Genomic DNA, 57,671 nt, shown 5'->3' with positions numbered 1-57,671 from the left:
CTTTAAGAACCGTCACCCGGCTCTATTCGTGGATTCTAGATATGCGCGTTTCCATGAGATGATGGAGAAATACGCAGAAATTCGCGAATTTTGGAATAGAGAGGCATGGACGGACGAGCAGGATTTGGAGACGGCGAAATACTTCTTGGCGCGGCTGCCATGCTCTGTAGAACGTAAACCCATACGTTATAACCAACTGCACCTTTCCGTGACCGATCAAGCTTACCCGCGAATCGAATTCTTTGTACCGGCGGATGAATCCGCACGGCAAGTGTTTGCCGCATGGGGTTGTGCTATTGATTGCTCATTTAAAAGTTGGCGCAGGTAAAAGGCAAATCCTAGTTGGGTCCCCTTCAGCAGTTAAAGCGTAACCATATGGGCATTACAGCAACGACTCAAATTAACAAGTTAACTACCCGGCAAGACTATGCTCATTGATGCATGCTCTTCGAAGCAGGTTTCACTTATTTCAAAGACACCTTCCGCGGAGAGCAAACGATCAGTCTGCGGATGGGACTCGGTGCATTGATCATTCAAGAGCGCATGCAGTTGACCGACGGAGAAACCTTGGAATCGATCAGCGAAAATCCGTACATGCAATACTTCATCGGTCTGCCCGGATTTGTGATGAAGCCGCCGTTCCATCACTCCATGATGACGCACTTTCGAAAACGACTCAAGCATGTGCTTGCGGAACTTAACGAGCTCATCGCCGTAGCAGGCGGGAAGGACTCGAAGGAAGATGACGACAATGACACAAGCGGCGGCGGTAAAGTGAAACAGTCAAAGAAGCGCAAGCTTGCTGCTATCGAGGCCGAACAGCAAATGATGTTCATGGAATCGTCAGGTGCAACTCAGTCTGTGGAACAGACGGTCGCGCAGCCGCAGAAGCCTGAAAAGATTGAATCTGCGTCCGAAACGCATCCTGTGGAGTCCGCCTTGGAAGCGGAATCCACTCAACCCAATCAAGGAACGGTACTGGTAGATGCCACCTGCGCACCGGCGGATATCGCGTATCCGACCGATCTGAATCTTCTCAATGAAGCGCGTGAGAAGCTCGAAGCCATCATCGATGCGTTGCACGAGCCGGTGATCGGCAAAGCGGCAAAACCGCGTACCTATCGGGAAAAAGCGCGTAAGCAGTTTCTGGCGGTATCGAAGCAGCGCAGACCGGGAGTGAAAGTGATTCGTAAAGCGGTTCGGCGGCAGCTTGGTTACGTGGGACGAAACCTTTCCATCATCGCCGAGCAAGCCAAGACGCAGCCGCTCACCTTGCTAAGCCGCAAAGCCTATCGTGACTTGTTGCTGATTCATGAACTGTACCGACAGCAGTTGCACATGTACAATGCGCGTTCTCACCAGGTCGACGAGAGAATCGTAAGCATTCATCAGCCGCATGTCAGGTTGATCGTGCGCGGTAAAGCCAAAGCACGTGTCGAGTTTGGAGCCAAAATCGCAGTGAGCATGGTGAACGGCTATGCGTTCTTGGATCATCAGTCCTGGGACAACTTCAACGAGAGCACGACGCTCATTGACGTGATCGAGAAGTACCGAGCGCGCATGGGCTACTACCCGAAAGTTGTGCAAGCGGATCAAATCTACCGCACCCGTGAGAACCGGCGCTTCTGCAAAGAGCAGGTCATCCGGCTCAGCGGACCGGCGCTGGGGCGCAAACCGAAAAACGGTCCGACAAGTGAAGAAAAGCAAATCGTCAAACAGGATACAGGGGAACGAAACGCGATTGAAGGCAAGTTCGGAGAAGGCAAGCGCAAGTACGGGCTTGGCTGCATTCGCGCGCGCCTTGCAAAGACAAGCGAATCGGTGATTACGCTGCAGCTTCTGGTGATGAACCTGGAGCGCAGACTCCGCGTTCTTTTTTCTTCTTTTTCGCAATGTTTTCACGCCGGCGCCTCACCCTAAATTTCGCATAAACAATCGTTCAGCAAGCCCTATGTAGGATCATCTGGCTTAGCTTATTTGTTGTTGTTTGCCCAGAACCATTCAAGAAATAAAAGCTGTAGGCGTATAGAAGAAGAGGGCGTCCCAAAAGCCATGAAAAGGGTTGCGGGACACCTCTTTTCAATTTTCTACAACAAAATCGAAGCCAATGCCAATCGGTGCGCTAGCAGCTAGGGCATGATCGAACCGGAGCCAGTGTTTGGCTATATTAAGAACAATCGAGAATTTTGTGTTATATTCATGTTATATTATATGGCTTTCGTGGCGGGGTTAAATGAAATTATAATAAGGAACAAACACATTTGTAATAAATTATGACGTTATATTTATCGAATAAGGTATGATTTTCCAGCGGAATTAAGTTTGATCATGATTATACAAGGATTATTCTTTTAACGAAAAAGAAAGAATTAGAGTGAATATAAGAATAAATAGAAGATTTAATTCGATGAATACGTTTTTTTCTTAGTTTTATTTATTTGTAAGATAAACTGACATTAAATATAATGAGGGGGAATTCACAAGCATCCAGATGACAACTTAGAAGCGGGGGAATCGTTATGTTAAGAAAATCCAGATCAACGATGATATCGGGGGTTATTGCGGGAGCCCTGCTGGTTACAGCTCCACTATCTGCCTTGGCAGCAGCGGTGCCGGGTTCATCCGAGCCGATTACTTCGCAGGAGGTCGTTGCGCTGCTCAGCGCTGCTGGTTCCAAGGCCGGAAGCTCCTTGTCGTTCCAGATGAACAGCACGGGTACCGTAACCCGTGAAGCATTGGCCGTCATGCTGGGTAGCTCGCTGAAGCTGACGGATGCCAAGGAGCCATTCGCAGATGTTCCCGATGATTCCATTGCTGCAGGAGCCATCGGCGCTCTGAGGGAGAAGCAGCTGCTGGAAGGGACCAGCGATGACCGCTTCGAGCCTGAAGCTTACTTGACCAAGGGACAGGCGCAGGTAGTCGCGGACCGGGTCTATGCCTATCTCAAGCCCTTCGATGTCATGGAAACCACGATTGCCGACATTCAGAAGGCTGTAAGTCAAGGGAAGCTGACCTACAAAGAACTGACCCAGCAGTATCTCGATCGGATTAACAAATATGACGATCAGGGGATCAAGCTGAACGCCGTGATCACGGTTAACTCGGGCGCTTTGCAGACGGCTGAAGCACTGGATAAGGAACGGGCAGAGAAGGGAGTTCGCGGACCGCTGCACGGTATTCCGATTATTGTCAAGGACAATTATGCCACAGGCGACCTGCTTACAACGGCTGGATGTTTGTGCCTGAAGGATGCGGTGCCGACTCATGATGCGGAGATGGTGAAGAAGCTCAAGGATGCTGGTGCTATTATTATCGGCAAAGCGAATTTGGATGAGTTCGCGCTCAACATCACCGGGGTTAGCTCCCTGGGCGGACAAACCTTGAACCCTTATGCTCTGGACCGCAATCCAGGGGGTTCCAGCGCAGGCACCGGGGCAGCGGTAGCCGCCAACTTCGCGCTGGCGGGTCTAGGAACGGATACAGGCGGTTCTATCCGGATTCCATCCTCGTATAACAGTCTGGTCGGTATTAGGCCGACGGTAGGCTTGACCAGCCGTGACGGCATTATCCCGCTGGCACTGACTCAGGATGTAGGCGGGCCAATGGCACGCACCGTCACAGATGCCGCTATTCTGCTGGGAACATCTGCGGGTTATGACGCTGACGATGTAGCCACGGCCTACGGTGTCGGACGTTCCAAGACGGATTATACGAAGGACCTGGATGTCAATGGCTTGCAAGGCGCCCGGATCGGGATCGCCACCGAGCTTATCGGAACGAAGCCGTCCGAGCAGCCGGTCAGCAATCTGATTAACGTAGCGGTTGAGGATATGAAGAAGCTGGGGGCTACGGCCGTTCCGATCACGATCCCGAATCTGGCGGACATTATGAAGTATCCGAGCCTCAGCGGTTATGAATTCAAGTCCCAGCTGAATGATTACCTGGCGAAATACCAGCCGAATGCTCCCTTCCATACGTTGACGGAAATTATCAATTCGGGGCAATTCTACAAACCGAATGAAGCGACTTACAAGCTGCGCGATACCCGTGATCTGGAATCCCAGGAGTATAAGGACATTGTCTTGAAACGGACCAAGCTGACGCGCGATGCGCTTCTGAAGGTGATGGCCGATAATAACCTGGATGCGATTATCTATCCTTCCACCTCCGAAACGACGGTCGTACTGGGCGAAGCCTCCAAAGCAGGCAGCAACAACCGCCTGAGCCCATACAGCGGCTTCCCGGCGATCTCCGTCCCGGCCGGCTTTACGGAAGAAGGCCTGCCAGCCGGTATCGAATTCCTGGGCCGTCCATTCGACGAGTCCACCCTGATCAAGTTCGCCTATGCTTATGAGCAAGGCACGCATAAACGTAAGGCCCCAGCACTTCTTCCATAATCATGACAATCACGACGAGTCCCCAGTTGATGGGGGCTCGTTTATTGTTCACCATACATAGTGATCGTTAGTCATGATCCAGCTAAGATTGACAACTTACAGTCGTTATACTACAACTCGTAGTATGATGGAGTGTGAGGGTTATGAAGATTAAAAAACTGAATGTGAGCTGGGGGGGGCCTGAATCGCTTTTTTGGGCCGCTCGAAGCGAGAATCATGGACATTCTCTGGTCTTCCGCGGTTTGAGGATTAAGGAGGTGCAGTCGATCCTCAATCAGGAAAGTCCGATTTCGGTTAATGCGGTGATGACGGTGATGAGCCGACTGCAGAGCAAGGGGCATCTTGTGAAAGTACAGACCGGTTCGGGCAGAACCCAGGCGGCTCAGTTCAGTCCAGTCCAGTACAGTCAAGAGAACAGTTTCTTTCCGAGCAGACCAAAGCGGTATCACAGGGACTTATACAGGAGTTCGGAAGCTTGGTCATTAATCACATGATCGATGCGCTTGACGATGTGGATCAGGAGACGATCGATAAGCTGGAACGCAAATTAAGTGAAATCAAAAAAGGGAACAAGAAATGAGTCCTCCAATGAAGCTGAGGTGGATCTACGCGCTGGTGGTCGTTTTTATTGCCTTGTTCAGCTTGCAGATGGGACTCTTCGCTGCGCGTCAACTGGGAGGCGGTGGTCCAGGTGCAGCTCACTTCACCTTACATGGTATTCGATCTCATAATCGGGTACACGCTCATTCGGGCGATCTGGCGAACTGTTGCACAGGCGTATTTATCTTAGAAAGCGCATAAGCTGTTCCGTTCCAACAGGCATGACAAGCTAACCAAGCGTCTTAACTATACATACCGCCGCTTGGGAACGGAGCTCCTTGTTGTGCGAGACGAAGGATTCGTCGCACTGGCTATCGGAATGCGAAAACCGATCATCGTGATTTCCACCCAGGTCCTCGAAACGTTCAGCAGCGATGAAGTGAAGGCTATTCTGCTGCATGAGTGGCATCATTGCCGCAATCTCGACAATGTAAAAATGTTTCTAATGACGCTGCTGACGGAAGCATTTGGGTATTGGCCGATTATGAAGCCGGTATTTCGCTATTATCAAATATGGACGGAGCTGCTCGCAGATCGCTTTGCGATCCATCAAATGGGGACGGAGCTGCATTTGGCCAGCTGTCCAAGTGGAGGAAGTCGCAGCATACGGCTGCCGTTCATTTTGCGGCATCTGCGATGCATTATCAAATCTTGCAGGTGCTTGAGCCGGATAAGCCGGTATCGGTCAAGATATCGTTGCTTAGACCACTACTGGCATCCTTTTCGTTGCTGCTGCTATTGATGAAGGGCGGGGATGGTGCCTTATGTGATGGGTGGTGCGATTGTATCTGCACGTATCTGGCATGTTTTCTTTTTTCAATGGGAGTATTACTCGAAGCATCTTATGGAAGTTTTCTATATCTGGCAAGGCGGTATTGCGATCCAAGGCGCTTTAATCGGTGGCTTCATCGCTTTGAACTTCTATACGAAGAAGCACCGTTTATCCTTCTGGGAGCTTGCGGATATGATCGCCCCGGCGATTGTATTAGGTCAGTCGCTGGGCAGAATTGCTTGTTTACTGAATGGAGATGCATACGGCTCGCCAACCGGATTGGGCTTCGGCCTTGTGTATCCCGAAGGTTCGATGGCTTACGATGCTTATGGATCTCAACCTCTCTGGCCTGCAGGGGTATTATTCCTGACATACAACATCATGTATTCGTTCGGGCGATTTAACTTGGAGTGGCTGCGGGGGGATTCGCCTCGCTATACCTTTCATTGGACAGCCGGACAATGGACGAGCTTCGGTGTTATCCTGCTCAGCTTATGCATGATGGTTTTCCTTGTCATGCGTGAACGTAAGCAGGTGCAGATTTCACTGAATTCATGAGAAATGGTAACAAAGCCCATATTCGGTCTATGGGCTTTTCGTGTCGACTGTAATCGACAATTTCGATAGATTAATCTTTTTTTGCAGGCTTCGTGATTATTAGATCTTTATGCCTGTTTTTGGGCAATTTTTGTGCTGTCGATGGAGAAAAACATGATCGTACATCAAGGTAATCCAACAGGACTATCTTCCGTTAAGAATCCCACAACCTAAATAAAACCAACCTGGTTTCTTAAGTTTACCGCTTTTAAATCCCAATTTCTTTTCATATGATAGGATCTGTCAACTACGAAAATACTTTCGGAACCTAAATGCGCATGGAGGAGTGTGGATAAAAAATCACCGTTTGCAAGCGCTTACTTATCGGAAGTGAAAGGTGAAGTACAATCAAATCTAAAGAAGGTGGAGCTGAAAGCCAAAAGGCAAACGATAGCCGGGCATCGCATGGTGAACGATGACAGCAAGCCTAAGTACTTCACGATGGGTATGACGGGATGAGTGCTTATTAAATCAGCTGAAAGGAATGAATGATCTTGATGAGAAGTAGAAAGAGAAAGATATTATCTGCAGCTGTGAGTTTAGCGCTTCTGCTTGGAAGTGTTCCTGTATCCGCTGCAACACCGGAGAAAGTAATCCCTGTGTTAGGCTCCTATTCATCTGGTACAAACATTCAATGGGCACCGCTGAGTACCGTAAACTTTGAAAAAGATACGGGTGCAACGGCAACGGTGAATATCTCCGTCGATCCGTCTACCCGGTATCAGGAATATCAAGGTCTGGGCGTCTCTATAGATGAAACCAGCGTATCCAACCTGTGGAAGCTTAGTAAACAAGCTCGTGAAGAAGCCATCAAGAAAATGGTCGACCCTAAGGACGGGGCAGGCATCGGACTGTTCCGAATTACGATCGGCAGCCCGGATACCATCGAGCATTTGCCTTTCTGGTCCTACAGTGAGCTGCCAGAGGGTGTAAAGGACGACTTCGATCTTAAATATTTCTCCATTCAAAAGGATATCGATTACCATATCATTGAAACGATCAAATTAATTCAGTCGTATAACCCGAACGCCCAGTTTTTCGCTTCCGCCTGGAGTGCACCGGCCTGGATGACAACGACCAATACCTTCACCGGTTATGTATTGCCCAAGCCTGGCAAGCCCAACGAGAATTATCAAGCGTCCAAGCTGAGGGACGACTGCATCAATGTATTTGCCCGCTATTATGCCAAATTTATTCAAGCTTACGGAGAGCATGGCATTAACATTTCGGCCATTACCTTACTGAACGAGCCGGGCATGGATGTCGTGTATCCGGCGATGGACATTAGCATTGAGCAACAACAGAAGCTGTCTCTGGAAATCAAGAAAGTGTTTGCGGAGAATGGTCTTGACACGGAACTGTGGGTTCACGATTTCAATTTCTGGGATTGGAAGGATCCGAACAGCACAGAAACCAAGAATTATTACAGAATCTATGAAGATTCCGCTGACGGAAAAATTAAGGGCAAAGATGTCTTGAATGCTACAGATGGTATCGCTTTCCACCCTTATTGGGGGAACGCCAGCGTGATGAAAGATGCCGCTCTGGAATTTAAAGGGAAAGGTATTCATTTGACGGAGAGCGGTTCTTTCAGCTCTTCAACCATCATTGACTTTTTCAATCAGTATATGAACAGCTTCACGGGCTGGACGCCTGTTACAGACCAGAACGGTGGTACGCTGCACTGGACCGATGCGAGGAATAACAATATCGATTGGACGAAGGTAAATCCATCTTGGAAGAATCGCATGCTCGTTACCAATCATAGTACGGGTGTGGCGTCTTTCACCAGCGACTTCTATACATGGGGACAATTCGGCAGATACTTGGAGCAAGGCACGGCTAAACACAGTGGTGCTGTCAGGGTCGACTCCACACCAGGCACGCAGAGCAGCGTATCCCATGTCACCTTCCAGAATCCTGACGGTGAAATCGTGATGGTGATCAGAAATAGCAATAGCGCATCCCGTACGGTTAAAGTTAGCTTGAAGGACAAATCCTTTGTCCAAACCCTCCCCGGCAGTTCCACATCTACACTTCGCTGGTATCTGGAGGATGCGACCAAGGGCTCGGCTGTCTTGGACGGACCAGTTAACGCAGTGGCTGGAGGCACGTTCTCGCTCAATTTCGGATTGGATGGTGTCGCCAAGGATGTGCTGGCGCATGACGTCACCGTTCAATACGATGCGAATGCCGTAAAATTTGTCGGGTTTGATGAACCGCCATTGAAAGAAAACTACAGCGTGCTGGAGCATAAAGATGATGGAAAAGGCAAGCTGCGCTTTGTCTCGGTCAATTTGGGCGTAAAAGATACGAAGGATTTGCTGGTTGGGCTCAAATTCGCTGCCCTCCAAACGGGAACAGCCAATTTTACGGTACAGGCCCAAATTGCAAGCGATCATGAGGAATATCCGGTTAAGAGCGCAAGCCATAAGGTCAGCATTAAAACAGGCGTAGACCTGACCGCCTTACAGGCACTGATTCAACAAGCTCAAACCAAGCATGACGGAGCCGTGGAAGGTACACAAAGCGGACAATATCCGGAAGGCTCCAAAGCCGTTCTGCAAACAGCGATCAATAAGGCGAAAGCTGTTGCAGCGAACCCAGGAACTACTCAGCAGCAAGCGCAGCAGGCGATTACAGAGCTGAATGCTGCTCTGCAAACATTCCTCCAATCCGTTCGTACCGGAACTCCGGGAGATGTGAACGGGGACGACCAATTTACAATCGGCGATTTGGCGATCGTTGCTGCGGCATACGGCAAAACATCGCAAGATCCGGATTGGGATACTTACAAGAAGGCTGACGTTAATAATGACGGCAAGGTAGATATTCTTGATTTGGCCTTCGTGGCGCGGTTAATCTTGCAATAACCGCTGTCATAATTAGGTGAACTTACGCGAATAATGATACGTATTGTATCATTATTCGCGCCGTATCTCGAACAAAAAACGATCATTCCCTGAGGTTAAAGGGGATGATCGTTTTTTGTTCCTGACTAGCTTAGACCCATGGCTTCGTAAGTGCCTGACAAAGACAGGCGAGTGAGCTGTAAAGCCATGTAGCGCGGCGCATACATCATTTGCTGATCCAGCCATTTATAGATAATGCCCATGAGAGAGCTGCTCAGATAATCCAGCAACAAATCTAGCGGAACGATTAGTTTTTTCTCAGGGCTAATGTGCGAGATTCTTACATAGCAGCTGTCACGAATCAATTCCTGCAGCTTGGTGGCGAATGAAGAACGTGGCATTTTCGTGATCATCATTTTGTAAAAGAATTCGTTCTTCGCTATATGCTCAAACATCGCGATGAAATAAGGGTCAGGAACGTCAGGGCTTGGATCATATTCGTACAAGCTGATGTTGTCTTGGTGGAGAGCTTCGCTTAGAGCGGTGATATGCTCGGCTGTTATTTTGTCGAGCAGGTCGTACTTATCCAGGTAGTGCAGATAGAAGGTGGAACGGTTAACGTTCGCTTTTTCAGTAATATCCTTGATGATGATTTCGGAAAAATCTTTTTGCTCCAGCAATGAGAGAAAGGCTTCGACGATCACTTGGCGTGTTCTTTGAATGCGTCTATCCATGTTCGAATGAGCGGATGACAACGAGGTTCAACTCCTTTTAGACAACAAAATTATTGAAAATGTCGAATTAGCAACAAAATAACAATTTGTAAATAATTCCAAATTTGATCTTGGATTGATAAACTTCCCCAATAACGCACGTAGAGTAGACGATAGATCAAATCTACAATTTAAGGGCACAAGTAGTTTATTAGTTTCTTAGACAACACGATGGCGTTTAATGTCGGTTATCCGTCAAAAACCGAAGTATTGATTGTTGAATACAATAGAATACTGCCTATAATAATGAATTAAGCTCACTAAATCAATCGGAATATTCATATTATCGATCGATTTTATTGCGTAGCGAGAGGAGACCATGAGAGTGCGGGGAGATTATTTTCTAAAAAGTTTGCAGGACGGGCGCAATGTATGGCTTGGAGGGGTTAGAATCGAAGCCTTGCCCCAACATTCGGCATTCAAAGGAACCTTGGAGACCATTCGTCATTTATTTAATATGCTGGATGACCCTGATAAGAGAGAGATTGTGGGATACCAGGTACCGGGCAAGGAAGCTTATGCGCATAGCTCTTTTCTGGTGCCTTACTCGGCCGAGCAGTTGTCCCAGCGGAGCAAGTCGTTCGCGTATTGGTCTCAGGAAACACATGGAATGATGAGCCGCCTATCGGATTATGCTCGTTCCCTGGTTACCGGCTGGTACGCGGCCCGCGAGCAAATAGGCAGGTTCGCTCCGGATTTTGAATCCAAAATCACGGCCTATTATGAACTGGCAAGGGATAACGACCTATTCCTAACTACGGCCATTATCGACCCGCAAATTGATCGGTCCAGCGGTCTGGAGGATAGCCGTATCGCCGAGCGATTCCTGCATGTGGTGAAGGAAACGAGTGAAGGCATTGTGATACGGGGAGCTAAAATGATTGCTACCGGAGCTCCTTATACCCATGATTTTGTCGTATTTTCTTTTTTGAATTTCAAAGCTGATGAAAGTAAGCATGCGCATGTTTTGATAGTTCCAGCGAATTCACCAGGGCTTCATATCGTTTGTAGGGAGTCCTTTGCTGATAACAGGGAGCAAAGCCATATTCTAAGCTCCAGATATGAGGAAATGGATGCCGTGCTATTCTTCGAAGACGTGTTTGTGCCTTGGGAACGGGTGCTGCTGCACGGTGATTCGGAGAAGGTTTTAAAGCTACGCGGTAATAAAACAGCCAATTCGCTCGCCTTTCACCAGAATATTGTGCGTTACGTAGCTAAGCTGGAATTCGTGACTGGAATCGCGTTCGCGGTGACGGAAGCGATCGGGGCCACCAGCTTCCTGCATGTACAGGAGAAGCTTGGCGAACTGCTGAATCAGATCGATGTGATGAAAGCCTTGGTCATCGCCTCGGAAACGCAAGCGAAGCCGGATGAAACCGGGGTATGGATTCCCGAGCTCTCCTACATTGATACGGCCCGAAGCATCGGGACGAAGTTTTATCCGCGAGCAATAGAGATCTTGCAGCAAGTGGGCGGCGGTGGTTTCGTACAGGCTCCGTCGGGTGTGGAGGATTTCTACGGGCCGATTTCCAAGCTGATGCATCTTTATTTCGAAGGGGCGTCTGTCAGTGCCGAGAAGAAGGTGCAGTTGTTCAAGCTCGCTTGGGATTTGATCGGAAGCCCTCTGGGGGCAAGGCACGAGCTATATGAACGCTTCTACGCCGGTGATCCGGTTCGCGCTTATGCCAATCAGTATCTGGGAAGCAATAAAGAGCGGTTGACGGACCCGATATGGAAGCTGCTCAAAGAAGCAAGCAAGCGAGGCGCAAGCTTTGTATAAGACAAAACCACTACTTGCAAGGGAAGGGATGGGTTTGAAATGGAAGTGTTTTGGTTTATTCCAACGCATGGGGATGGCCGTTATTTAGGGACGAGGGAGGGTGCTCGCGCTGTCAGCTATGCCTACTGCAAGCAGATTGCTCAAGCTGCGGATGAATTGGGATACAGCGGTGTGCTGCTGCCGACAGGCAAATCATGCGAAGACGCATGGATCGTCGCGTCTACGCTTGTACCGGTGACGAACAAATTGAAATTTCTAGTAGCTGTACGCCCCGGACTGATGTCTCCTACGCTTGCCGCCAGAATGACGGCTACCCTGGATCGATTCTCCCAAGGGAGGCTGCTCATCAACGTGGTAACGGGTGGTGATCCTGTTGAATTGGCGGGAGATGGAATGTTCCTCAGCCATGATGAACGGTACAAGCTGACTGGCGAGTTTTTGGATGTGTGGCGCAAGGAGCTTGAGGGTGAAGAAGTCAACGTCGAAGGGGAGCATATCCGAATTGAAGGCGGTAAAGCCCTATACCCTCCCATCCAAAAGCCCTATCCGCCGCTTTATTTTGGAGGTTCGTCGGAAGCAGCCAAAGACATAGCCGCAGAGCATGTGGATGTCTACCTTACCTGGGGAGAACCACTCGATCAGGTCAAAGAAAAAATCGAGCATATGCGCAAGCTCGCCAGTGCCAAGGGCCGCACCCTTCGATTCGGGATTCGCCTTCATGTGATTGTCCGGCAGACGGAGGAGGAGGCCTGGAAGGCGGCTGATGAATTGATCGCGCACCTGGATGAGGAAACGATCCAATCCGCACAGCAGATCTTTGCCCGTATGGACTCTGAAGGGCAGAGGCGGATGTCGGCACTCCATCATGGAGACCGTTCCAAGCTGGAAATCTCTCCAAACCTGTGGGCAGGCATTGGTCTTGTACGCGGAGGAGCGGGCACGGCGCTGGTAGGCAGTCCTGACAGTGTGGCTGCTCGAATGAAGGAGTACGCCGATTTAGGAATCGAAACGTTCATTCTTTCGGGTTATCCACATCTGGAAGAAGCTTACCGCACGGCAGAATTGCTATTTCCCAAGCTGCCGCTTAAGAAACCGGAAGAGAACGGCAACCCTTCTTTCATTAGTCCATTCGGGGAAATGATTGCGAACAATGAAATTCCTGACGCGAGGGTAAAGAGCGGGAAGTGAAATTGAACCGCTTAGGCGCGTGAAGCTTTAGACCTATGGAGGTATACACGATGGCAAATCCCCACAAACAATTCCATCTTGCTGTTTTTCTGCTTGCAGGAGGACATCATGTGTCAGGCTGGAGGCATCCAGAAGCCGATGCATTGGGAGTTCATGATTTTCAATATTATAAGCGTCTGGCGCAAACGGCTGAAAGAGGCAAATTCGATGCCTTTTTCTTTGCAGATGTGCTGGGCATCGGCCAGAATGATAAGCGATTCGATCCCAGCAATGTTCGCTTGGATCCGATGCTTCCGTTGGCGGCACTGGCTGTCGTAACGGAGCGTATAGGGCTTGTGGCTACGGTGAGCACTTCTTATAACGAGCCGTTTAATGTGGCACGCCGATTTGCAACGCTTGACCATCTCAGCAATGGCCGTGCCTCCTGGAACGTAGTCACAAGCTTCAAGTCGCAGGAAGCTAATAACTTCAACCAGCATAGCTTGCCTGACCCCAGTTTGAGGTATGAAAAGGCAAGAGAATTCGTACAGGTCGTCAAGGGGTTATGGGACACCTGGGAGGAAGACGCCTTGGTAGCTGACAAAGAGAGTGGCATTTTTTCATTAGAAGAGAAGATTCACGATTTAAATCACGAAGGCAAGTATTTTTCGGTTCGAGGTCCGCTTAATATTAGTCGTCCGCCCCAAGGGCACCCGGTTATCTTTCAGGCAGGCACATCTGAAGGCGGTAAGGAGCTTGCGGCCGAGACAGCCGAGGCGGTTTTTACCGCTTGGTCTACATTGGAGAAGGCCCAGGAGTACTATCGGGATGTTAAGGGAAGGATGGCCCGTTATGGAAGAGCTCCTGACCAGTTGAAAATTATGCTCGGTCTGATTCCCATTGTCGGAAGAACGGAAGAGGAAGCGGAGCGTAAAGAGCAGGAACTGCAGAGCTTACTCTTGCCTGAGGTTGGCGTTGCAAAGCTGTCTTATATGTTCGGCTACGATCTATCCCCATTCCCTATTGACGAGCCCTTACCGCAAACGTTCAATTTGGGTGATGCCCATGGAGCCAGCAGGCGGTTTCAACCGATTAAGGACATTGCCGATCGAGAACAACTAACCATCAGACAGCTGTACGAACGTTACGCAGGGAATCGTGGACATCTGCAGGTAAGAGGAACACCGGAGCAAATAGCGGACGTTATGGAGGAGTGGTTCGTTGCAGGGGCAGCGGACGGTTTCAACATTCTGCCCCCCTATTTGCCAGGTGGTCTAGATGATTTTGTTGACCTTGTCGTACCGGAGCTGCAGAAGCGAGGTTTATTCCGTACGGAGTATGAAGGAACAACGCTGCGTGAGCATTTTGGTTTGTCGCGTCCGGCCAACCGGTTTCATTAATCATCGCAGGTACATTCTTGAATGGAAATCTCCTGCAACAAAACAAACTAATTCGATTGGAATAATTAACCTATTCGTATCAAGAGAAGAGGAAACCATATGTATATGATAAAAAGAGTCTTGGCTAAGCCTATCGCATTCATGACCATTCTGACATTGATTCTATCAGGGTGCAGCAGCGATGGAGCGTCGAAAAATGTGAGCGTACCTGCGTCTAGTCCAGCCGCCAGCGCAGGGAATGAACCTCAAAAAGGCGGGGAGTTAACCTATGCGCTCGCAGGTTCTCCGAGGAGTCTTGACCCGCACGGAGATGGATCGGCGCTCGGTGCGAGAGTGCAGAGGACGATGTTCGATAGTCTTGTTCTTTTGCAGGATAATCAGGTCAAGCCATGGCTTGCCACCGAATGGTCGAGCTCGGCAGATGGCAAGAGCTATACGTTCAAGCTTCGTCAGGGCGTCAAATTTCATGATGGAGAACCGTTTAACGCTCAAGCCGTGAAGTACAATTTTGACAGGCTTGTTGATCCGAATACCAAGTCGGGTGTAGGCAGGGAGGCGATTGGGCCTTACGTATCTTCCGAGGTCATCGATGAGAATACACTCAAGGTCAATCTCGAAAAGCCGTACGCTCCTTTCCTGGCCGGACTGAGCCAGTTCTTTATTGGCAACGTATCCCCTGCTGCATTGGAGAAGCTGGGTTCTCAATTAGGTAAAATTCCGGCAGCCGGAACAGGGCCGTTCAAATTCTTGAAATGGGTGGAAAATTCGGAGATTGCGCTAGAAAGAAATCCGGATTACAACTGGGGACCGACAGGCTTGTCCAACAAGGGTCCAGCCTATCTGGATAAGCTAACCTTCAAGATTGTTCCGGAAGAAGCGACGCGTATCGGAAGCGTGCTCAGCAAGCAGGTGCTTGCGGGTGAAACCGTCCCTCCGCAGAACGTTGTTGCTCTGAAAAATGATTCTAACTTTCAAATCTTCCAAACTCAGACGGGCGGACTGCCCTACACGCTCTTTATTAACCAAAAACACGCACCATGGAATGAACTGAAGGCCAGACAAGCCCTTCAATTAACGATTGATGTCGACTTTATTGTGAAGACACTCTATCTGGGCACCTATGAACGTGCGTGGTCTCCATTATCTCCATCTACGCTCGGTTATTCCAAGTCCTTGGAGAATACGGTCAAGCCTGATGTCAAGAAAGCGAATCAATTGTTGGACGAATTGGGATGGACTCGTGGAGCGGACGGAATCCGGGAGAAGGATGGCAAGAAATTGTCGATTCTCTATGTAGACAGCTCTCCCAATCGTGAAAAGCGTAACGATATCGCCACGATTATCCAACAGCAGCTGAAGGAAATCGGAGTGGCCGTAGACGTGCAAATTACAAAGGATGCTTACACAAGCGTCATAACCAAAGGCAAGCCCTACGATGTATTTGGAAATAGCACCGTAAGCCCAGACCCGGACAGAGTCCGTTTCTTCTATCATTCTCAAGTTAGCAACGTGCCTGGCGATCAACGGAACATCCCTGGACTAGCTGACCCGGAGATCGACAAGCTGATTGATCAAGGCGGGGTAGAAACAGACCCAGGCAAGCGTGCGGAAATTTACAAGCAGTTTCAGCAGGCTGTTATAGACAAGGCCATCATCATTCCGATCTATGTGTTTCCGTATACTGTTGCAGCAGCCAAATCAGTTCAAGGCTTGAAATTTGATTCGCCTGGATATCCGTTGTTCAATGATGTGTTTATCGCAAAATAAGGTTTAGGCAGAAGGAGTTCATGAACTTGCTCAAAGCGGTGGTTGTTCGATTTCTGACATCCCTGATGGTGATCTTGGGTTCGCTTGTGCTCGTATTCGTTATCGTGTATCTGCTCCCGGGGGATCCTACAGATCGTATGCTGGATCCTTCGGCTACACCGGAGATGGTGGCACAGCTGCGGCATCAGCTCGGCGTGGACAGACCCTTTTACGTGCAATTTACCGAATACATGGGCAGCATGCTTCGCGGAGATTTCGGCAAATCATTAATGAATGACGAGCCTGTGCTGCCCAAAATTATGCTGAATTTCCCCTCAACCCTGAAGCTGGCTGCAGCGAGCGCGATCATCGCTGCCGTAGTCGGCATCGGATTGGGGGTGCTTTCAGCGGTTCATCGCGGTGGCTGGATCGATATGACGGCGAGGATTGTCGGTTTATTCGGTATCTCTATGCCTACCTTTTGGTCAGGTATTCTTCTGATTATTATTTTTTCCGTTCATTTGGGCTGGTTTCCCTCGATTGGCTCGGATGGATGGCGGACACTTGTTTTACCTGCATTTGCGAAGGGAATCGTCGGTGCGGGCTTCATTGTACGATTAGTGCGCAACAGTATGCTTGAAGTCATTAATGAGCAGTTCATCGTTACACTGCGAGCTAAGGGTCTGCCTGAACGGTTAGTGATGTATCGGCACGCCTTACGTAATGCCTTAATCCCGGCTATCACGATGATCGGAGTGCTGAGCGGGGACCTGCTGGCGGGAGCCGTGGTGATCGAAACGGTGTTTTCCAGACAAGGCATAGGCAGAGTCATATCCGAAGCGCTGATGGCCAAGGATTTACCGGTCATACAGGGTGTTATTTTCTTTACGGCCATCATTTACGTTCTGGTTAATTTACTCGTGGACATTTCCTATTCGTTCATTGATCCCCGAGTGAGGCGACAAAAGAGGTGAAGGGAGTCGGCAGGTCATGAGATCGGCAGCGGCTGTTAAACATTTTATTGTCTCCAAATTACTTGTGTATGGCTCCATTTTGTTCCTTGTATTTATTGTTGCTTGTGCGCTATTCCCCGGGTGGATAGCGCCTTATTCACCAACGGTGATGATGCCTGCCCAAATTTTACAGCCACCCAGCGCTGCTCATCTGTTCGGGACGGATTTTTTAGGAAGAGATGTGTTTAGTGTCGTTGTCCACGGCAGTCGGGACTCCTTATTCATAGGGGCTGCTTCGGTTATTGCGGGAGGGATCATTGGAGGAACAATTGGCGTTCTAGCGGGATATGTAGAGGGCTTCTTTGATGTCGTGGTTATGCGTTTGGTTGAGATTATCATGACCATTCCAGGTATTTTACTCGCACTTGCCATCGCTGCTGCATTAAAGCCGAGCTTGTTCAATATTGTGCTTGCCGTAGCCGTATCTGCTGTTCCTGGATACGCGCGAGTGCTTCGGGGGCAAATATTAAGCATCAAGCGGCGTTCGTTTATTACGGCCGCACGCTCTATAGGGACAAGCAGATTGCAAATTTTTGTTCGGCATGTGCTCCCCAATTCGTGGTCCCCTTTGCTTGTTATGGCGACAATCGGTATGGGAACTTCGATCTTAGTAGGTTCAAGCCTCAGTTTTCTCGGACTGGGTATTATCAAAGAAATTCCGGATTGGGGCTCGCTTCTGTCACAGGGACGCGGCTACCTGACGGTAGCTTGGTGGATGTCCACCTTTCCGGGAATCATCATCACGATGCTGGTGCTTTCTGTCAACTTGTTAGGTGATCATCTCCGGGACTATTTAGACCCTAAAAACAGCCGGATATAGGGAAGGGAGGGCTGTTATTGAAAGACCTGCTGGACATTCAGAACTTGACGGTACAATTTGCTACGAAGAATGGCAGCCTTACGGCTATTTCTGACGTTTCATTGCATATCAAAGTGGGGGAAACGGTATGTATTGTCGGGGAGTCGGGGAGCGGTAAAACCATACTATCCAAGTCGATCATGAGATTAATCGATTATGAGAACGGTGTGATTACCCAAGGGGAGATGTTATTGGACGGAATCGATCTGATATCGCTCTCCTCCAAGCAGCTTCGCAGCTTACGAGGTAAAAAAATGGCGATGGTGTTTCAGGAGCCCATGTCGGCATTCGACCCTGTCTTCACCATCGGCAGCCAAATTGTAGATGTCATCATCCATCATAGAATGAGCGATCGAAGAGCGGCATGGAAGCGGGCTGTATATTTACTGGAACGGGTAGGTATTTCCGAGCCAGAGGAGCGGATGAAACAATATCCGAATGAATTGTCTGGCGGGATGCTGCAGCGGGCTATGATTGCCATGGCGCTGGCTTGTGAGCCGGAGCTGCTTATTGCCGACGAGCCGACGACGGCTTTGGATATGACGGTTCAAGCCCAAATTCTTCAATTGCTGCAGGAGCTAAAAGAAGAGTTTAACATGTCCATCCTGCTGATCACCCATGATATTGGGATCGCAGCCGAGATGGCAGACCGGATTATCGTCATGTATGCGGGACAAATTGTAGAGCAAGCAAGCGTGCAGCAGCTGTTCGATCAGCCTCATCACCCTTATTCCAAGGGGCTACTGGGCTCCATTACGACCTTGGAGAGCGACCGGAACCTGAGACTGTATTCGATCCGGGGCGCTGTTCCCAATCTGAGCGATTGGCCGACAGGCTGCCGGTTTCATCCTCGTTGTGCATACGCAAGCGAGAAGTGCAGGAGCGATAGTCCCCCGCTTATGGATATTAACGGCCGGCAAGCGGCTTGCTGGCATTCCGCAGAACTGGCCAGATCCCGTGAATGGGGAACGGTGGAAGTCACAGATCTAGCTGCCGTCCCTAAGCCGGTTGCAGAGTTCGATGCAGCGAGAAATGAAGAGAACTCGACTCTCATGGAAATCAAGGGCTTAAGCAAATGGTATCCGTTGAAAAAAGGCTTGGGCCATTCTACCTTTATTCGTGCAGTGGACGACGTTTCTTTTCATATCCGTGAAGGAGAAACGTTCGGTCTGGTAGGTGAATCCGGCAGCGGTAAAAGTACGCTTGGGCGCACGATCCTGCAATTGGAACGAGCAACAGCAGGCGAGGTACGATTCCAGGGAAGAGACTTGGCCCGGTTGGACGAACCTGGGCTGCAGAAGGTTCGCAAAAACATGCAAATGATTTTTCAGGATGCTTACGGTTCTATGAATCCGCGTTGGAAAGTCAGTGAGATCATTGGTGAACCGCTATGGGTGCACGAAGCTTTAACCGCCAAGGAAAAGCGGGAACGAGTGGAAGAACTCCTGGAAATCGTGGGTATGGATCGAACGTGGTATGATCGGTACCCGCATGAATTTTCTGGAGGACAGCGTCAGAGAATCGGTATAGCCAGAGCGATTGCTCTTAATCCCTCGTTTGTGCTGGCGGATGAAGCTGTCTCTGCGCTCGATGTATCTGTGCAGGCACAGATTGTAAACCTGCTTCAGGATTTACAAAAGAATATCGGTTTGACGTATTTATTTATCGGCCATGGCCTCCATATTGTACGGCATATTTCCGATCGGATCGGTGTCATGTATCTTGGCAAGCTGGTTGAAATTGCAGACAGCGAAGAATTATTCCGGCATCCGGCCCATCATTATACGAAAGCGCTGATCGCTTCGATTCCATGGCCTGATCCAGCCCGGAAAAAAGTACTTTCCTCTATAAAAGGAGAAATTCCTTCGTCTGCTAACCCGCCCTCGGGCTGCCGATTTCATACCCGTTGTCCAGCCGCCACTGCACGCTGCAAGGAAGAGCCTCCGGAGTGGACTGAGGTCGGCAAGGGCCATTACACAGCTTGTCATTATCCAGCATAGGCAATGAAATGGAAGTGTTTCAGGTAAGGAATTGGTAATTGTCTGGAAAGGATGGAGAAGATGTCATTTGCATTAAGCTTATTGGATAAAAGCCCCATTTACGAGAACGAGACGGCTGCGCAAGCGCTCCAGCATACACTTGAGCTTGTCAAGGCGGCAGAACGGTTGGGATATCATCGATTCTGGGTATCGGAGCATCATGACATGGACAGCTTTGCGTGCCCGTCGCCAGAGGTTTTAATCGCTTACTTGCTTGCACAAACGCAACATATACGAATTGGTTCGGGCGGTGTCATGCTCCAGCATTACAGTCCCTACAAAGTGGCCGAGAACTTCAATCTCCTCTCCTGCCTGGCGCCAGGCCGAGTGGATCTGGGTGTTGGAAGGGCGCCAGGGGGATTCCCTAGATCTACGCGGGCGCTGCAGCCCGTTCCAAGCGAAACGGTGATACCGCTTGTCGACAAGCTGTTACTCTTGGACCAGCTTGTTCATGATGAGTATCGAACGGATCAAGCGGATCCGCTGTATGGTCTGCGGGCGAAGCCAAGTCCGCCCAAACCGCCGGAGCTTTATTTGCTGGGAGCAAGCGTGGACAGCGCGGAGACAGCTGCGAGGCTGGGCCTGCCTTATGTATTCTCTCAGTGGATCAGCGGAGATGATGAAGTGCAGACGCAGGCCCTTGCTGCATATCGGACCAAATTCCATTCATCAAGGCTGCCAGCCAAGCATGTGATTATGGCCGTATCTGTCATTGTAGCCGATACCGATGAGGAAGCTGAGCGGCAAGCTGAGGAATTCCAAGTCATCAAGATTTTTTTGGAAAACGGCAAAAAATTGAGGGTAGGCACTCTGGAGCTATTAAACGAGTTCACCAGGCAAACTTCCGATAAGTATACCATTGAACAAAAAAGAACCATCATTATACATGGCTCCTATCAAACGGTGCTCGAAAAGCTCAAACGGTTATATCTTCAATACGAGTTTGACGAGCTTATGGTCAGCTTGGAACTCAAGACACTGTCCCAGCGGCTGGATGCTCTCCGAGAAATCAGGATAGGACTTTCGGAGCTCGTTCGTTCTTAAACTTTGGCATTCATACGCGAACTCTATTCTCCATCTTGACAAAAATTGCAATTTTACAATACATTCAACATGTCGGGATGTCGGACAATACAACGATCATGTGGCCAACAGTATCTAAACGGGGTCTGGATTAGGTGTATAAGAATGGAGGGGGAAACAGAATGAAGCAAATTCAAGAGCGGCCGAATCAAGACGAATATACCGAGTACTATGGGAAGTATATCCAATTAGTCCCGGCTGGGGACTTATTGGATATACTCAGACGACAAGAGCAGGAGACGCTGCAGGTTTTTACCAGCTTGAGCGAGGAACAATCCTTGTATCGCTACGCGCCGGACAAATGGAGCCTGAAGGAAATTCTGGGTCATCTCCTAGATAATGAGCGCGTGATGATCTACCGGCTGGTGCGGATCTCACGCAAGGACGCATCCACACTTTCTGGCTTTGACCAGGATCTATTCGTGCAGGAGTCCGGTTTCGACAGTGTGCCGCTAGAGCTGCTGCTGGAGGACTACCGGGCTGTGCGCGCTTCGACGCTGACGCTGCTGCGTACATTGGATGCCGAACGCTTGCAGCGCCAGGGCGTGGCCAATAACAACAAGCTGTCCGTACTGGCACTCGCTTGTATCGTCGCCGGTCACGAGCGGCATCATCTAAACGTTATGGGTGAGCGTTACCGGCAAGCTTAGCATCCGACGGCAGGAACATCGCCAGCAGGCCGAGCAGCGGCAGGTAAGCGCACAGCTGAATGACGAAGGATACGTTCGTCAGGTCGATCAGCCAGCCCATGATGACGGAGCCGAGGCCGGCGAGGCCGAATGCCAAGCCGAAGAACAAACCGGATACGGTACCGATCTTGCCCGGCAGCAGCTCTTGGGCGTACACGATGATAACGGAGAAGCCGGACATCAGGATCATGCCGATCAGAGCGCATAGCACGATAGACCAGAACGGTGTCGCATAAGGCAGCAGCAGCGAGAAAGGAGCTGTGCCTGCGATGGAAAACCAGATGATCTTCTTACGTCCGAACCGGTCTGCCAGCGGCCCGCCGAGCAGTGTGCCAAGCATCCCGGCAAATTGCAGGACAAACAATGGAATCTGTGCATCCTCGAACGGACGCTGGAAGCGATCCATGTAATAGAAGGAATAATAGCCGGTCATGCTGGCGACATAGACGAATTTGGAGAATAGCAGTACGATCAGCAGGCTGATCGCCATTGCAACGAAGCCGCGGGGATGTTGGACTGCGGCTTTTGCCGTTTTTGCGGCGCGCGGTGTTACGAGCTGCTGCTTATACCAGCGGCTGACGGCGTATTGTACGAAGATGCCGATGATGGCCGCGATGGCGAACATGATAAGTCCCCGCGTCCCGTAAGGCATGACGAGAAAGCCTACCGCGAGCGGTGCCAGCGCCTGTCCGGTATTGCCTCCGACCTGGAAGACAGACTGGGCCAGCCCGCTGCCCTTGCCGGCAGCCAGATGGGCGACGCGGGATGACTCCGGATGGAGCACGGAGGAGCCGATCCCGAGCAGCATGGCGGAGATCAGCAGCCCAGCGAAGTGGGAGGAATAGGCCATACCGATGATTCCGACTAAGGAGAAGAGCATACCGCCGGGCAGCAGCAGCGGCATGGGCCGTTTGTCGGTGATGCTGCCGATGAACGGCTGCAGCACGCAAGCTGTTACGTTGAGCATGAAGGCGATCCATCCGACCTGGGCGAAGCTGAGGTTGAGCGTTTGCCGCAGCAGCGGGAAGACGGCTGGGACGGCGGATTGCATCGCGTCATTCAGCAGATGCGCGAGGGTGACGCCGATGAGGGCGTACACGGAGTACGAGCGGGCCGCTGCTAGGGCAGGGCTTGTTGCTGTTTTCATGGGTATCATCCTTTACTTGGTTGTCTTACTTGGTAGCTTAACGCACAGGCGGATGATTTGTCGTCGAGATTGATGCTGTTCTTTCGAGCATTTTTTGCTATACTGGACTCGGGTGAGAAACGATGCAGATACACATGACGACTCCGCGGCTGGAGCTGTGGAGAATTGAGGATAGCTTCGCTAATGAAAGGCATTGCCATGACAATATGTACCAGATCACGGTTCCCGTGTACGGCTCTTGCGCCTTCGACTTGGAGAATCGTTCGTACAGCCTCGAGAGCGGGGAAGCGCTGATTCAGTACCCCAATGACCGGCATTCGTTCCGGATCGGGGACGGAGAGGGCGTCGTGGTTATTCAGTTGAAGAATGTACGGGAGGTTTGGGAGCTGGACCGGCCCTGGGAGCCCGTGATGAAGCAGCGGATAAATGGCGAGGAGCTGCTCCGGCAGCATCGCAAGTGGAGCCTTGCGCTCTGCTCCGCAGACCGGGCGGAGGCCGGCTTCATCGAGGAAACGGAAGCGGAGGTGATGAGCTATCTATCCCGGATTCTTCAGGGCAATCACCAGGACGGTTCGGAGATGCGCGCAGCTCTTCCGGTATGTGACGATCCTCACCTAGTTCGAGTGCTCGAGTATATGCGGGATTGCTACATGAAGCCCGTCTCCATCGAGGAGATGGCGGGCATTGCGGGGATGAGCCGGTTTCACTTTATCCGCTCCTTCAAGGCGCAGATCGGGTATGCTCCGTACCAGTACATGCTGGCGATCCGTATCGATGTGGCGAAGTGGCGGCTGCGGTCCACGCGTCATACGGTGACCGATATTAGCCTGGACGTCGGGTTCGCAAGTCCAAGTCAGCTCTATCGTGCCTTCCATAAGTTTACGGGCATGTCGCCTGAGCAATACAGGCAGCAAGGAGCCTTCTTGTCCTAACTCAAGCGAAAAGCCCGGCCGGACTGCGGACAGTCTGGCCGGGCTTTCCCTATTCCGGCGGATAGCCGGGTTATTTCTGTTGGAGCATCATATTCCATAGCTCGGTCGTATCGTAGCCGAGACGCCAGGCGGCTACGCCGGCCAGCTCATGCTTGGCGGCGATATCAATCCGGGCTTTGACGGTGGATTCATCCTCGAGCCAGAAGACATAACGGAACCCGCCCTCGTTATATTCGACCTTATACTGCTGGAACGAAGCGTCCCAGGTTTGGGTCGCTTTTTTGTCCCGGATCAGGGCTGGAATGTCCTTGAGCAGCACGGCCCGGTTGCTGACCAGATTGCCGCTGCCGTCGACCTTCCATTCACGGACATAGAACGGGATGCCCATGATCAGCTTATCCCGGGGAATGCCGTACGAGAGAAACTCCTTCACGCCTTCCTCGACCCACTGCAGACCGGCGACAGAGCCGGGCTCCGTGCTGCCCTTCCAATACTGGTCATAGGTCATCGTCATGATGTAGTCCGCGATATCCGCCAGCTTCTCATGATCGAAGGCGGTCTTGGCATTCCACTTGACGCTGCCGCGCGGCAGGTCGACGGATACGAGCAGGTTATTGGCATGCGCGGCCTGCACGATCTCCTGCATGAATGTCGTGAAATTCGCGCGGTCTCCGGCGGCCAGGCTTTCGAAGTCGACGTTGATTCCATCGACGCCCAGTGCAGCGGATTTGCTGACCAGTGCCTGAATAAACTTGGCCCGAGCATCCTTGGAGGCCAGGAACTTCGTCGTAAGCGCCGAATCGAACTGGTTATTCACCAGCGGATGAACGGACAGGCCTTGCTTTTTCAGCCAAGCTACCGTCTCTTTGTTGGACGTGTCGGTCAGATTGCCTGCAGCATCGGCCAATACAAAGTAGGTCGGGGAGACGACATCCAAGCCGACGGTCGTATTGACCTGGCTGCGGATCGTCGCATCGGCCGAGCTGCCGTTCCAGCCCCAATACTGCAGCTTGCGCAGATTATCCCAGATGGCTGTCCCGTCGTCGTAGAGCCGGATGGAGGCGTTGCTATAGCCCTTGGCGTACTGCAGAGCCGAGCCGATCGTCGTGAAATCAGCGATCAGATTATTGCTTTGAAACACTTGATAGTAAGGATAATTATTCCAGATCACCGGCGTCTTGCCATCGCGCTTGGAAGCTTGCTCATTCTCAATCCTTGTGTGAGCAAATTGCTTCGCATAAGAGATGGCGTCGTCCAAACTTAGATAATCGTTCAGGAACGTATCGTTCTGATACACCTTGTACGGCTTGATATTGGAGTATACGACGCTGCCGCTGCTCGTATTGACGACGGTCGAGCCGCCCCAGCGCAGCGATTCGTTGATGGCATCCTCCAGCAGTGCGAACTTCCAGCTATCGTCCGTATGTTCGCCCTGGAACACCTGGTACACCTTGGCGCTGTCGCTGCGCGTCTGGTTCTTCACGCTGGCACTGATGTTATCCCATACCCACGCATGCGTGTTCAGGTCAATAATATGGGCGTTCGACCACTTTTTGGCCTCCGTGATCGCTTCATTCAGCGTGCGGAAGGTCCAGGAGTCGAGCGTGCCTTCTCCTTGGTACAGCCGGTACTGGGGATAGTTGTTCCACACCCAGCCGCCGGATTGCAGGTCTCGGACGCTGGCATTGCCCCAGCTGGATGCTTCGCGTATCGCCTGATCGAGCGAGGCGAATTCCCACTCGGCATTGCTGTAGCCTTGCTGGTAAACCTTGTAGCGCGGATAGTTATGCCACACCCAATTGCGGGAACCGATTTCCTCCACATGGGAATGGGTGTAGCCGCGGGCGTAAGCTTCGGCGGATTTGTAATCAGACGCTTCGTAGAGCAGGGCCGTATTCTGGTATACCCTGTACTTGGAGGTCTTATCGGCTGCAGCGGCCGGCCCGGCTACGGAGAATAAAAGGGAAAGGACGGTCAACGACAGCAGGGTCTTGCGCTTCAACATGCATCAGCCTCTTTCTGTCCCAAATGTGCAGACTCTATCACTCTATTAAGACGGCAATAGAGGGCTGAAAGTTGCGAGGTAAATGCTAGAAATAACGAAAAACCGGTATCCCGGACTGTGGTCAGTCGGCATACCGGATCGTAATTACCGTGAAAGCTAATCTGCGATATAAGCGACGATTTCTTCCTCCAGCTCAATTCGGATCTGATCGCGGAAAACACGCATATTGTGCTGGGTGAACAAGAAGCGTTCGATAGCTTCCAGCAGATTGGCGGCGATCAAAATCTGGCTGCGGCCCTCGGCATGAACCTCGGCGGAGAAGCCAAGGTCTTCGTCCCACATCATTTCAACCTCGACCTGTGTCGGTTGAATCCTTTTGCGTTCTGCGATATTCAGGCATACCGCATTGATGATATCCTGCTCCAGTAATTTCATGCAAGTCGCTCCTAGCGGTAGTCGTTGGGCCGTGGGTCTTGGTTAAGCTTCTTGCGGTCGCGGAAGTATACGAAAATTCTGAAGGCCACGGTGACCAAGACAACGATAGCCAGTACGTTCACGAGCATGCCCAGGATGTTGCCCAGTGCGCCCATGCCGCCGAACAAGCCGCCGAACAGCATTCCGGCCAAGCCGCCGATCATCAGACCCTTCATCAGACCGCCGCCGCTGAAAAATCCTGGCTTTTGCGCAGGAGTGGTTGTAGAAGCAGCCGGCGATTTCGTCGCTGCGGGATTCGAAGTATTGGCTCCGCTGTTAGGCGTCTGATTCGTCGAGCCGTTGCTCGGGCTGTAGCTCTTCTTGGACGAAGAGTACTTCTTGGCTGCGTCAGCGTGTTGCGGAGCGCTGAACGAGAAGGCGATGGTGGCTGCCATCAATACGAGAGAAAGCTTTTTCCACATAGTTCTTTCCATCCTCCAGATTTGAGATAGGGTATAGTCGTACTCAAGGTAGTACGGAGGACCCGGGCGATGGTTTCATAATTTAAATAAAATTGATACAATATTTTTTGGAGCTGGTTAAGGCAAGCTGTTAGGGAGCAGAACGGGGTGAGTGAGATGGCCGGATATCCGGAAGATTACCTGAACTTTCTTATTTATTTTCATGCAGAGAGAGATTATTTCGAGTGTCACGAGGTGCTGGAGGAATATTGGAAGGAGCACCCCCAAGACCCGAACGGGGACGCTTATGTCGTGCTGATCCAGATCGCGGTAGCGTCCTATCACGAGCGCAGAGGAAGGCGGACCGGCGCTGCCAAGATGCTGGCGGGTGCTGTCGAGCGGATGGGACGGGCTTCGCTGACTCCTCTGGGATTGGACCATGGGGAGACCCAGCAGCGGCTGGTGCGCCGCCTGCAGGAATTGAAGGAAGAAGAGCGCGAGTTCGTTGACCTGAACCTGCCGATCGCAGATCCGGCCCTTCTGGCGGCTTGCCGCGAACGTTGTCTGGAGGGTGGGGAGTGGGAGCGTCCGAGTCCGATGGAGAACGTATTTCTGCTCAACAAGCATACGATGCGGGACAGAAGCGGGGTTATCGCCGAGCGTCTGAGGCAGAAGGCGCTGAGGATCGGGAAGGGCGAATCGGAGAAAGGACAAGAATTGCTATGAAATCATGTGCAGGACACTTGTCTGCTCCGTTATAAATCAGTTACAATTAATCAAGATTAACCTACCTTGTATATGAACAGCAGTGGAGCGGAGGAAGTTATTATGAACGATTCGTTGAAACACATACTGGAGTACAACCAAGCTTTTGTCGAGGAAAAGAAGTACGAGCCTTTTCTTACGTCCAAGTTCCCGGATAAGAAATATGTGATTCTGACCTGTATGGATACACGGCTGATCGAGCTGCTGCCAGCCAGCATGAATATCAAGAACGGCGACGTCAAGATCATCAAGTCCGCGGGAGGCATCGTCAACACGCCGTTCGGCGGCCTGATGCGCAGCATCATCATCGCGCTCTATGAGCTCGGGGCCAGCGAGGTGTTCGTCATCGGCCACTACGACTGCGGCATGGGCAGCGTCAATCCGAAGGCGGTCAAGCAGAAGTTTGTCGAACGGGGAATCAAGCAAGATACGATCGATATCATCGAATATTCGGGAGTAAACCTCGAGCACTGGCTGCAAGGCTTCGACGACGTCAAGGAGAGCGTGCGCAGCAGTGTGAACCTGATCCGCAATCACCCGCTCATCCCTGATGTCCCGGTTCACGGGCTGGTCATTGACCCGTCCACTGGCAAGCTGGACGTTGTTGTAGAAGGGTAGATCCCTCCCAGCGAGAAGAATTTCCTTACGAACGCTTGTCAATTAAGCTCATATAAGCATTATAGATCTGGCCGTTGCTTTTCAATACAAAGCTGCGGCCTTCTTCTTTATAATCAAGCGTCATGCGGTCCTCGAAATAAATCTCATGCTTCTTGTCCATCCACAGCTCGGAAGGAGCTCCGCTGACCTCCACCTGGAAATCATGGGGCTGGGCGGCATGCTCGAGCCAAAGAGTTGGGACGCCGTTGACGGCACAGCCGCAGCCTTCGTTATCGTACACGAGCCGGAGGACGCCTTCCTGATGGTTATCTAGCAGCGGCTGAACGGCTGCGGCGGCTTGCTCAGTGAATGTAATATGCATCTGGATTTCACGCTCCTGTAGGTAGTTTGCGTCATGCGGCGCGGCGGAAGCATCTGAATTCCAGTCGTACGCATGACAATATAAGTCGAAGCAGTTCTTATTCTGAAGGAAGTTGCTTCTTATTTCAAGACCAAGTATGATCAACCATATACCAAGGAATGGAAAGGGGCATGCATATGGCAGCAGAAGCACATCAAGCCAAGTGGGAATCGTTCAAGCAATATGTGAAGAAGATGAAAAGTTATGAGGAAGCGATCGGTCTGATCTACTGGGATATGCGCACCGGAGCCCCGAAGAAGGGGATCGCGGCCCGTTCCGAAGTCGTGGGCGAGCTGTCGGGCGAGCTATTCAAGATGTCTGTCTCGGAGCAGATGCGGGAGTTCCTGGAATACTTCACCCAGCCGGAGCATCAGGAGGGCTTGAGCCGGATCGACAAGCGCATCGTCAGCGAGTGCAAGAAGGAATATGACCGCAGCAACAAAATTCCGCCTGAGCGTTACCAGGAATATGTGGTGCTGACCTCGCAAGCGGAGTCTGCCTGGGAAGATGCCAAGCATACGGCCGATTTCGAATCGTTCCAGCCTTATCTGGAGAAGATCGTCGCCTTCAATCACGAGTTTATCGAGCTGTGGGGCTACGAGGGGCATAAGTACAACACGCTGCTGGATATGTACGAGCCAGGGATGACGGTGGAGAAGCTGGATCAGGTGTTCGGTGCGCTCCGCGAGCAGGTCGTTCCTCTGCTGTCGGCGATTCAGGCGTCTGGCCGCGGGCCGGAGAACGGCTTCCTGAAGCAGACGTTCGACCAGGATAAGCAGAAGAAGTTCAGCTTGTTCATTTTGAAGGAAATGGGCTACGACTTCGAAGCCGGACGTCTGGACGAAACGGTGCATCCATTCGCAACCGGTCTGAATCCCGGGGATGTGCGGATTACAACCCGTTATCTGAAGGATGATGTGAACAGCGCGCTGTTCGGTACGATCCATGAGGGCGGCCATGCGCTGTATGAGCAGAATATTTCGGAAGAGCTGCTCGGCACGCCGCTTTGCACAGGCACGTCGATGGGCATTCACGAGTCCCAGTCGCGCTTCTGGGAGAATGTGATCGGCCGCAGCCGCTCCTTCTGGAGCCGCTACTTCCCGGATCTGCAGGCCAACTATCCCGGGCAATTCGACGATGTTAGCGCCGAGAGTTTCTATCTGGCGACCAATGAGGTCAAGTCGTCCCTGATCCGAATCGAGGCGGATGAGCTGACCTACAATCTACATATTATGATCCGCTATGAGATCGAGAAGGCGCTGTTCGACGGTTCGGTGAAGGTGGCCGACCTGCCGCGCGTCTGGAATGAGAAATACCGCGAATACCTCGGCATTGAGCCTTCTAACAATGGAGATGGCGTGCTCCAGGATGTGCATTGGTCCGGCGGTGCGTTCGGCTACTTCCCATCCTATGCGCTGGGCAATATGTACGCGGCGCAAATCGCGAGAACGCTGGACCGCGAGCTTGGCGGTCTGGATGAGCTGGTCGCTCAAGGGAATCTGGAGCCGGTCAAGGCGTGGCTGACGGAGAAGATTTACCGTCACGGCAAGAGTCTGACGCCTGCGGAGATCATCCTCGAGGTAACCGGCGAGGAACTGAACCCGCGTTATCTGGTTGACTATCTGCAAGCCAAGTACAACGATATTTACAGCCTGTAGTCCGGGCATGGTCATGAGAGCTTTCTCCCCCACGGAGAAAGCTTTTTTTGTGTCCATCCGGATACACCCGGCACCTATCGGTAGGCGGATGCATATCCTGCCAGTAAACTTCAAGCGGAGTGAACACAGGGAGGGACTGGCTTATGAACAAAAGGTTCGGACGTAAGGCCATACTGGCCGCTGCGATGTCCGGCGTATTGGCCGGGATGGCGCTGCTGGCTGGCTGTGGTACGGGGACCCAGGAAGGCGCGGTGAAGGTCAGGATCGGCGAAGTGACGAGATCGATCTTCTATGCACCGCAGTATGTGGCGATCAATAAGGGCTTTTTCAAGGAACAGGGGCTGGATATCGAGCTACTGACGACGGCCGGCGGAGACAAGACGATGACGACCCTGCTTTCCGGAGGTATCGATGTGGCGCTGGTCGGCTCGGAGACGTCGATCTATGTGCATCAGCAGGGCAGCGATGACCCGGTGTTGAATTTCCATCAGTTGACTCAGACCGATGGAACCTTTCTCGTATCTCGCAAGCCGCTGCAGGGAACCTTCGACTGGAATACCCTGAAGGGCTCGACATTCCTCGGCCAGCGTAAAGGCGGAATGCCGCAGATGGCGGGCGAGTTTACACTGAAGAAGCATGGGATCGATCCGAAGAAGGATCTAAACCTGCTGCAGAATGTGGACTTCGCCAATATCCCGACGGCGTTCGCCTCGGGGACGGGAGATTACGTGCAGCTCTTTGAACCGCAAGCGACTATGATCGAGCAGCAGGGGAAGGGCTATGTTATCGCTTCGTTCGGCGTGGAGAGCGGCAAGCTGCCTTACACCGTATTCATGACTAAGAAGAGCTACATGACGAAGCAGCCGGACACGGTTCAGAAATTCTCCAATGCGGTGCAGAAGGCACAGCTCTGGGTCGCCTCTTCCTCGCCGGAGCAGATCGCTGAGGCGATCCTTCCCTTCTTCCCGGATACGGACAAAGCGGTGGTGGTTGGCGTCGTGAAGCGCTACAAGGATCAAGGTTCCTTCGCCGCTGATGGCATCGTGGATACGACGGAGTGGAACAATCTGCAGGATGTAATGGAAGCGGCCGGTGAACTGAAGCAGCGGGCGGATCACGCCAAGTTGGTCGATAACCACTTCGCAGAGAAGGCGAAATCCAGCGTCAAGCCTTAAGGCTGGGGCTACCTGAAGGAGGCTGTGAAGATGACGGAGAAGGGGGCGGCCGAACAGGCTTTAGACAGGGCTGCGCAAGCGAATAAAGATATGGAAGCAAAGGACGCTCAAACTGCCGGTGAGACAGCGGAGGTAAAGGCAGAAGAAACGACAGCAGAAGGAACAGCTGAAATTCCGGCAGCCATCGAAGTAAACGGAGTCTCTCATGTCTATGTGAATGGTCAAGGCGCATATCCTGCGCTCGCCGACATCAATTTGCGCGTGGCAGCGGGCGAGTTCGTCAGTATCATCGGGCCGAGCGGCTGCGGCAAGACGACGATTCTCTCGCTGATCAGCGGACTGCTGTCGCCGGCAGTCGGCGAGGTCCGGGTGCTGGGCGAGCCGGTGCTCAGACCGACGCCGAAGGTAGGCTATATGCTGCAGCAGGATTATTTATTTCCTTGGAGAACGATCGAGGAGAATGTCACTCTCGGATTGGAGCTCCTCGGGCTGCAAGGCGAGCAGTCCGGCCGATACGTCCGCGAGCTGCTGGATGAGATGGGGCTTGGCGCCTTCCGCCAGGCCTTCCCGCAGCAGCTGTCCGGGGGCATGCGTCAGCGGGCAGCGCTCGTCAGGACACTGGCGGCGCAGCCGGGCATCCTGCTGCTCGACGAGCCCTTCTCGGCACTCGATTACCAGACGAGGCTGCAGCTGGAGGACTTGATCGTGACCACGCTCAAAGCGCGTGGCAAGACGGCTGTGCTCGTCACCCACGATATTTCCGAGGCTATCGCGATGAGCGACCGAATTATTGTGCTGCAGCCCCGTCCGGGACGTGTGCTGGCTGAGGTGATCGTGCCGGAGCCGATCCGCACCGCGCTTCCGCTCGAGGCGAGGGAGAAGGCAGGGTTCCATGAGCTGTTCCATACATTGTGGCAATTGTTCGAGCAGCTCGACAAGAAAGGGGGCGGTTGAGGTGGCGCAAGAGGAGAAGCTCAAGACGGGAGCCGGAGGCATGGAGCAGCTCTCGGCACAGGTGTATGAAGCCTATCTGCAGCAGGAGCGAAGCCGCACCTGGCAGGTCCGGTTTACCCAGACTGCGTTGCTCGTGCTGTTCCTGCTTCTGTGGGAGGGAGCGGCCCGCCTGAAGTGGATCGACGGCCTGCTGTTCAGCTCCCCAAGCCGAATCTCGGTGATGATCTATGAGAAGACGCTGGACGGCTCGCTGCTCCTCCATACCGCTGTGACTGTCTGGGAGACGATCATCGGCTTCGTGCTGGGTACGCTCGTCGGCACGGCGATAGCGGCTCTGCTCTGGTTTTCACCGTTCCTCTCCAGAGTGCTCGATCCTTATATTGTTGTGCTGAACAGCTTGCCTAAGGTGGCGCTGGGGCCATTGTTTATCGTGGCGCTTGGACCCGGAGCGCTGTCGATCGTAGCGACGACGCTGTCCATCACAGTCATTATTACGGTGCTGGTTGTCTACAACAGCTTCCGCGAGGTCGATCCGCAGCTGCTGAAGGTGGTTCAGTTGTTCGGAGCGGCCCGCCGTACCGTATTTCAGAAGGTCATCCTGCCTGCATCCTATCCGACGATCGTGTCGACGCTGAAGGTCAACGTAGGCCTGTCCTGGGTCGGGGTTATCGTAGGGGAGTTTCTGGTCTCCAAGCAGGGGCTCGGCTATTTGATCATCTATGGCTTTCAAGTGTTTAACTTCACCCTCGTGATCGGCAGTGTCGTTGTGATTGCCATTGCCGCAACGCTGATGTATCAGGGAGTGGCTTATCTGGAAAGCAAGCTTGTCCGGAGGTCCTAATGCTCCGTGATCGGAATATGCTGCCTCACCCACCCCAAGGGTGCGCGGTACCAGACTATGCCATACCCCGATAGAAGCGAGTGCATCCATATTATACCCTACGTTTTGTTAAAAAGGCGGTTCCTGCGGGAGCGGCCTTGCTTGCTGATTTCGAGCGGACATGCCCGGCTCAGCATGGCGACTGCTGCCCGGGCTGTCAGCCAGGCCGCGAACGGCGAGGAGGTTGTCATAGACCTCCTGGTAAGAGTAAGATGAGAAGGATAAATGGACCGGGTCCGTTCTGAACCGGAGGATGCTGGCCGGGGACTGGGGACCTTCCGATATGAAAGGCAAGAGGTGTATGACGTTATGGGAATCAGGGTTATCAAGACGGCCGTAGCCGTTATTCTGGCTATTATGATCGCACAAGCGACGGGGCTTGCTTCGCCGCTGTCCACTGGACTGCTCGCTGTGCTCGGCGTTGATGTGACCAAGAAGCGCAGCATCGCAACCTCGGTGCAGCGGATCGTAGCGTCCGTATTCGGCCTGCTGCTCAGCGTAGGCTTATTTGTGTGGCTGGGCTACCATGTCTGGGTGATCGGGATCTACATCCTGCTCTTGTATCCCATACTTAACCGTCTCAAGCTCAAGGACGGGATCGTGACGAGTTCGGTTGTGATGTTCCATTTATATGCAGCCCGTGCTGTCAGCTTCGAGCTGGTGGTGAATGAGGTGGCTCTGTTGGTCGTGGGGCTGGGAACGGCGACGCTCATCAATGTGCTGTACATGCCCAGGGAAGACCGCCAGCTTCTTCAATACCGGCTGGAGCTGGAGGCCTTGTTCTCCCGCATCTTGATCCAGCTGTCTCTGCATCTGAGGGATACGGGACATGTGTGGGACGGCAAGGAGCTGCTGGACAGCGAGGAATTGCTGAAGAGAGCAGCGGAGGCCGCGATGCGGAAAACCGAGAACAGCCTGAGCCAGGACCGGGCAGACTGGAGTGTCTACTTCTATATGAGAGAACGCCAGCTCGAAGGAATCGGGCGCATGTCGCAGCTCGTCGCCCGCGTGTACCAGAATTTGCCGCATGCGAATCTGCTGGCTGTGATCTTCGAAGGCCTAAGCGAGGATGTGAAGGTCGCCCACTATACCGGGAGAACGGAGCGCGAGCTGGAACGTCTGGAGGCGCAATTCAGGGAAATGGAGCTGCCCCGGACCCGTGAAGAGTTCGAGGTGCGTGCGGCTCTGCTGCAATTGATCGAGGAACTGAAGGTCTTCCTGTCGGTCGCCAAAAAAGAAAAACGCCCGGTCGGCGCCAGGGCTTAGGGCAAGGACGGCTACAGGGCTCCTGCGGAGGAGCCCGTGCGCGATATAGAGGCATATTCCGAAAAAAGTTATCACACTAGCCGAATGTCCTGCATACAAATGTAATGAATGATTGTATGGAGGAGGTTAGAAGGATGTCATTAGATAAAGACTTGCAAGTCAGAGAGATCTATACGAAGGCTGTCTGCGGCAAAGGACGCAAATTCTCCCAGGTAACCAACACGGTCACTCCGCCTCATGCTCCGACCAGTATTTTGGGTGCTTGGATTATCAACAACCAATACGACGCGGTGAAGGCTGGAGAGAATGTGGAAGTGGTAGGGACCTACGACATCAACATCTGGTATTCCTATGACCGGAATACGAAGACGGATGTGGCCAAGGAAACGGTGTCTTATGTCGAAGCCGTGCCGCTTCATTTCCTTGACAAAAGACACAAATCGTCGACGGCCGAGGTCGCTGCTATCGCTACCCAGGAACCGAACTGCGTGGAAGCCAGCATCTCCTCGGGCGGAGGCAGCGTGCTGATCCGCGTAGAGCGGGAGTTCAAGGTAGAAATGATCGCTGAAACCAAGGTTTCCGTGGTGGTGAGCCCAGGTGGCAGCGATGATTTTGACGACAAACATGTAGACTTCGGCACTGACGACGGAGACTTCGAGGATCTTGACCCGGATCTGCTTGACGACGAGCTGGGCTGAACCGAATCCGATCTATACAACTACAGCATATGCCAATGGGGTTCATTTCGGCAGAGGGCGTCAGCCCTCTTTTTTGCTTACGCACGGCTTTGGCCGCAAAATGGGCGTAAGGACGGCTCCCGCGCGAGGGCGAGGGGGCCGGTACATACTGGCCGCCGTCCATTTCGGCGGCAGAGGAGGGAGCGCCATGCGCGCTTTTTTGCTCCATTCGAACGAGCCTGGGCTGGAGGCGCTGCTCGACGGCCTGCGCATTCCTCACGGGCACAAGCCTCCTGACGGCTTGACCGGGAGGCCCCGTTTGATTTATTGGGGCGCCTATCATCCGGACAAGGGCGATGCGGACGCGCTGCAGCCGGTCAAGAGCATCCTGGCCGTACAGCAGCCGCAGCGGCTGCATGAGCTGCTCCGGCTGCATGGCCTGCATGCGGCCGATCCGGACGTGAGTGCCACAGCTGAGGCCAGGGGAGTCAAGGAACGGGAGAACTGGTCGCATGAATACATGGTGCCCGTCTTCCAATTGCAGGCGCTTACGTTGTTTCACCGTCCGGGCAGCACGGTATTCTACGGCGGGGAAGGAGCAGCGGGGGCGCCGGTGCGCTCTCGCCGGGAGAACAGCTATACAGAGGTAGGGCTGGAACAGCCAGGTTACTATGCAGCCCGTGCGATCCGTACGGCTGTGCGGAGCATCTACGCGCTCGGTCTGGATTACGGCGTCGTCCGGATTGGCGTCCGTGCCGACGCGACACTGGCCGTCAGGGACGTTGAGCCGGTTCCCAAGCTGACGCCGAGGCTGACTCAGCTGTTCGCCGAAGCCATCAACCGCCTGGACCGGAGTCTGGAGCTGGAGGCCGCACGCAGAGATCCGCCCGAGGTGATGCTGGGCGCAGATCCGGAGTTTCTTCTGATGACAGAACAGGGGAATGTCAAGTTCGCCTCGGAGTTCGTCGGCAAGGACGGCCCCTTCGGCTGTGATTCGATTGTGCTGCCGAGCAGGCGCAAGATATTTCCGCTGGCCGAGCTGAGGCCTGTGCCAAGCACCGATGTGCGCGAGCTGGTCGGTCATCTGCACCGCACGATGCAGCTCGCGGCAAGGCGCATCACGGATACTGAGCTGACCTGGGTGGCGGGGGGCATGCCGGTGCCAGGCTTTCCGCTGGGCGGGCATATTCACTTCAGCGGAGTAGAGCTGGACCCGCAGCTGCTTCGCGTGCTGGATAATTATGTGGCGCTGCCGCTTACCTTGCTTGAGGATGCGACGACGGTGGAGAGGAAGCCGCAGTATGGCTTCCTCGGGGATTTCCGGCGGCAGCGCCACGGGGGCTTCGAGTACCGGGTGCTTCCGAGCTGGATGGTATCGCCCTCCGTAGCCAAGGGGGTGCTGGCGCTTGCCAAACTTACAGCCGAACACTACAAGCTGCTGAAGCGCAGGCCGTTGGCCGACTATGAAGTCGTCAAGGCCTACTATAGCAGTGATAAGGCCCGCATCCGCCCGTTCGTGCCGGCGCTCTGGAACGATCTGGAGAAGCTGCCGGGCTATGCGAAGCTGGAGTCCTATCTGCTGCCGCTGCGCCGGATGATGCTGCAGATGCGGTCCTGGAACGAACGCGAGGATATCCGGCCGAAGTGGAAGATTGCTCCGTTTGTCTAAGACGCGGGTGTTCTCTAGCAATTCATGATATAATTAGAGTTAACTAGAGGGGCGATGCGGCACAGCCCGCAAGGCGGCATAAGCAGCCGGTCTACGGCGAAGCGTATGCCGCTTTGATGCGTGCAGACGGAAAACCCGGCTGAGGCGCGGTGCCGGTCGTTCCCCGGTGTAAAGGGATGTTGGTGGAGGATGAAGCATGGCCAAGTATACACCCATGATGGAGCAATACCTTGCCGTTAAGGCAGAGGTGAAGGATGCCTTTTTATTCTTCCGGTTGGGAGATTTCTATGAATTGTTTTTCGAAGATGCCGTGCTGGCTTCCCGTGAGCTTGAAATTACGCTGACCGGCCGCGGCGGCGGGATGGAGGAACGAATCCCGATGTGCGGGGTTCCCTATCATGCCGCGGAAGGCTACATAGCGAAGCTCGTAGAGAAGGGCTATAAGGTAGCCGTCTGCGAGCAGGTGGAAAATCCGGCCGAGGCCAAGGGGGTCGTGCGCCGGGAAGTGGTCCGGATCGTCACGCCCGGTACGGTGATGGATGCCCGGTCGCTCAGTGAAACGGCCAATAATTACATTCTCGCTGTCCGCGCGGATGAGGACGGCTACGGACTTGCAGCCTGCGACCTGTCGACAGGCGAGCTGTACGTCACCCGTCTGGAGGGCTCGTACGAGCGTCTGCTGGATGAGCTGAACGTCTACAACCCGGCCGAGGTGCTGGGCGAAGGCGCTCTGCTGGAGCACATCCGCAGCGGTTCGTCCGCCTTCCTGCGCACGGCGGCATTGACGGAGAGGCTGGAGGGCCAGAGCGTGAGCGACAGCCTGCAGCCGCTTACGGCGTATTTCTCGGAAAAGCAGCTGGGAGCTTTGCCTAAGGGCGGTCGTCCGACGTTGGAGCTGCTGATGGCTTACCTGCAGGAGACGCAGAAGCGCTCCCTGGCTCATATCAAGCATATCCGTGTTTACGAGCCGGACCAGTTTATGATCATGGACCCCTTTACCCGTCGTAATCTGGAGCTGGTCGAGACGGTGCGCGACCGCTCCAAGAAGGGATCTCTCCTGTGGCTGCTGGACAAGACGGTAACCGCCATGGGCAGCCGTCTGCTGCGCCGGTGGATCGAGAAGCCGCTGATGCAGGCGAGTTTGATCGAGGAGCGGCTGGAGGCCGTGGATCTTCTATATCATCAGTTGATCCTACGCGACGAGCTGAAGCAGTCGCTCAAGGAGGTTTACGATCTGGAGCGGCTGACCGCCCGGATCGCCTACGGCAGCGCCAATGCGCGGGATCTCTTAGCGCTCGGCAGCTCGCTGGCACAGGTGCCGCAGCTTCGCGAGCTGTGTGCGAACAGCGGCTCGTCAACGCTGGCGGCACTGGCTGAGCGGATCGATCCGTGCCAGGAGCTCCGCGAGCTGATCGCGACTTCCATTGTAGACGAGCCTCCGGTATCCGTGCGCGACGGCGGGATGATCCGGGCCGGCGTCAACGAGCGGCTGGATCAGCTCCGTGAGGCGAGCACGAATGGCAAGCAGTGGCTGGCCGAGCTGGAGCGTCATGAACGTGAGCGGACGGGCATCAAGTCGCTCAAGATCGGATTTAATAAGGTATTCGGATATTTTATCGAGGTGACCAAGTCCAATCTGTCGCAGCTGGAGGAAGGGCGCTACGAACGCAAGCAGACGCTGGCCAATGCCGAGCGCTTCGTGACGCCTGAGCTGAAGGAGAAGGAGGCGCTCATCCTGGAAGCCCAGGAGGGCATGGTCGACCTGGAGTATGAGCTGTTCTCGCAGCTCAGAGAGCAGCTGGTGACACATCTGTCCCGTCTGCAGGGCTTGGCAGGACTGATCGCCACCGTCGATGTATACCAGTCTCTGGCGCATGTCAGCGCCACGCAGCGGTACAGCCGTCCGCAGATCGGCGAGTTCTACGGACTGGAGATTGAGGAAGGACGTCATCCCGTCGTCGAGGCTGTACTCGAAGACGGTTCGTTCATTGCCAATGATACCTCACTCACGCGCGAAGGCGGCTCGATGCTGCTGATCACCGGTCCGAATATGGCCGGGAAGAGCACTTACATGCGTCAGGTCGCGATGATCAGCGTCATGGCGCAGATCGGGTGCTTTGTACCGGCGCGCCGGGCAGTCGTGCCGATCGTGGACCGGATCTTCACCCGGATCGGGGCGGCGGATGATCTCATCGGCGGTCAGAGCACGTTCATGGTCGAGATGATGGATATTCAGGTGATGACCGAGAAGGCTACAGCGGGGAGTCTGGTCATCATCGATGAGCTGGGACGCGGAACTTCCACAGGCGAGGGGATGGCGATCGCCCAGGCCGTTATTGAGTTTCTCCACGACCGGATCGGCTGCAAGACGCTGGTGTCCACTCACTTCCATGAGCTGGCTCATCTGGAGGAAAGCCTCCGTGATCTGCGCAATGCCTGCATGGCCGTCAAGGAAAGCGGCCAGAACGTGACATTCCTGCGCAAGCTGATTCCTGGAGCGGCTGACAGCAGCTATGGGATCTATTGTGCGCAGATCGCGGGTTTGCCCGGCTCGATCATCGAGCGCTCCTACGAGCTGCTGCATGCGTTCGAGGCGAGGGCAGAGCTGTCCCAGGGCGGTCTTCAGGCGGCGGTTACCGTGGAGGAGCGAGGAGTCGATTATACGAAAGCGGACAAGGGAATCAGCGCTGGTGCGGCTGCAAACGCAGCTTCAGCCAGTCTGACTGTCGTCCAGCCAGATCCGAGCCTGAGTAGCGTCAGCCATGCGGCAGCAACCGTTAGAGCAACTGCTGCTGAGCCTGCAGCTGGAGATGCCGTCCAGCTCAGCCTGTTCGCACCGGACCCTCTCCCGGCTGAAAAGCCGTCCAGGAAGGACGCCAAGGCAGAGAAGGTGCTGGAGCAGCTGAAGTCTGCGGATTTGATGAATATGACGCCGATGACGGCGATGAACTTGATCTATGAGCTGAAAAAGCAGCTGTCCGGTTAATGGGCCGGAAACCGCTCATAAGCCTGGGAATTGGCAAGCCAAGACTTCCAGCTTGTGCTTGAGACCTGCTTGCCCGGCAGCACTATCTATCAGAGAAGAGGACTTATTCGATGAATTCTACACGTAAACGTAAAATGTGGCGCCAAACCGCAGCCGCCGTTCTTTCCTTAAGCCTCATCCTGCCTGCAGCTCTGCCGGTCTCTGCGGCCACGCTTACGATCGGAGGCAATCCGATCGACCGTGCCAAGGAAGTGCTGGAGAAGCTGGAACGCAATCACGTGAGCGCACCGGACGCGCAGAAGCTGTCTGATGTGGCGATCCAGGCGGTGATTAAATCGCTCGGCGATCCGTATACCCAATATTTCACACCGGAACAGCTGGATGAATTCGAGAATTCCTTAGCCAACCGCTATGTCGGTATCGGCGTAAGAGTAAGCCAGCAGCCTGATGGCGTCTATGTATCTCAAGTCTTCGACGGCCCGGCTCAGAAGGCTGGGATTAAGGTCGGAGATGTCATCGTGAAAGCGGGGGATGAGACCGTGATCGGGCTTCCTCTGGGAGAAGCGACAGCCAAGATCATGGGCGAGCCGGGAACGGAGGTCAAGCTGCAGCTCCTGCGCGATGGCGAATCGCTGGACTTAACCGTGAAGCGCGCGCAGATCCAAGTGCCGGTCGTCACCGGTCAGAAGTTCGATGGAAACATCGCCTATCTGCGCGTAACCAGCTTCTCTGCGGATGCGGCTGAGCAAGTGGCGACTATGTTGGACTTCTTCAAGTCTCAGGGCGAGATCAAAAGTCTGATCGTAGACTTGAGAGATAATCCTGGAGGCCTGCTGGATGCAGCTAAGGAGATGGCGCGTCTGTTCGTGAAGGAAGGGACGCTGATTCATACGAAAAACCGTACCGGACAGGATGAGCCGGTCACGTTCACCGGCGGTCAGACGCAGCCGTTCCCAGTTCATATTCTGGTGAATGGAGGCAGCGCCAGCGCCTCCGAGGTGCTGACGGGCGCTCTTCAGGATTACAAGGCGGCCAAGGCCATCGGCACGAAAACCTACGGCAAGGGAAGCGTCCAGAACCTGATCCCACTAGACAACGGGGGAGCGCTCAAGGTGACGGTCGAGGAATACTTGACCCCTAATCAGCGTCAGGTGAACCGTGTCGGTCTGGAGCCGGATATCGCAGTAGAGGGCGGACAGGTGCCTGAACTGCTGACTGCTCTGCGCACGGCAGGACTTGCCACGATCTCGCTCGAGCTGAACCGGATTAACCTGACCGTAAACGGTCATGCTGTCGAGGACTCCTTCCGCGTCCTCCGCGAGGACGGACAGACCTATGTGCCCGCTCGCGTGCTCGCTGCCGTACTGGGGGCCAAGGTGGAGTGGAACGCGGATGCCGCGTCTGTTCAGCTTAGTTCCGCTGACGGCGCAGTAACTTATACACCGGATGGCGCCGGGGTTAAGCTGCAGGACGGCATCAGCTATGTCAGTCTGGCGCAGGCGGCAGAAGCCTTCAAGTCGTTGAGCTGGAGCGATGACGGCCGGCTGCTGAAGCTTAGCGGCTCTGCCAAGTAAGGAAGTCCTGTGCAGCCGCTGCGGGGCGACCATCCAAGACTCGAGTAGGTTCAGGAAATATTTGGATAAGGAGCGGCCGTTATGGGTAAAATTAATATCTTAGACGATCATGTCGCTAACCAGATTGCGGCGGGCGAGGTCGTGGAGCGTCCGTCATCCGTCGTCAAGGAATTGGTCGAAAATGCGGTGGATGCCGGTAGTACCCGGGTCGATGTGACGATTGAGGAGGGCGGGCTCGCGCTGATCCGCGTGACGGATAATGGCTCCGGGATGGAGCCTGAGGACGGTGAAACGGCCTTTCTCCGCCACGCGACCAGCAAGATCGCAACCGCTCATGACTTGTTTGCGATCCGGACGCTCGGCTTCCGGGGCGAGGCGCTGCCCAGTATTGCGGCGGTGGCGAAGGTCGAGCTGGTGACCTGCGCCAACACGACGGGTCTCGGTAGACGTATCGTGATCGAGGGGGGCTCGCTTGTCGATAAATCCGACAAGGCGTCCTCGCGCGGAACCGATATTTCGGTTCGAGAGCTGTTCTTCAATACGCCTGCCCGGCTTAAATACATGAAGACCATTCAAACAGAGCTGGGCCATGTTACGGATTATATGTACCGGCTTGCGCTGGCCCACCCGGGAATTGCCTTCACGCTGAAGCATAACGGCCACACGCTGCTGCAGACGCTCGGCAATGGGGACCTGGTCAATACGGTGGCGGCCATCTACGGGACGGCCGTTGCCCGTTCCATGCTGAAGCTGGAGGGTGAGTCGCTCGACTACCGGCTTACCGGCTATATTTCCAAGCCAGAGCTGACGCGGGCGAACCGCGGGGGGATTACGACGGTCATTAACGGCCGGTATATCAAGAATTATACGCTGGCGCTGGCGCTGCTGCAGGGCTACCATACTCTGCTTCCGATCAATCGGTTTCCTGTGGCGGTACTTCACCTGCAGATGGACCCTGGGCTGCTTGATGTGAATGTGCATCCTGCCAAGCTGGAAGCACGCTTCAGCAAGGAGCAGGAGCTGATGCAGTTTGTTGAGCGCGAGGCCAAGGCGGTGTTGTCCCGGCAGCGGCTGATCCCCGAGGCGGGACAGCAGCCTGCCCGCAAGCCGCGCGAAGCGCTCGTGCAGGAGCAGCTTGAGCTGTACCGTCCTTCAGGCTCACCGGATCCGGGGCCGCAGGCCGGGCCCGGTTCGGGGGCTGGTGATGGAGGCGAGGGCAGGCGGGCAGAGCAAGCCTACACGGCGTCGGCGCAGTCAGGCTGGACCCGCTCGGATGTTCCGGGGAGCATGACTCAACCGGCCCGCAGCGAATCGTCTACGGCATCTGTCCGGCTGGAAGGCCGGGGCAGTTCGGGGTCCTGGGAAGCTCCGGGAGCCGCAGGGACAGGGGCTGCCGAGCGAATTCGCCCGGCAGCAGGTCTTTATGGCGCGCAGGAGCCTTCAGCGCGTTCGGTGGCCGGGACCGGAGCCGGCACGAGGGCCGGCAGCAATCTGGACCTCCGCCAGTCGGCGAGGGAAACGGCCGCTGCCTCCGAAGCGCTGGCGCGTGCTCTGACCTCTCAAGGGGAAGCGGCACCGCCCCCGCTGCCAGCCTTTCCGAAGCTGCATCCGATCGGCCAGTTGCATGGGACCTATATTGTGGCGCAGAATGAAGAGGGGCTGTTCCTGATCGATCAGCACGCCGCACACGAGCGGATTAACTACGAGCATTATTACGAGATGTTCGGCAACCCGGCTGCGGCCAGTCAGGAGCTGCTGGTGCCGATCACACTGGAGTTTACGTCAGCGGAGGCCGGCAGATTGCAGGACAAGCTGCCTCAACTGGAGCAGGCCGGGGTGTACCTGGAGCCGTTCGGCGGCACGTCCTTCCTGGTGCGGGCTTATCCGCACTGGCTCCCCCAAGGCGAAGAGCAAAGTCTGATCGAAGAGATGATCGAATGGCTGCTCTCGGAGAAAAAACTTGTGGACCTCGGAAAGTTTCGCGAGAAGGCGGCTATTATGTGCTCCTGCAAGGCTTCGATCAAAGCCAATCAGAACATGGGGCTGCTCGAAATGGAAGTGCTGCTGGACCGTCTGGCTGCCTGTCGCAATCCGTATACCTGCCCCCATGGCAGGCCGATTGTCGTCAGCTTCTCGACCTATGAGCTGGAGAAAATGTTCAAGAGGGTGATGTAGTTTTGTTCGTCACAACCTCCTACGACCCGAACGGTGCACAGTTGGAGCAGGCACGCGTCTTGGCTGCGCAGTTCGGCGGACGCTGCCTGCAGCGGAGACAGATGACACTGGCCCAACTGCGCGAACGATTCGGCGACGAGGATTTATTAATTATTACCAAGGAGCGTCTGGAGTACCATCATGCCGGACGGCAGCCGCTGTTCTTTCACCCGAGCACAGCCAGTATCCGCGTGAAACGGCTGCTGAAGGGAGAGCATGACCCTGTGCTTGAGCTCTGCGGCATCTCGCCTGGGGACCGCGTCGTTGACTGTACGGCGGGTTTAGGGTCTGATGCTCTCGTCTTCTCTTACGCCGTCGGAGCGGAAGGAGCCGTGGTGGCGCTGGAGAGCGCGCCGGTCCCAGGCTTCCTGCTGACTCAGGGTACGAAGACCTATCATTCCGATGTCCCAGGACTCAATGAGGCGATGCGGAGAATCGATGTGCGGACTGTGGATCATCTCGAGTTTCTGCGGAAGCAGCCTGACGACAGCTTCGATATCGTGTACTTCGACCCGATGTTCCGCAAGCCGATTACGGAATCGGCGTCGATTCGGGCCATTCGCGGAATCGCTGACGATCGGGCTTTATCTGAGGAAGCGATACATGAGGCGAAGCGGGTAGCCGCACGTGCGGTGGTGTTGAAGGAGCACCGGGACAGCCAGGAATTCGAAAGGCTCGGGTTCACGGTGGAACGCCGTCCTTCGACAAAAATAGCTTATGGAGTGATACGATGTTCGTAGCAGGAGAGCCGTCAAGACCCAGGCTGCTGGTGCTCGTGGGTCCGACGGCTGTGGGCAAGACGAGGCTGAGCTTGACGCTGGCTCAGCAGTATAACGCGGAGATCATTTCCGGCGATTCCATGCAGGTGTACCGGGGTATGGACATCGGAACAGCTAAGGCGTCAAGCGAAGAGCTTTCGCTTGTCAAGCATCATCTGATTGATATTCATGATCCGAATGAACCGTTTTCCGTCGCGGAATTCCAAGAGCGCAGCGTACCCCTGATCCACGATCTCAACGAGCAGGGCAAGCTGCCTTTCATTGTCGGGGGGACGGGATTGTATATCGAGTCAGTATGTTATGATTTCCAGTTCAGCGAAACCGGATCGGATGAGCCCTTCCGCGAGGAGATGCAGCGGATCGCCGATCTGCAAGGCAACGAGGTGCTGCATGAACGGCTGCGTACGGTTGATCCCGGATCCGCAGACCGTCTGCATCCGAACGATGTACGCCGGGTGATTCGCGCGCTGGAAATTTACCACATGACGGGAGAGCGGATGTCCGAGCAGCTGCAGCGTCAGAATCGGACGACGCCCTACCGCTTGTGCATCGTCGGGTTGACAATGGATAGAGCAATACTATATAAACGTATTGAAGAACGTATTGATCTCATGCTGGAGCAGGGCCTGGTCGGGGAGGTCGGAAGGCTGCTGGAGCAGGGCGTGGATCCTTCCGCGCTTTCCATGCAGGGACTTGGCTACAAGGAAATCGTAGCTCACCTGGAGGGCCGTCTGACACTTGCGGAAGCAACCGATCTTTTGAAAAAAAATACCCGTCATTTCGCCAAAAGGCAGCTGTCCTGGTTCCGCCACATGAAGGATATCGATTGGGTGGACATGAGCGAAATGGGAGATTTTTCTACCCAGTTGCGTGCCGTTCATGGTATAATAGCAACTAAACTTAATCTGGACCGTTAACAATTACCGAGGGGGCCCATTCATGAACAAGTCGATTAACATTCAGGACACATTTTTAAACCAATTGCGCAAGGAGAGCATTCCGGTCACCGTTTATTTAACCAACGGGTTCCAGATTCGCGGAGTGATTCGGGCCTTCGATAATTTCACGATTATCATCGATAGCGAAGGGCGCCAGCAAATGGTTTACAAGCACGCGATATCGACTTTCACGCCGCAACGGGCCGTATCGTTGATGCAGCAGCAAGAGAACGCCGGCGAATAAGTCATTTATCAGGGAAGCATCAGCAACATTTTGCAAACAGATCGCGTCTATTTTCATAGAACCCACGAAGAGCAACCCGTGCTGGGTTGCTCTTCGTTTGAGTTGACAAGGCATGAGGTTCATTTCCAGTCAAACAGATACAGAAAGGGAGACGGGGCATGACGGGACCAGGCAAGCAGACACCAGGCCAAGCGCCGAAGAAAAAAGCTTCAACGTCCACCTCCAAAGGCGGGAGCGGAGGCAAGAAAAAGAAGAAAAAAACAAGCATCGGCAAGGTATTGCTGGCTTTGTTTATGACAGGCGGCCTGGCGGCTTTATGTGCGATGGGCGTCTATATCTTCGTTATCGTGAACGGGGAAAATATTTACAACGCGAATATCAATAAGCTTGATTTCAGCGAGGCGTCGCTCATCTTTGATATTAATGGGGATGAAATCGGCAACCTTAAGGTCGAGAACCGGGAAAACGTAGATCAGAAGGATATTCCGGATTTGGTCAAAAACGCATTTATCGCCACCGAGGATAAGCGGTTCAAGGAGCATACGGGTGTGGACCTCCTAGGCATCGGGCGCGCGCTGGTGAAGGACGTCGTGGCCCGGAGCATGGTGGAGGGCGGGAGCACAATTACGCAACAGTTGGCCAAGAACGTCTTCCTCAGCTCGGACAAAACGTTCTTCCGTAAGGGAACGGAGATGGCCATCGCGATGGCGCTGGAGAAATATAACTCCAAGGATAAGATATTGGAGTATTATCTGAACCGCATTTATTTCGGGAATCGAGTGTACGGGATTAAGGCGGCTTCTAAGGCCTACTTCAATCAGGGAGACCTGAAACAGCTGGATATTTGGCAGGTTGCCACGTTGGCTGCGATGCCGAAGGGGCCTAATACGTACAATCCGATCAATAACCCCGAGAAGTCCAAGGAACGGCGTGCGGTCGTGCTACGCCTGATGGCCGATCAAGGCTATATTACGGAACAACAGAGAGCAGAGGCGGCCGAGAAGGAATACAGTCCTCCGAATACAGGGTCACAGGAGCAGTATCAAACTTACATCGACTATGTGCTGCGGGAAGCGCAGGAAATGCATGGTCTGGACGAGGATGCGCTGCTGCGTGGCGGGTACAAGATTTACACCAATCTCGATCCGAATGCCCAATCGATCATGCAACAAACGTATGCGAATCCTAAGTTTTTCCAGAAGGATGGGCCTTCGCAGAAGATGCAGAGCAGCATGGTTATCGTGAATAACAAGGACGGCGGCATCGTGGCGATGATCGGCGGGCGCGATTACCAGATCCGGGGACTGAACCGTGCCGTGATGCAGCCGAGGCAGCCTGGCTCATCCTTCAAGCCGCTGATCTCCTATGCGCCGGCTCTCGAGTTGGGGAAATATACGCCGTATTCCCGACTCAAGGATGAGAAGCGTTCCTTCAACGGGTATTCCCCTAGCAACTGGGACGGGGTGTACCGGGGCGAAGTGACGATGATCGATGCGATTAAGCGGTCGGCTAATATTCCTGCTGTTGAGGTGTTAAACGATATTGGGATTACGAAGGCAAAGTCTTATGCTAGTAAGCTAGGGATTCCATTCGATACCAAAGACAATAACCTGGCGATTGCACTGGGTGGCATGACCACCGGCGTCACAACGCTGCAGATGGCTCAAGCTTACGCTGCGTTCCCGAACAACGGAACGATGGTGAAGGCGCATGCGATCAATAAGATCACCGATGATAGTGGTGTTCGGGTAGAGGTGAAGCCGGAGAAGGTCAATGTGTGGAGCCCCAAGACAGCATGGAACATGACTCAGATGCTGCAAACGGTGCTGGAGCCGGGCGGAACGGGAACGGCAGCCAAGTTCGAGCGGCCGGTGGCGGGCAAGACGGGTTCGACGCAGCTTGAGCTGAAGGGCCTCGAGAAGTACAACCGGGATCTATGGTTTGTCGGCTACACGCCGGAGTGGACGGCTGCCGTCTGGATGGGCTTTGATAAGACGGATGCCAAGCATTATGTATCGATGAGCAGCGGCGCTCCAGCCGCGATATTCAAGGAAGTGATGCAGAAGGCGCTGGCCAAGAAGCCGATGACGAGCTTCGTCAAGCCGGATGGCGTCCAGGATCTCAAGGAGCCGCCGAAGACGGTCAGCGACCTAACGGGTGAATATGCAGCCGCTGAGCATAAGGTGAAGCTCAGCTGGACCGCAGTCGGTGAAGGGACCACCTATCAGGTATTCCGCAAGGACAGTAAATCTCAGGACTTCCCGTCTGAACCGCTCATCTCGACGGCGGCCACCCAGGTCGAAGACCGTAGCGCCATTACGCCGGACACGTATTCGTATGTCGTGGTGCCGGTGAATACGGAAACCAATGTGACAGGAGCGCGCTCTAATGTCGTCAGCGTGACAGTGGGAGATTCCGTTAATCCAGGCGGGCCGGGTGTGCCAGGTAGCGAGAACGGAACTATGGGCCCGGGTGTGCCGGGCGGACAGCATCCAGGAAACGGGCAGCCGGGCAATGGCGGTCAGGTGCCTGAAGGCGGCAATGGGAACGGGCCGGGCAACGGTCATGGTGTAGGAAATGGAAATGGAAATGGCGCAGGCAATGGTCATGGAACCGGTACAGGAAATGGAGCGGGTAGCGGGAACGGAGTGGGCACAGGAAACGGTGCTGGCAACGGGAACGGAACTGGAACCGGCAATGGTGCCGGTAGCGGGAACGGAACGGGCACAGGAAATGGTGCGGGCAGCGGGAACGGAGCGGGCACAGGAAATGGCGCAGGCAGCGGGAACGGAGCTGGAACCGGGAATGGCGCCGGCAGCGGGAACGGAGTGGGCACAGGAAATGGTGCTGGCACCGGGAACGAAGCGGGCGCAGGCACTGGTGGTGCAGGTGGCGGGAACGGAGCAGGCACTGGCACTGGTGCAGGCAGCGGGAACGGAGCAGGCACTGGCACTGGTGCAGGCAGCGGGAACGGAGCAGGCACCGGTGCAAGCAGCGGGAATGGAGCGGGCGCAGGGAATGGCTCAGGCACCAATAACCCAGTCTCCAACTCTCCCGCCGACGTTCAGCAGCCTACCGGGAATCAGATCCAGCCCAGATAATTCACCACTTGGACGAAGCAGTGCCCATGCCGTTGGCAGCTGATTTTATTCTGAGAGGCAACTGTAGTATAATCTTGCCAAAAGCAACCAACATGATGTAGATGGAGATGAAGACAACGATGAAAAGTAAACTCGTCCGAACCACTGTAGGACTCGCACTATCTTCCCTGCTGCTTGCCGGCATGCTGGCAGGCTGCGGCTCCAAGCCAGCTCCTGCGGATTCAGCCAATGCCAGTGCAGGTAAAGGCGCGCCGACGCAAGGAGGTCAGACGGAGCAAGGGAAGACCAAGAGCTGGTCCTCTCCTCCGCCGATGACCATTGATGCTGCCAAAACCTATAAGGCGGCCGTTACGACATCCCAAGGGACGTTCACGATCGAATTGTACCCGAAGGAAGCTCCGAAGACGGTTAATAACTTTGTGTTCTTAGCCAAGGAAGGCTTCTATAACGATGTAACCTTCCACCGGATCATCCAATCGTTCATGATTCAGACGGGAGATCCCAAAGGCAATGGTACGGGCGGTCCCGGCTACAAGTTCGAGGATGAGCTCAAAACGACGCGCAAGTACGAGCCGGGCACAGTCGCGATGGCGAACAGCGGTCCGAATACGAACGGCAGCCAATTCTTTATTTGTACGGGAGAAGACAGCAAGAACCTGAACAAAACCCCGAACTACACCATCTTCGGCAAGGTGACGGAGGGCATGGACACGATTCAGAAAATCGCCGCGACGCCGGTTGAGGCTGGTGCCGAGAAAGTGCCGAGCAAGCCGAAGGAAAAGATCGTGATCCAATCCATCACGATTACGGAAAAGTAAGCAATCAGGAAAGCAGCGTGAGTTTTGTCGCGCTGCTTTCAGCTATTTCATGAACATTGCCCGAGTGGAACGAATCCATAGGATGCATCGTCTATTGGAAAGGAGAGGACGGGATTGTGAAGCAACGGGGCATCTTGCTGCTGCATGGCTTTACAGGCGGTCCATTTGAAGTCGAGCCTTTGGCGGAATATTTGCGCAGTCAGGGGTATGAATGCCGGGTACCGCTGCTCCCGGGCCATGACCCGGAGCTGCTGGGCCTAGGCCGTGTAAGCTGGAGAGAATGGCTGGATGCGGCGGCAGGCGAAGCTTATGAGATGAGCAGACTCTTTGACACGATTGATGTCATAGGCTTCTCGATGGGTGGCCTTCTGTCCGCATATGTGGCTAACCGGCTGCCGGTCCGGCGGCTCGTGATGCTGAATGCGGCAGCTATTTATTTCAGTCCGATGCGTCTTATCCGTGATCTTGCGGAGCGGGTGCGGGTGAAGGATTGGGAGCATTGGGGCCGTATCAAGCGAGTTCCGCTGCCTGCGGCTCTTCAATTTATGAAGCTGGCGCAGTATGCAAGGAAGCAGGAGCTGGGCAGAGTGGATGTACCGACTCTGATTGCCCAGGGGCAGCGGGATCAGATTGTTCATCCCCGCAGCGCGCGCTACATATATAATCGGCTGCAAGGGGACAAGGAGCTCGTTTACTTCCCAAGGTCCCGGCACATGCTGTGCTTTGAGCCTGACGCGCCGGAATTATTCCAGACAGTGGGTCGCTTCCTCTCTGAAACCGAACCTTTTCGATAGGAGACAGGAGCAGTATCATGAAAACTAAGGGAAGCGGCCGGCGCTATAGCTTGGCGGGACGGACTTGGCGATGGGTGGCTCTGGCGATTCTGCTGCCGGCTTTCTGGGTGGGCATGATACAGTGGAGAATGGCGACCCTCCCTGATCAGGCTCATTCGCCTGTTGATGTCGGTATCGTGCTGGGTGCTGCACTGTGGCAGACGGAGCCAAGTCCGGCTTTGAAGGAGAGGCTGAACAAGGCGGTCGAGCTGTACCGGTCCGGCATTCTCACCCGAATCATCGTTAGCGGGGGGTATGACCACGAAGACTCGGTGCTGTCGGAGGCCGAGGGGATGCGCAATTACTTGGTGGAGCGCGGCATTCCTGCCGGACAGATCGAGCTGGAGCAGCGCTCGCGCAATACCTACCAGAATCTGAAGTTCAGTCAGGCGATCATGCAGCAGAAAGGCTGGACCACGGCGGCTATCATCACGCACCGGTATCATGCGGTGCGCGCCTTGGATATCGCCCGGTATCTCGGCTATAGCCATCCAGTAGCAGCGCCCATGGACTCCAACGTGCTGGTGATGTCATGGCACCGAAGCCGGGAAACGCTCGCTATGATCAAGTGGGAGTGGGACAAGCTGCAGCTTGCGCTCGGACGCGAACTGTTGGATGAAGAAACGCTCTCATGATGTCCGCCTGTCATTTGCGTTAATTTGTGGTATAATGCATACAAAGACGTACTTCCAGAAAAGGGGTGAGCTTAATGCCATTTAACATAGGAATCGGTGGACTGCTACTTATTCTGGTCGTCGTGCTGCTGCTGTTCGGTCCATCCAAGCTTCCGGAGCTAGGTCGCGCTGTCGGCCGCACGCTGTCGGAGTTCAAGGAATCTACCCGTGGTTTGACGTCGGGGGACAAAGAGGAAGAGAAGAAGGACGAGAAGCGCTCGTAGAATGGAGCTTCGGACTGCCGATGCCTACGGGGATGACTCGTAGCGATTGGACAAGGCTGCAGAGCATTGGCGTTAGGCCGGTGCCCCCTGCAGCTTTTTTCATGGGAAGATTCGGACGCAGGGGAATTTACAATACCGGGAGGGATGGATTTGATTCGCGCTGTTGTCTTTGATTTTGACGGATTGATTCTGGATACGGAATCCGCGGAGTTTGAATCTTTTCAAGCGATGTACCGCGAGCATGGCCGTGAGCTGACGCTGGACGTATGGGGCTCCTGCATCGGTACGGCGCCGGGTGTGTTCGATCCATATACGGACCTGGAGCAAAGGCTGGGCCGTGCCTATGACCGGGAGGCGGCTAGGCTGAAGCGCAGAAGCCATTATGAAGAAAGAATGGCTCAAGCAGAGATCCGTCCTGGTGTCCGGGCGTATCTGGAGACGGCAAAGCGTCTCGGCCTGCGGGTCGGTCTGGCTTCCAGTTCCACACGTTCCTGGGTGCACGGCTATCTGGACAAATACGGCCTGCTGTCCGAGTTCGAGGAAATTCGCACCCGCGATGACGTCACTCAGGTCAAGCCGGAGCCGGAATTGTATCTGAAGACACTCGAAGCGCTTGGCGTCAAGCCGGATGAAGCGATTGCGTTTGAGGATTCCCCCAATGGGGCGCTGGCTGCTATGCGCGCGGGCATGCACTGCGTCATCGTGCCTAATGCGGTCACGGGGCTCCTGACCTTCGGCGAGCATCATCTTCGCTTGGGGTCGATGGAGGAGTTGTCCCTGGAGCAGGTGCTGGCGGCGCTGCAGGGCGACTTTTGAAAAAAAGCTGAACGAAGGATACAATAGACAAAGAAAACAGACACAATCCGCTCAGCTTGCGCGTATACATTAACACCAAAGAAGAGGTGATGTGACGCATGAGTGGACGTGTACAGCCATCGGATCAGATTCAGATTACGAAGAACGCACGGCAGATCAATGTCGTGCTGCGCAGTCCGGAACCCGCGGCAGCTCTGGCTGCCGACCCGGAAAGTCTGTTTCATGGCAAGCCGCTCTCCCACCAGGGGCATTTTGGCGAGATTATGAAGGACCTGGACCGCATGGTCGGCCTCGATCATGTGAAGGAGCTTGTCTTCGAAATCTACGCGCTGCTGCGTATTGCGGGTCTTCGCGCTGAGGTGGGATTGACTGCCGGACACCAGGTTTACCATATGGTTTTCAAGGGCAATCCTGGTACGGGGAAAACCTCGGTCGCCCGGATTGTGGCGAAGCTGTTCCAGACGATGGGCGTGCTGACCAAGGGTCATCTGATCGAGGTGGAGAGAGCCGACCTGGTTGGGGAATATATCGGGCATACGGCGCTCAAGACGCGTGAGCTGGTGAAGAAGGCGATTGGCGGCATTTTATTTATCGATGAAGCGTATAGTTTGGCCCGCGGCGGGGAAAAAGATTTCGGTAAAGAAGCCATCGACACACTGGTAAAAGCAATGGAGGATCACAAGAATCAGTTCATCCTGATCTTGGCGGGTTACTCGGATGAGATGGATCAGTTCCTACAGACGAATCCTGGTCTTCCTTCACGGTTCCCGATTCAGCTGGATTTTCCTGACTATACGGTCGACCAGCTGATGCAAATTGCGGAGCTGATGGTGAAGGAGAGAGAGTACACGCTGGGTCCGACGACCGAACTCAAGATACGTCAGCAAATCATGAACGAAAAAAACCAACTGGAGATTGCGTTCAGCAACGCGCGGTTCGTGCGCAATCTGATCGAGAAGGCGATGCGCAATCATGCGGTTCGCTTGCTCAGCATGAATGGCGTGCAGCCGTCCCGGCAGGATCTGATGATGATCCGGCCCGAGGATGTGAAGCTGGACCGCAAGCCGGCAAAGGAGACCCCGAGATACATATGAAGCCATCTGTTCATGAAGTAACGCCGGATCAACAGGCACGGGCCGTGCTGGTTAGCCTGGTGACCCAGTCGCTCAAACGGGAGGAGAACTACGATCCCGATTATTCACTGGCTGAGCTCATTCGTCTTGCTGAAACGGCAGGGGTAGAAGTGCTAGGAACGCTCTCGCAGAACAAGGAGTATGCCGATTCCAAGTGGTTCATCGGCAAAGGTAAAGCCCAGGAATTGAAGGATGAGCTGGAGGCACTAGGCGCGAACACGGCGATCTTCGATCAGGAGCTGTCGGGTGCCCAGGTGCGGAATCTCGAGCAGTTTTTGGATGTCAAGATCATTGACCGCACCCAGCTTATTCTGGACATCTTCGCAGGCCGCGCCAAGACGCGCGAGGGCATCATTCAGGTGGAGCTGGCTCAGCTCAGCTACCTATTGCCGCGTCTGTCCGGGCAGGGCAAAAATTTATCCAGGCTGGGCGGCGGCATCGGGACCCGCGGACCGGGGGAAACGAAGCTGGAGACCGACCGCCGTCATATCCGCGATAGGATCAGCGAGCTGAAGCGGCAGCTGCAGGAGGTTGTGCGCCACCGGGTGCTGCACCGGGAACGCCGCAAGAAGACCGGCGTCTTTCAGGTAGCGCTGGTCGGCTATACGAATGCAGGGAAGTCCACGCTGCTGCGTCAGCTTACTCAGGCGGATGTCTATGTGGAGAATCAGTTGTTCGCTACGCTCGATCCGACCTCTCGCGCTCTTAAACTGCCCGGAGGCATGGAAATCGTATTGACGGATACCGTTGGTTTTATTCAGAATCTGCCGCATGATCTGGTCGCTGCCTTTCGTGCAACACTGGAAGAAGCCAATGAGGCGGACTTCATTCTGCATGTCGTGGACAGCTCTACGGAGATGATGGAAGTCCAGATGCATGTCGTTGACGAGGTACTGGAGGAACTGGGCGCACATGGCAAGGAGCGTCTTACGCTATTTAACAAAACGGACTTGCTGCCTCCCAAGCAACGCGAGATGCTGACCACGGAGGGGGAATTTCTGAGGATCTCGGCCTACAGCGAACAGGATCTGGGGCGTATTCTGGATGCGCTGGAAAGGCATCTGATGGGAGACAGCCGTACGTTCCGGATTCCGGCTGAGAAGGGCGATGTGATCTCGCTCGTCTACCGGGTGGGCGAAGTGCTGGAGAATGAAGTGGATGGCGGGGATATGCTGTTTAAGGTTAGGGTTAATAACAAGGAATATGACAAACTAGGTTACTTGCTAGCTGCGTATGATTCTGCGCAGCTTATACATGGGGAGAACGAGGGAGAGACGTCAGAGTATGTTTAACGAGCAGGTGCTGGCCCAGATGGAACGGGCTGAGCAGGTCATTGATGGGAAGTTGAAAGACATCGACCGGACAGTCGACCGCAATCAATGGAAGGTTATCCGGGCGTTTCAGAAGCATAAGGTTAGCGACTATCACTTTGCCGGTTCTACCGGCTATGGCTATAATGACCGCGGGCGCGAGGTCCTAGACCTCGTCTACGCGGATGTATTCGGGGCGGAGGCGGCGCTCGTGCGTCCGCATTTCGTCTCGGGAACGCATACGATCGGCACAGCCTTGTTCGGCGTATTGCGTCCTGGCGACGGGCTGCTGATGATTACCGGAAGGCCTTACGATACGCTGCACAAGGTGATTGGCAAGCCGGGAGACGGACAAGGGTCACTGCAGGATTGGGGCATCCGGTATGGCGAGGTAGATCTATCGGAGGACGGCTCTCCGGATTGGCAGGCTATCGCGGAACGCATTACGCCGGAGACAAAAGTTATCGGCATTCAGCGCTCGCGCGGCTATTCGTGGCGGGCTTCTTTCACGGTGGAGCAGATTGGGGAGATGGTTCGCTTCGTCAAGGAGATCAAATCCGACCTGATTGTGTTCGTCGATAACTGCTACGGGGAGTTTACCGAGCTGACGGAGCCGACAGAGGCGGGGGCCGATCTGATCGCGGGGTCGCTGATTAAGAATCCCGGCGGAGGATTGGCTTCCACCGGCGGATATATTGCGGGGAAGAAGGAGCTTGTCGAGCTGGCTTCCTATCGCCTTACGGCGCCGGGTATCGGCGGCGAAGTCGGAGCTATGCTGGGGACGCTGCGCGCTATGTTTCAAGGGCTGTTCCTCGCTCCAACTCTCGTTGGACAAGCCGTTAAGGGCTCGGTTTTTGCTGCGGCGCTATTCGAGGAGCTGGGATTCGTCACTCATCCGAAGTGGAATGATCCGCGGACGGACTTGATTCAGGCGATCCGATTTACCGGACCCGAGCATCTGATCGCGTTCGTGCAGGGTATCCAGCAAGCGGCTGCCGTCGATTCGCATGTCGTACCCGAGCCATGGGATATGCCAGGCTATGAGCATCCCGTCATTATGGCGGCCGGCACGTTTATTCAGGGGGGCAGCCTAGAGCTGTCAGCGGATGCGCCTATCCGCGAGCCATACATCGCCTACATGCAGGGGGGGTTAACCTATGCCCATTGCAAGCTTGGCGTATTGACGGCACTGCAGAATATGAAGGACCGTAATTTGCTGTAATCTTAGCTTACATATTTCACGAACCTAACACAACTTGACACTTTTTCGGTTCAAGGCTACAATAAGAGTAAGGTTTTTCCTGTGTTAGGGGTGAAAGTCATGGGTGATGATATCCGCAGAAATATGGCCCTTTTTCCAATCGGTATCGTGATGAAGCTGACAGATTTGACGGCCAGACAAATCCGATATTACGAGCAGCATGAGTTGGTCATACCGGCAAGAACAGGCGGCAACCAGCGTCTGTACTCATTCAACGATGTGGAGCGGCTGCTTGAGATCAAGGATTTGATCGAGAAGGGCGTGAATATCGCCGGAATCAAGCAAGTGCTGCTGCCGGTCGACAAGGATTCGGAGGACGCTACGGTCGTCAGCGAGCAGTCTGAGGTCAAGCGCCGCGAGCTTACGGATTCCCAGCTTCATAAGATGCTCAAGCAGCAGCTGATAGGCGGGGGCAAACGTCCGAATTCCGTATCGCTGATACAAGGCGAGCTGTCCCGGTTTTTCAGGAAATAAAGCTGGACGAGAGTTGGACTGGCGCCGCCTGCAAGGGCGGCATCGGAACGGCTTTGGATGCCATGTACGTATTTTAAGGAGGAGAATTCACAGTGACAGATAAAAACTACACCAAGGAAGACATTCTACGCATTGCCAAGGAACAGAACGTTCGCTTCATTCGGCTGCAATTTACGGATCTTCTGGGTACGATCAAGAATGTAGAAATTCCGGTAAGTCAGCTTGAGAAAGCATTGGACAATAAAATGATGTTTGACGGTTCCTCCATCGAAGGTTATGTCCGCATCGAGGAATCCGATATGTACTTATATCCCGATTTATCTACTTGGGTCATCTTTCCGTGGGTTACAGAAGATCGCGTAGCCCGACTGATCTGCGATATCTATCTGCCTGACGGGCGTCCGTTCCCGGGCGATCCGCGCGGAATTCTCAAAAATGCGCTGAAGGAAGCCGAGGAAATGGGCTATACGGCGATGAATGTCGGTCCTGAGCCGGAATTCTTCCTGTTCAAGACGGACGAGAAGGGCAATCCTACGCTAGAGCTGAACGACCAAGGCGGTTACTTCGACCTGGCTCCTACGGATCTCGGGGAGAACTGTCGTCGTGAAATCGTACTGACGCTCGAAGAAATGGGCTTCGAAATCGAAGCGTCCCACCACGAAGTGGCTCCTGGCCAGCATGAGATCGACTTCAAGTATGCGGATGCGATCAAGGCTGCCGACCAAATTCAAACCTTCAAGCTCGTGGTGAAGACGGTTGCCCGTCAGCATGGACTTCATGCGACGTTCATGCCTAAGCCGCTGTTCGGTGTCAACGGCTCCGGGATGCATGCCCACCAATCGTTATTCCGCGGCAACGAGAACGCCTTCTATGAAGAAAACGACAAGCTCGGCCTGAGCGTAACCGCTCGTCAATATATGGCCGGAATCCTGCGCCATGCTCGTGCATTCGCAGCGATTACGAATCCGACGGTTAACTCGTACAAGCGTCTGGTACCAGGTTATGAAGCGCCTTGCTACGTGGCATGGTCTGCTAGCAACCGCAGCCCGATGATCCGTATCCCGGCTTCCCGCGGCCTCAGCACACGCGTAGAAGTCCGTAACCCGGATCCTGCGGCTAATCCTTACCTGGCCCTGGCTGTAATGCTCAAAGCAGGTCTGGACGGTATTAAGAACAAAATGCAGCTGCCGCCTCCAACGGACCGTAACATCTATGTGATGTCCGAAGAAGAGCGCGAAGAGCAAGGCATCCCTAGCTTGCCTGTGAACCTGAAGCAAGCGCTCGAGGAGCTGCTTCGCGACGATGTCATCTGCGACGCTCTGGGCGATCATGCGTTGGCACATTTCGTGGAACTGAAAGAGATCGAGTGGGATATCTATCGTACGCAAGTTCACGCCTGGGAGCGTGAGCAGTATTTGACCCTGTATTAAAAGGTAAAATAGCAGTAGTATCAAGGATTTGAGGGTTTTGGTATACGGGGGCATTATAGATTTTGTAAGCTCTA

At 54.1% G+C, this 57,671-nt stretch carries 49 protein-coding genes and 2 pseudogenes (1 of these 51 running past the window's edge); 44 read left to right on the top strand and 7 right to left on the bottom strand.

The genetic code is table 11. The features are described 5' to 3' along the window. From WMW72_RS04110 to WMW72_RS04075, 8 genes and pseudogenes are all read left to right on the top strand, one after another. On the top strand, positions 1-328 hold the final stretch of the coding sequence (locus WMW72_RS04110; RefSeq protein ID WP_341414150.1) for an MmyB family transcriptional regulator. Its footprint begins 587 nt before the window's first position; 328 of the gene's 915 nt are visible here — the last part of the coding sequence; its start codon lies beyond the left edge, outside the window; its stop codon occupies positions 326-328. A gap of 158 nt (positions 329-486) precedes the next feature. After that, a pseudogene (locus WMW72_RS04105) lies at positions 487-1,931 on the top strand (IS5 family transposase); the annotation flags it as partial. Positions 1,932-2,519: 588 nt separating this feature from the next. Then, positions 2,520-4,397: an amidase family protein gene (locus WMW72_RS04100; RefSeq protein ID WP_341414148.1), complete on the top strand. Its 1,878-nt coding sequence runs from the start codon at positions 2,520-2,522 to the stop codon at positions 4,395-4,397. A gap of 143 nt (positions 4,398-4,540) precedes the next feature. Beyond that, positions 4,541-4,977: pseudogene (locus tag WMW72_RS04095) on the top strand (BlaI/MecI/CopY family transcriptional regulator). Between the two features lie 8 nt (positions 4,978-4,985). Beyond that, complete coding sequence (locus tag WMW72_RS04090) at positions 4,986-5,198, top strand: hypothetical protein (RefSeq protein ID WP_341414147.1); 213 nt, start codon at positions 4,986-4,988, stop codon at positions 5,196-5,198. 82 nt (positions 5,199-5,280) lie between these two features. Continuing rightward, positions 5,281-5,739, top strand: a complete 459-nt coding sequence (locus WMW72_RS04085) for a M56 family metallopeptidase (protein WP_341414146.1) — start codon at positions 5,281-5,283, stop codon at positions 5,737-5,739. A gap of 27 nt (positions 5,740-5,766) precedes the next feature. Beyond that, positions 5,767-6,327, top strand: coding sequence for a prolipoprotein diacylglyceryl transferase (locus tag WMW72_RS04080; RefSeq protein WP_341414145.1), 561 nt, complete (start codon positions 5,767-5,769; stop codon positions 6,325-6,327). A 572-nt stretch (positions 6,328-6,899) separates the two neighbouring features. After that, positions 6,900-9,239 (top strand): glycoside hydrolase family 30 beta sandwich domain-containing protein, encoded by a 2,340-nt coding sequence (locus WMW72_RS04075; protein ID WP_341414144.1) that lies wholly within the window; start codon positions 6,900-6,902, stop codon positions 9,237-9,239. A 125-nt stretch (positions 9,240-9,364) separates the two neighbouring features. On the opposite strand, the gene WMW72_RS04070 is transcribed toward WMW72_RS04075, so the two are convergent. Then, positions 9,365-9,952: a TetR/AcrR family transcriptional regulator gene (locus tag WMW72_RS04070; protein WP_341414143.1), complete on the bottom strand. Its 588-nt coding sequence runs from the start codon at positions 9,950-9,952 to the stop codon at positions 9,365-9,367. A gap of 358 nt (positions 9,953-10,310) precedes the next feature. Between WMW72_RS04070 and WMW72_RS04065 the strand changes: the two genes are divergently transcribed. The 9 genes from WMW72_RS04065 to WMW72_RS04025 all read left to right on the top strand — a co-directional run bounded on the left by WMW72_RS04065 (position 10,311) and on the right by WMW72_RS04025 (position 21,728). Next, on the top strand, positions 10,311-11,771 hold the full coding sequence (locus WMW72_RS04065; RefSeq protein WP_341414142.1) for a 4-hydroxyphenylacetate 3-hydroxylase family protein: 1,461 nt from the start codon (positions 10,311-10,313) through the stop codon (positions 11,769-11,771). A gap of 39 nt (positions 11,772-11,810) precedes the next feature. Next, positions 11,811-12,959, top strand: coding sequence for an FMNH2-dependent alkanesulfonate monooxygenase (ssuD, locus tag WMW72_RS04060; RefSeq protein ID WP_341414141.1), 1,149 nt, complete (start codon positions 11,811-11,813; stop codon positions 12,957-12,959). Positions 12,960-13,009: 50 nt separating this feature from the next. Beyond that, a complete protein-coding gene (locus tag WMW72_RS04055; protein ID WP_341414140.1) occupies positions 13,010-14,338 on the top strand; it encodes an LLM class flavin-dependent oxidoreductase in 1,329 nt (442 codons plus the stop codon). Between the two features lie 105 nt (positions 14,339-14,443). After that, the gene (locus tag WMW72_RS04050) at positions 14,444-16,105 is read left to right on the top strand and encodes an ABC transporter substrate-binding protein (RefSeq protein WP_341414139.1); all 1,662 of its coding nucleotides are present in this window, start codon (positions 14,444-14,446) and stop codon (positions 16,103-16,105) included. 20 nt (positions 16,106-16,125) lie between these two features. After that, positions 16,126-17,058 carry an ABC transporter permease gene (locus WMW72_RS04045; RefSeq protein ID WP_423227511.1) on the top strand — a complete coding sequence of 311 codons (933 nt, stop codon included), beginning with the start codon at positions 16,126-16,128 and terminating at the stop codon, positions 17,056-17,058. 16 nt (positions 17,059-17,074) lie between these two features. Further along, on the top strand, positions 17,075-17,917 hold the full coding sequence (locus tag WMW72_RS04040) for an ABC transporter permease (protein ID WP_341414138.1): 843 nt from the start codon (positions 17,075-17,077) through the stop codon (positions 17,915-17,917). A 17-nt stretch (positions 17,918-17,934) separates the two neighbouring features. Next, entirely contained in the window at positions 17,935-19,956 is a 2,022-nt protein-coding gene (locus WMW72_RS04035; RefSeq protein WP_341414137.1) for an ABC transporter ATP-binding protein, read from the top strand. Between the two features lie 60 nt (positions 19,957-20,016). Continuing rightward, on the top strand, positions 20,017-21,039 hold the full coding sequence (locus tag WMW72_RS04030; RefSeq protein ID WP_341414136.1) for an LLM class flavin-dependent oxidoreductase: 1,023 nt from the start codon (positions 20,017-20,019) through the stop codon (positions 21,037-21,039). Positions 21,040-21,200: 161 nt separating this feature from the next. Next, the gene (locus WMW72_RS04025) at positions 21,201-21,728 is read left to right on the top strand and encodes a DinB family protein (RefSeq protein WP_341414135.1); all 528 of its coding nucleotides are present in this window, start codon (positions 21,201-21,203) and stop codon (positions 21,726-21,728) included. On the opposite strand, the gene WMW72_RS04020 is transcribed toward WMW72_RS04025, so the two are convergent. Beyond that, positions 21,700-22,914: an MFS transporter gene (locus tag WMW72_RS04020; RefSeq protein ID WP_341414134.1), complete on the bottom strand. Its 1,215-nt coding sequence runs from the start codon at positions 22,912-22,914 to the stop codon at positions 21,700-21,702. The two genes, WMW72_RS04025 and WMW72_RS04020, sit on opposite strands and share 29 nt — an antisense overlap. Positions 22,915-23,036: 122 nt before the next feature. Between WMW72_RS04020 and WMW72_RS04015 the strand changes: the two genes are divergently transcribed. Continuing rightward, the gene (locus WMW72_RS04015; protein ID WP_341414133.1) at positions 23,037-23,846 is read left to right on the top strand and encodes a helix-turn-helix domain-containing protein; all 810 of its coding nucleotides are present in this window, start codon (positions 23,037-23,039) and stop codon (positions 23,844-23,846) included. A gap of 70 nt (positions 23,847-23,916) precedes the next feature. Here the strand turns inward: WMW72_RS04015 and WMW72_RS04010 are convergent, their stop codons facing one another. From WMW72_RS04010 to WMW72_RS04000, 3 genes are all read right to left on the bottom strand, one after another. Further along, positions 23,917-25,851, bottom strand: coding sequence for a glycosyl hydrolase family 18 protein (locus tag WMW72_RS04010; protein WP_341414132.1), 1,935 nt, complete (start codon positions 25,849-25,851; stop codon positions 23,917-23,919). A gap of 156 nt (positions 25,852-26,007) precedes the next feature. Further along, entirely contained in the window at positions 26,008-26,286 is a 279-nt protein-coding gene (locus WMW72_RS04005) for a YxcD family protein (RefSeq protein WP_341414131.1), read from the bottom strand. A gap of 11 nt (positions 26,287-26,297) precedes the next feature. Beyond that, a complete protein-coding gene (locus WMW72_RS04000; RefSeq protein WP_341414130.1) occupies positions 26,298-26,747 on the bottom strand; it encodes a hypothetical protein in 450 nt (149 codons plus the stop codon). Between the two features lie 156 nt (positions 26,748-26,903). Between WMW72_RS04000 and WMW72_RS03995 the strand changes: the two genes are divergently transcribed. After that, positions 26,904-27,452, top strand: a complete 549-nt coding sequence (locus WMW72_RS03995; protein ID WP_341414576.1) for a DUF309 domain-containing protein — start codon at positions 26,904-26,906, stop codon at positions 27,450-27,452. Between the two features lie 102 nt (positions 27,453-27,554). Continuing rightward, a complete protein-coding gene (locus WMW72_RS03990; RefSeq protein ID WP_341414129.1) occupies positions 27,555-28,109 on the top strand; it encodes a beta-class carbonic anhydrase in 555 nt (184 codons plus the stop codon). 25 nt (positions 28,110-28,134) lie between these two features. On the opposite strand, the gene WMW72_RS03985 is transcribed toward WMW72_RS03990, so the two are convergent. Continuing rightward, positions 28,135-28,470: an iron-sulfur cluster biosynthesis family protein gene (locus WMW72_RS03985; protein ID WP_341414128.1), complete on the bottom strand. Its 336-nt coding sequence runs from the start codon at positions 28,468-28,470 to the stop codon at positions 28,135-28,137. A gap of 176 nt (positions 28,471-28,646) precedes the next feature. Here WMW72_RS03985 and WMW72_RS03980 point away from each other — a divergent pair, with 176 nt between their 5' ends. The 4 genes from WMW72_RS03980 (at position 28,647) to WMW72_RS03965 (ending at position 33,137) form a co-directional block, all read left to right on the top strand. Beyond that, positions 28,647-30,167: a carboxypeptidase M32 gene (locus WMW72_RS03980; protein WP_341414127.1), complete on the top strand. Its 1,521-nt coding sequence runs from the start codon at positions 28,647-28,649 to the stop codon at positions 30,165-30,167. A gap of 185 nt (positions 30,168-30,352) precedes the next feature. Next, complete coding sequence (locus WMW72_RS03975; RefSeq protein WP_423227517.1) at positions 30,353-31,342, top strand: ABC transporter substrate-binding protein; 990 nt, start codon at positions 30,353-30,355, stop codon at positions 31,340-31,342. Between the two features lie 171 nt (positions 31,343-31,513). Further along, positions 31,514-32,296 (top strand): ABC transporter ATP-binding protein, encoded by a 783-nt coding sequence (locus tag WMW72_RS03970; protein ID WP_341414575.1) that lies wholly within the window; start codon positions 31,514-31,516, stop codon positions 32,294-32,296. Between the two features lie 40 nt (positions 32,297-32,336). Next, positions 32,337-33,137 (top strand): ABC transporter permease, encoded by an 801-nt coding sequence (locus WMW72_RS03965; protein ID WP_341414574.1) that lies wholly within the window; start codon positions 32,337-32,339, stop codon positions 33,135-33,137. Between the two features lie 98 nt (positions 33,138-33,235). Here WMW72_RS03965 and WMW72_RS03960 read toward each other — a convergent pair whose 3' ends face one another. Next, positions 33,236-33,367: a hypothetical protein gene (locus tag WMW72_RS03960; protein WP_341414125.1), complete on the bottom strand. Its 132-nt coding sequence runs from the start codon at positions 33,365-33,367 to the stop codon at positions 33,236-33,238. A 118-nt stretch (positions 33,368-33,485) separates the two neighbouring features. On the opposite strand from WMW72_RS03960, the gene WMW72_RS03955 reads away from it, so the two are divergent. The 20 genes from WMW72_RS03955 (at position 33,486) to glnA (ending at position 57,597) form a co-directional block, all read left to right on the top strand. Continuing rightward, positions 33,486-34,442: an aromatic acid exporter family protein gene (locus WMW72_RS03955; protein WP_341414124.1), complete on the top strand. Its 957-nt coding sequence runs from the start codon at positions 33,486-33,488 to the stop codon at positions 34,440-34,442. Between the two features lie 134 nt (positions 34,443-34,576). After that, positions 34,577-35,140 (top strand): outer spore coat protein CotE, encoded by a 564-nt coding sequence (locus tag WMW72_RS03950; RefSeq protein WP_341414123.1) that lies wholly within the window; start codon positions 34,577-34,579, stop codon positions 35,138-35,140. Between the two features lie 187 nt (positions 35,141-35,327). Further along, the gene (locus WMW72_RS03945; protein WP_341414122.1) at positions 35,328-36,788 is read left to right on the top strand and encodes a putative amidoligase domain-containing protein; all 1,461 of its coding nucleotides are present in this window, start codon (positions 35,328-35,330) and stop codon (positions 36,786-36,788) included. Between the two features lie 196 nt (positions 36,789-36,984). Then, on the top strand, positions 36,985-39,774 hold the full coding sequence (gene mutS, locus WMW72_RS03940; protein WP_341414121.1) for a DNA mismatch repair protein MutS: 2,790 nt from the start codon (positions 36,985-36,987) through the stop codon (positions 39,772-39,774). Between the two features lie 110 nt (positions 39,775-39,884). Further along, positions 39,885-41,348 (top strand): S41 family peptidase, encoded by a 1,464-nt coding sequence (locus WMW72_RS03935; RefSeq protein WP_341414120.1) that lies wholly within the window; start codon positions 39,885-39,887, stop codon positions 41,346-41,348. An 81-nt stretch (positions 41,349-41,429) separates the two neighbouring features. Next, entirely contained in the window at positions 41,430-43,523 is a 2,094-nt protein-coding gene (mutL, locus tag WMW72_RS03930; RefSeq protein WP_341414119.1) for a DNA mismatch repair endonuclease MutL, read from the top strand. 2 nt (positions 43,524-43,525) lie between these two features. Next, positions 43,526-44,302, top strand: a complete 777-nt coding sequence (locus WMW72_RS03925; protein ID WP_341414118.1) for a class I SAM-dependent methyltransferase — start codon at positions 43,526-43,528, stop codon at positions 44,300-44,302. Then, on the top strand, positions 44,293-45,258 hold the full coding sequence (gene miaA / locus WMW72_RS03920; RefSeq protein WP_341414117.1) for a tRNA (adenosine(37)-N6)-dimethylallyltransferase MiaA: 966 nt from the start codon (positions 44,293-44,295) through the stop codon (positions 45,256-45,258). Before WMW72_RS03925 ends, miaA begins: the two co-directional genes overlap by 10 nt. Positions 45,259-45,280: 22 nt before the next feature. Beyond that, complete coding sequence (gene hfq, locus WMW72_RS03915) at positions 45,281-45,523, top strand: RNA chaperone Hfq (RefSeq protein WP_341414116.1); 243 nt, start codon at positions 45,281-45,283, stop codon at positions 45,521-45,523. Between the two features lie 158 nt (positions 45,524-45,681). Further along, complete coding sequence (locus tag WMW72_RS03910; RefSeq protein ID WP_341414115.1) at positions 45,682-48,624, top strand: transglycosylase domain-containing protein; 2,943 nt, start codon at positions 45,682-45,684, stop codon at positions 48,622-48,624. 119 nt (positions 48,625-48,743) lie between these two features. Then, positions 48,744-49,442, top strand: a complete 699-nt coding sequence (locus tag WMW72_RS03905; protein WP_341414114.1) for a peptidylprolyl isomerase — start codon at positions 48,744-48,746, stop codon at positions 49,440-49,442. A gap of 116 nt (positions 49,443-49,558) precedes the next feature. Continuing rightward, a complete protein-coding gene (locus tag WMW72_RS03900) occupies positions 49,559-50,236 on the top strand; it encodes an alpha/beta hydrolase (protein ID WP_341414113.1) in 678 nt (225 codons plus the stop codon). Between the two features lie 17 nt (positions 50,237-50,253). After that, positions 50,254-50,910 (top strand): YdcF family protein, encoded by a 657-nt coding sequence (locus tag WMW72_RS03895; protein WP_341414112.1) that lies wholly within the window; start codon positions 50,254-50,256, stop codon positions 50,908-50,910. A 74-nt stretch (positions 50,911-50,984) separates the two neighbouring features. Further along, positions 50,985-51,173 carry a twin-arginine translocase TatA/TatE family subunit gene (gene tatA, locus WMW72_RS03890; protein ID WP_341414111.1) on the top strand — a complete coding sequence of 63 codons (189 nt, stop codon included), beginning with the start codon at positions 50,985-50,987 and terminating at the stop codon, positions 51,171-51,173. 150 nt (positions 51,174-51,323) lie between these two features. Next, positions 51,324-51,989: an HAD family hydrolase gene (locus tag WMW72_RS03885; protein ID WP_341414110.1), complete on the top strand. Its 666-nt coding sequence runs from the start codon at positions 51,324-51,326 to the stop codon at positions 51,987-51,989. 98 nt (positions 51,990-52,087) lie between these two features. After that, positions 52,088-53,083, top strand: a complete 996-nt coding sequence (locus WMW72_RS03880) for an AAA family ATPase (protein WP_341414109.1) — start codon at positions 52,088-52,090, stop codon at positions 53,081-53,083. Continuing rightward, complete coding sequence (gene hflX / locus WMW72_RS03875) at positions 53,080-54,414, top strand: GTPase HflX (protein ID WP_341414108.1); 1,335 nt, start codon at positions 53,080-53,082, stop codon at positions 54,412-54,414. Before WMW72_RS03880 ends, hflX begins: the two co-directional genes overlap by 4 nt. Continuing rightward, the gene (locus WMW72_RS03870; RefSeq protein ID WP_341414107.1) at positions 54,407-55,654 is read left to right on the top strand and encodes a methionine gamma-lyase family protein; all 1,248 of its coding nucleotides are present in this window, start codon (positions 54,407-54,409) and stop codon (positions 55,652-55,654) included. Before hflX ends, WMW72_RS03870 begins: the two co-directional genes overlap by 8 nt. 99 nt (positions 55,655-55,753) lie before the next feature. After that, entirely contained in the window at positions 55,754-56,167 is a 414-nt protein-coding gene (locus WMW72_RS03865; protein ID WP_341414106.1) for a MerR family transcriptional regulator, read from the top strand. Between the two features lie 92 nt (positions 56,168-56,259). Continuing rightward, entirely contained in the window at positions 56,260-57,597 is a 1,338-nt protein-coding gene (gene glnA / locus WMW72_RS03860; RefSeq protein ID WP_341414105.1) for a type I glutamate--ammonia ligase, read from the top strand. Positions 57,598-57,671 lie beyond the last annotated feature (74 nt).

Origin of the sequence: Paenibacillus filicis, assembly GCF_038070315.1 — a bacterium.
GTDB classification, from domain to species: Bacteria; Bacillota; Bacilli; order Paenibacillales; family NBRC-103111; genus Paenibacillus_G; species Paenibacillus_G filicis.
Note: the sequence above shows the minus strand (reverse complement) of the source record. Positions and strands in the feature narration are given on the sequence as shown.

Bases quoted from the DNA above. Each gene is read 5' to 3' on its own strand.
- WMW72_RS04100 (WP_341414148.1), top strand. From the start codon at position 2,520: ATGTTAAGAAAATCCAGATCAACGATGATATCGGGGGTTATTGCGGGA.
- WMW72_RS04090 (WP_341414147.1), top strand. From the start codon at position 4,986: ATGAAGCTGAGGTGGATCTACGCGCTGGTGGTCGTTTTTATTGCCTTG.
- WMW72_RS04080 (WP_341414145.1), top strand. From the start codon at position 5,767: ATGGGTGGTGCGATTGTATCTGCACGTATCTGGCATGTTTTCTTTTTT.
- WMW72_RS04070 (WP_341414143.1), bottom strand. From the start codon at position 9,952: ATGGATAGACGCATTCAAAGAACACGCCAAGTGATCGTCGAAGCCTTT.
- WMW72_RS04065 (WP_341414142.1), top strand. From the start codon at position 10,311: ATGAGAGTGCGGGGAGATTATTTTCTAAAAAGTTTGCAGGACGGGCGC.
- ssuD (WP_341414141.1), top strand. From the start codon at position 11,811: ATGGAAGTGTTTTGGTTTATTCCAACGCATGGGGATGGCCGTTATTTA.
- WMW72_RS04055 (WP_341414140.1), top strand. From the start codon at position 13,010: ATGGCAAATCCCCACAAACAATTCCATCTTGCTGTTTTTCTGCTTGCA.
- WMW72_RS04050 (WP_341414139.1), top strand. From the start codon at position 14,444: ATGATAAAAAGAGTCTTGGCTAAGCCTATCGCATTCATGACCATTCTG.
- WMW72_RS04045 (WP_423227511.1), top strand. From the start codon at position 16,126: ATGAACTTGCTCAAAGCGGTGGTTGTTCGATTTCTGACATCCCTGATG.
- WMW72_RS04040 (WP_341414138.1), top strand. From the start codon at position 17,075: ATGAGATCGGCAGCGGCTGTTAAACATTTTATTGTCTCCAAATTACTT.
- WMW72_RS04030 (WP_341414136.1), top strand. From the start codon at position 20,017: ATGTCATTTGCATTAAGCTTATTGGATAAAAGCCCCATTTACGAGAAC.
- WMW72_RS04025 (WP_341414135.1), top strand. From the start codon at position 21,201: ATGAAGCAAATTCAAGAGCGGCCGAATCAAGACGAATATACCGAGTAC.
- WMW72_RS04020 (WP_341414134.1), bottom strand. From the start codon at position 22,914: ATGAAAACAGCAACAAGCCCTGCCCTAGCAGCGGCCCGCTCGTACTCC.
- WMW72_RS04015 (WP_341414133.1), top strand. From the start codon at position 23,037: ATGCAGATACACATGACGACTCCGCGGCTGGAGCTGTGGAGAATTGAG.
- WMW72_RS04010 (WP_341414132.1), bottom strand. From the start codon at position 25,851: ATGTTGAAGCGCAAGACCCTGCTGTCGTTGACCGTCCTTTCCCTTTTA.
- WMW72_RS04005 (WP_341414131.1), bottom strand. From the start codon at position 26,286: ATGAAATTACTGGAGCAGGATATCATCAATGCGGTATGCCTGAATATC.
- WMW72_RS04000 (WP_341414130.1), bottom strand. From the start codon at position 26,747: ATGTGGAAAAAGCTTTCTCTCGTATTGATGGCAGCCACCATCGCCTTC.
- WMW72_RS03995 (WP_341414576.1), top strand. From the start codon at position 26,904: ATGGCCGGATATCCGGAAGATTACCTGAACTTTCTTATTTATTTTCAT.
- WMW72_RS03990 (WP_341414129.1), top strand. From the start codon at position 27,555: ATGAACGATTCGTTGAAACACATACTGGAGTACAACCAAGCTTTTGTC.
- WMW72_RS03985 (WP_341414128.1), bottom strand. From the start codon at position 28,470: ATGCATATTACATTCACTGAGCAAGCCGCCGCAGCCGTTCAGCCGCTG.
- WMW72_RS03980 (WP_341414127.1), top strand. From the start codon at position 28,647: ATGGCAGCAGAAGCACATCAAGCCAAGTGGGAATCGTTCAAGCAATAT.
- WMW72_RS03975 (WP_423227517.1), top strand. From the start codon at position 30,353: ATGTCCGGCGTATTGGCCGGGATGGCGCTGCTGGCTGGCTGTGGTACG.
- WMW72_RS03965 (WP_341414574.1), top strand. From the start codon at position 32,337: ATGGAGCAGCTCTCGGCACAGGTGTATGAAGCCTATCTGCAGCAGGAG.
- WMW72_RS03960 (WP_341414125.1), bottom strand. From the start codon at position 33,367: ATGACAACCTCCTCGCCGTTCGCGGCCTGGCTGACAGCCCGGGCAGCA.
- WMW72_RS03955 (WP_341414124.1), top strand. From the start codon at position 33,486: ATGGGAATCAGGGTTATCAAGACGGCCGTAGCCGTTATTCTGGCTATT.
- WMW72_RS03950 (WP_341414123.1), top strand. From the start codon at position 34,577: ATGTCATTAGATAAAGACTTGCAAGTCAGAGAGATCTATACGAAGGCT.
- WMW72_RS03945 (WP_341414122.1), top strand. From the start codon at position 35,328: ATGCGCGCTTTTTTGCTCCATTCGAACGAGCCTGGGCTGGAGGCGCTG.
- mutS (WP_341414121.1), top strand. From the start codon at position 36,985: ATGGCCAAGTATACACCCATGATGGAGCAATACCTTGCCGTTAAGGCA.
- WMW72_RS03935 (WP_341414120.1), top strand. From the start codon at position 39,885: ATGAATTCTACACGTAAACGTAAAATGTGGCGCCAAACCGCAGCCGCC.
- mutL (WP_341414119.1), top strand. From the start codon at position 41,430: ATGGGTAAAATTAATATCTTAGACGATCATGTCGCTAACCAGATTGCG.
- miaA (WP_341414117.1), top strand. From the start codon at position 44,293: ATGTTCGTAGCAGGAGAGCCGTCAAGACCCAGGCTGCTGGTGCTCGTG.
- hfq (WP_341414116.1), top strand. From the start codon at position 45,281: ATGAACAAGTCGATTAACATTCAGGACACATTTTTAAACCAATTGCGC.
- WMW72_RS03910 (WP_341414115.1), top strand. From the start codon at position 45,682: ATGACGGGACCAGGCAAGCAGACACCAGGCCAAGCGCCGAAGAAAAAA.
- WMW72_RS03905 (WP_341414114.1), top strand. From the start codon at position 48,744: ATGAAAAGTAAACTCGTCCGAACCACTGTAGGACTCGCACTATCTTCC.
- WMW72_RS03895 (WP_341414112.1), top strand. From the start codon at position 50,254: ATGAAAACTAAGGGAAGCGGCCGGCGCTATAGCTTGGCGGGACGGACT.
- tatA (WP_341414111.1), top strand. From the start codon at position 50,985: ATGCCATTTAACATAGGAATCGGTGGACTGCTACTTATTCTGGTCGTC.
- WMW72_RS03880 (WP_341414109.1), top strand. From the start codon at position 52,088: ATGAGTGGACGTGTACAGCCATCGGATCAGATTCAGATTACGAAGAAC.
- hflX (WP_341414108.1), top strand. From the start codon at position 53,080: ATGAAGCCATCTGTTCATGAAGTAACGCCGGATCAACAGGCACGGGCC.
- WMW72_RS03870 (WP_341414107.1), top strand. From the start codon at position 54,407: ATGTTTAACGAGCAGGTGCTGGCCCAGATGGAACGGGCTGAGCAGGTC.
- WMW72_RS03865 (WP_341414106.1), top strand. From the start codon at position 55,754: ATGGGTGATGATATCCGCAGAAATATGGCCCTTTTTCCAATCGGTATC.